Source organism: Microcystis viridis FACHB-1342, assembly GCF_014698335.1.
GTDB classification, from domain to species: Bacteria; Cyanobacteriota; Cyanobacteriia; order Cyanobacteriales; family Microcystaceae; genus Microcystis; species Microcystis ichthyoblabe_A.
The window spans coordinates 1-40,946 of record NZ_JACJSV010000044.1; the positions used below are offsets into that span (position 1 = coordinate 1).

General features: G+C 42.2%; 32 protein-coding genes and 4 pseudogenes. 11 read left to right on the forward strand and 25 right to left on the reverse strand.

The genetic code is table 11. The features are described 5' to 3' along the window. The first annotated feature begins 101 nt into the window (after positions 1–101). The gene (locus H6G40_RS23340; RefSeq protein WP_242028764.1) at positions 102–485 is read left to right on the forward strand and encodes a hypothetical protein; all 384 of its coding nucleotides are present in this window, start codon (positions 102–104) and stop codon (positions 483–485) included. A gap of 6 nt (positions 486–491) precedes the next feature. Here the strand turns inward: H6G40_RS23340 and H6G40_RS14695 are convergent. After that, positions 492–833, reverse strand: a pseudogene (locus H6G40_RS14695) (hypothetical protein); the annotation flags it as partial. A gap of 454 nt (positions 834–1,287) precedes the next feature. Between H6G40_RS14695 and H6G40_RS14700 the strand changes: the two are divergent. Then, positions 1,288–2,211: an AAA family ATPase gene (locus H6G40_RS14700; protein ID WP_190537874.1), complete on the forward strand. Its 924-nt coding sequence runs from the start codon at positions 1,288–1,290 to the stop codon at positions 2,209–2,211. 517 nt (positions 2,212–2,728) lie between these two features. Here H6G40_RS14700 and H6G40_RS14705 read toward each other — a convergent pair. The 6 genes from H6G40_RS14705 to H6G40_RS14725 form a co-directional block, all read right to left on the reverse strand. After that, positions 2,729–2,944, reverse strand: a complete 216-nt coding sequence (locus H6G40_RS14705) for a hypothetical protein (protein WP_190537876.1) — start codon at positions 2,942–2,944, stop codon at positions 2,729–2,731. Between the two features lie 113 nt (positions 2,945–3,057). Further along, entirely contained in the window at positions 3,058–4,398 is a 1,341-nt protein-coding gene (locus H6G40_RS22865) for a peptidoglycan-binding protein (RefSeq protein ID WP_199309430.1), read from the reverse strand. Between the two features lie 93 nt (positions 4,399–4,491). Beyond that, complete coding sequence (locus tag H6G40_RS23730) at positions 4,492–4,626, reverse strand: hypothetical protein (protein WP_277927695.1); 135 nt, start codon at positions 4,624–4,626, stop codon at positions 4,492–4,494. Positions 4,627–4,890: 264 nt separating this feature from the next. Next, entirely contained in the window at positions 4,891–6,282 is a 1,392-nt protein-coding gene (locus tag H6G40_RS14715; RefSeq protein ID WP_190537877.1) for an IctB family putative bicarbonate transporter, read from the reverse strand. A 144-nt stretch (positions 6,283–6,426) separates the two neighbouring features. Beyond that, positions 6,427–8,070 carry an alpha-keto acid decarboxylase family protein gene (locus H6G40_RS14720; RefSeq protein WP_069474856.1) on the reverse strand — a complete coding sequence of 548 codons (1,644 nt, stop codon included), beginning with the start codon at positions 8,068–8,070 and terminating at the stop codon, positions 6,427–6,429. Between the two features lie 102 nt (positions 8,071–8,172). Further along, a complete protein-coding gene (locus tag H6G40_RS14725; RefSeq protein ID WP_002739551.1) occupies positions 8,173–9,324 on the reverse strand; it encodes an acyl-CoA dehydrogenase family protein in 1,152 nt (383 codons plus the stop codon). Positions 9,325–10,082: 758 nt separating this feature from the next. Between H6G40_RS14725 and H6G40_RS14730 the strand changes: the two are divergent. Beyond that, positions 10,083–10,540: pseudogene (locus tag H6G40_RS14730) on the forward strand (ISL3 family transposase); the annotation flags it as partial. Between the two features lie 102 nt (positions 10,541–10,642). Here the strand turns inward: H6G40_RS14730 and H6G40_RS14735 are convergent. Beyond that, entirely contained in the window at positions 10,643–11,518 is an 876-nt protein-coding gene (locus H6G40_RS14735) for a hypothetical protein (protein ID WP_069474857.1), read from the reverse strand. 130 nt (positions 11,519–11,648) lie between these two features. Beyond that, positions 11,649–11,924: a MoaD/ThiS family protein gene (locus tag H6G40_RS14740; protein WP_002740056.1), complete on the reverse strand. Its 276-nt coding sequence runs from the start codon at positions 11,922–11,924 to the stop codon at positions 11,649–11,651. An 815-nt stretch (positions 11,925–12,739) separates the two neighbouring features. Between H6G40_RS14740 and H6G40_RS14745 the strand changes: the two genes are divergently transcribed. The 4 genes from H6G40_RS14745 to H6G40_RS14760 all read left to right on the forward strand — a co-directional run bounded on the left by H6G40_RS14745 (position 12,740) and on the right by H6G40_RS14760 (position 17,934). Next, positions 12,740–13,411, forward strand: coding sequence for a hypothetical protein (locus H6G40_RS14745; RefSeq protein ID WP_123231340.1), 672 nt, complete (start codon positions 12,740–12,742; stop codon positions 13,409–13,411). Positions 13,412–13,500: 89 nt separating this feature from the next. Beyond that, positions 13,501–15,144 carry a vanadium-dependent haloperoxidase gene (locus H6G40_RS14750; RefSeq protein ID WP_190537879.1) on the forward strand — a complete coding sequence of 548 codons (1,644 nt, stop codon included), beginning with the start codon at positions 13,501–13,503 and terminating at the stop codon, positions 15,142–15,144. 157 nt (positions 15,145–15,301) lie between these two features. Then, positions 15,302–17,287 carry a DNA sulfur modification protein DndD gene (gene dndD, locus H6G40_RS14755; RefSeq protein WP_002740195.1) on the forward strand — a complete coding sequence of 662 codons (1,986 nt, stop codon included), beginning with the start codon at positions 15,302–15,304 and terminating at the stop codon, positions 17,285–17,287. Between the two features lie 236 nt (positions 17,288–17,523). Then, the gene (locus tag H6G40_RS14760) at positions 17,524–17,934 is read left to right on the forward strand and encodes a salt stress protein, Slr1339 family (protein ID WP_002739611.1); all 411 of its coding nucleotides are present in this window, start codon (positions 17,524–17,526) and stop codon (positions 17,932–17,934) included. A gap of 6 nt (positions 17,935–17,940) precedes the next feature. Here the strand turns inward: H6G40_RS14760 and H6G40_RS14765 are convergent, their stop codons facing one another. The 3 genes from H6G40_RS14765 to H6G40_RS14775 all read right to left on the reverse strand — a co-directional run bounded on the left by H6G40_RS14765 (position 17,941) and on the right by H6G40_RS14775 (position 22,756). Further along, on the reverse strand, positions 17,941–19,170 hold the full coding sequence (locus tag H6G40_RS14765) for a hypothetical protein (protein WP_190537881.1): 1,230 nt from the start codon (positions 19,168–19,170) through the stop codon (positions 17,941–17,943). A gap of 170 nt (positions 19,171–19,340) precedes the next feature. Further along, complete coding sequence (menD, locus tag H6G40_RS14770; protein WP_190537883.1) at positions 19,341–21,050, reverse strand: 2-succinyl-5-enolpyruvyl-6-hydroxy-3-cyclohexene-1-carboxylic-acid synthase; 1,710 nt, start codon at positions 21,048–21,050, stop codon at positions 19,341–19,343. 365 nt (positions 21,051–21,415) lie between these two features. Continuing rightward, positions 21,416–22,756: an ArnT family glycosyltransferase gene (locus H6G40_RS14775; protein WP_002739507.1), complete on the reverse strand. Its 1,341-nt coding sequence runs from the start codon at positions 22,754–22,756 to the stop codon at positions 21,416–21,418. A gap of 87 nt (positions 22,757–22,843) precedes the next feature. Between H6G40_RS14775 and H6G40_RS14780 the strand changes: the two genes are divergently transcribed. The 3 genes from H6G40_RS14780 (at position 22,844) to H6G40_RS14790 (ending at position 25,689) form a co-directional block, all read left to right on the forward strand. Beyond that, a complete protein-coding gene (locus H6G40_RS14780) occupies positions 22,844–23,839 on the forward strand; it encodes a formylglycine-generating enzyme family protein (protein WP_002739566.1) in 996 nt (331 codons plus the stop codon). Between the two features lie 77 nt (positions 23,840–23,916). After that, on the forward strand, positions 23,917–25,179 hold the full coding sequence (locus H6G40_RS14785; protein WP_002739713.1) for a glycosyltransferase: 1,263 nt from the start codon (positions 23,917–23,919) through the stop codon (positions 25,177–25,179). 87 nt (positions 25,180–25,266) lie between these two features. Next, a complete protein-coding gene (locus H6G40_RS14790) occupies positions 25,267–25,689 on the forward strand; it encodes a M67 family metallopeptidase (protein WP_002740058.1) in 423 nt (140 codons plus the stop codon). On the opposite strand, the gene H6G40_RS14795 is transcribed toward H6G40_RS14790, so the two are convergent. The 3 genes from H6G40_RS14795 to H6G40_RS14805 form a co-directional block, all read right to left on the reverse strand. Further along, positions 25,668–26,231, reverse strand: coding sequence for a DUF4334 domain-containing protein (locus H6G40_RS14795; protein WP_002775745.1), 564 nt, complete (start codon positions 26,229–26,231; stop codon positions 25,668–25,670). The genes H6G40_RS14790 and H6G40_RS14795 overlap by 22 nt on opposite strands. A gap of 120 nt (positions 26,232–26,351) precedes the next feature. Beyond that, complete coding sequence (locus H6G40_RS14800) at positions 26,352–26,753, reverse strand: phage integrase SAM-like domain-containing protein (RefSeq protein WP_002740193.1); 402 nt, start codon at positions 26,751–26,753, stop codon at positions 26,352–26,354. Positions 26,754–26,893: 140 nt separating this feature from the next. Beyond that, a complete protein-coding gene (locus tag H6G40_RS14805) occupies positions 26,894–27,712 on the reverse strand; it encodes a hypothetical protein (protein ID WP_042791117.1) in 819 nt (272 codons plus the stop codon). Positions 27,713–28,076: 364 nt separating this feature from the next. On the opposite strand from H6G40_RS14805, the gene H6G40_RS14810 reads away from it, so the two are divergent. After that, on the forward strand, positions 28,077–29,240 hold the full coding sequence (locus tag H6G40_RS14810; protein ID WP_069474863.1) for a cysteine desulfurase family protein: 1,164 nt from the start codon (positions 28,077–28,079) through the stop codon (positions 29,238–29,240). A 62-nt stretch (positions 29,241–29,302) separates the two neighbouring features. Here the strand turns inward: H6G40_RS14810 and H6G40_RS14815 are convergent, their stop codons facing one another. The 10 genes and pseudogenes from H6G40_RS14815 to H6G40_RS14860 all read right to left on the reverse strand — a co-directional run. Next, positions 29,303–30,775 (reverse strand): NADH-quinone oxidoreductase subunit M, encoded by a 1,473-nt coding sequence (locus H6G40_RS14815; protein ID WP_069474864.1) that lies wholly within the window; start codon positions 30,773–30,775, stop codon positions 29,303–29,305. Positions 30,776–31,019: 244 nt separating this feature from the next. Further along, a complete protein-coding gene (locus H6G40_RS14820; RefSeq protein ID WP_190537885.1) occupies positions 31,020–32,363 on the reverse strand; it encodes an AMP-binding protein in 1,344 nt (447 codons plus the stop codon). Beyond that, positions 32,339–33,304 (reverse strand): o-succinylbenzoate synthase, encoded by a 966-nt coding sequence (locus H6G40_RS14825; RefSeq protein ID WP_069474866.1) that lies wholly within the window; start codon positions 33,302–33,304, stop codon positions 32,339–32,341. The genes H6G40_RS14820 and H6G40_RS14825 overlap by 25 nt, the downstream gene beginning before the upstream one ends. 190 nt (positions 33,305–33,494) lie before the next feature. Continuing rightward, the gene (locus tag H6G40_RS14830) at positions 33,495–36,533 is read right to left on the reverse strand and encodes a Calx-beta domain-containing protein (protein ID WP_190537887.1); all 3,039 of its coding nucleotides are present in this window, start codon (positions 36,531–36,533) and stop codon (positions 33,495–33,497) included. A gap of 154 nt (positions 36,534–36,687) precedes the next feature. After that, positions 36,688–37,185, reverse strand: coding sequence for a PIN domain-containing protein (locus tag H6G40_RS14835; protein ID WP_002739620.1), 498 nt, complete (start codon positions 37,183–37,185; stop codon positions 36,688–36,690). After that, positions 37,182–37,427: a UPF0175 family protein gene (locus H6G40_RS14840; RefSeq protein WP_002739258.1), complete on the reverse strand. Its 246-nt coding sequence runs from the start codon at positions 37,425–37,427 to the stop codon at positions 37,182–37,184. The genes H6G40_RS14835 and H6G40_RS14840 overlap by 4 nt, the downstream gene beginning before the upstream one ends. Before the next feature lie 168 nt (positions 37,428–37,595). After that, positions 37,596–37,880, reverse strand: a pseudogene (locus tag H6G40_RS14845) (DUF4351 domain-containing protein); the annotation flags it as partial. A gap of 13 nt (positions 37,881–37,893) precedes the next feature. Next, entirely contained in the window at positions 37,894–38,856 is a 963-nt protein-coding gene (locus tag H6G40_RS14850; protein WP_069474869.1) for a DUF4351 domain-containing protein, read from the reverse strand. A 603-nt stretch (positions 38,857–39,459) separates the two neighbouring features. Then, positions 39,460–39,717, reverse strand: coding sequence for a hypothetical protein (locus tag H6G40_RS14855; protein ID WP_069474870.1), 258 nt, complete (start codon positions 39,715–39,717; stop codon positions 39,460–39,462). A gap of 149 nt (positions 39,718–39,866) precedes the next feature. Then, positions 39,867–40,862 (reverse strand): annotated as a pseudogene (locus tag H6G40_RS14860) (HAD family hydrolase); the annotation flags it as partial. Positions 40,863–40,946: the final 84 nt, after the last annotated feature.

The window sequence follows — 40,946 nt, forward strand, 5'->3', positions numbered from 1 at the left end:
CAGTTTAAATTAGCTGGTAAGTGGAAAAAAACTATGGGGTTTTTCAAACAAAAGAACCTTGATATATTCTGACAAATTTTGGGGATTTAGAGACGGCAATAATGGTCTATCAAAAAAGATTTGATATTGAGGAGATGTTCCGAGATTTTAAGTCGGGAGGCTATAGCTTAGAAGGTTCTCAATTAGCACCGCAATACCTATCAAAGCTGATAATTGTTATAGCTATCGCCTCTACAAGTGCCACACTACAAGGTAAAAAAATTAAGGATATGGGAATCCAAAAATATGTTACAAGACCAGAAAAAAGATATAAAGGTCAACGCAGACACAGCAGTTTTTATGTGGGTCAACATCTCTATTATTGGCTACAGCTACATCAAATGTTCCCAAAAAATATAGAAGAGCTAATGCAAATTAGCCGCTATCGGTTGAAGGATTACATCAAAGGACAAAGAGCGATATCGCTTGCCCTATCTACCTTCTAGCTCGCTTGTCCCCATCTCAGGAGGATTCCACTTTTGATCGAGGGCTAAATTTCTGATCACCTCCACATTGGTGGTATATTGATCCGTGGTCAGAAAACGACCTTTTTTGTAATTTTCGTCACTATAATAACGGAAAAAAGTCTGGGGTTTTTCTAGGGTAACTGCCTGACATTCACTATTGCGAAAAGTGACGGCAATATCTGGAGGGAGGGGACAGGAAGGTGCCTGATCTTGAGCCAATATTTTCCGAGAATTGAAAGTCAAATTTTCGGGCAAACTATTGGTTAATGTACTGGCTGCGATGCCTAAAACAAGACTAAAAACGAGCGCACTGGCTTTTATCTTCATCGATTAGGAGAAATTCTTCTCGATTTTATCAGACTGAACCGACTTAAAATCTTGATTTCGCCCACTGGCAACAATTCTTAACTAGGGTTTGCGGCAAAAAGTTTTTCGTGGGGTGTGGGGTGTGGGGTGTGGGGTTTTACCGATTTTGAGGGGGTCAATTACCTAATTTTCAGGGAAAAAGTCCAGGGATTTTCCCCCGATCACTCCCATATCCGGTACTTTTTGATTGACAAAAGGTCTAAAAGTGTTACCCAACAAGGTTTTCAGATTTATTCAGCCAACCTTAACTAATTTTCTCCCTGCTCACAACCCTAACCCCGATTAGCTCCCTAGCAGAAAATTTCCCGCCATTGTCTGTCAACTTTTCTCCCTAGTATGGGCAAATTGGGAAAAGAATCGTTAAGATCAAAAAAACTTAACATTAATCTTCTTGACAAAATACCCCATTTGTGCTATGAGAGACGCTATTGATATTTTGATGGAAAATTTGAGCCAGAGCATCGTCGGCAAAACCGAATCGATTCGCATTGTGCTGGTGGCTTTACTCAGTGGTGGCCACGCTCTCCTGGAAGATGTACCCGGAGTCGGCAAAACCCTGTTAGCTAAATCCTTAGCGCGTTCAATTAACGGTCGTTTCCAACGGGTACAATGCACCCCCGACCTCCTTCCTAGTGATATCACGGGAACGACGATTTGGAACCCCAACAGTCGCGAATTTGAATTTATCCCTGGCCCCGCTTTTGCTAACGTCCTGTTGGCCGATGAAATCAACCGGGCCACACCGCGCACCCAATCGGCACTTCTAGAAGTCATGGAAGAAAAACAAGTTACCATCGATGGAGAAGCGCGGCCGGTCCCCCAACCCTTCTTTGTTATCGCAACCCAAAACCCAATCGAATATCAAGGCACTTTTCCGCTTCCAGAAGCACAAATGGACCGTTTTGCCGTTTGCCTGAGTTTGGGTTATCCCAGTGCCACAGAAGAATTAAAAATGTTACAAAGACAGCATTCTCAAGAGACGGTTGAATCCCTAGAAGCTTGTATTTCCTTAGAACAGGTGGGAGAATTGCAAAGATTAGTCAGTCTGGTCAAGGTAGCTCCCACTTTACAGCAATATATCGTCGATTTAGTCCGCGCTACCCGTGATCATGAAGATATTAGTTTAGGAGTCAGTCCCCGGGGTTGTGTGGTTTTGCAAAAAGCAGTTCAAGCTTACGCTTTCTTGGAAGGTCGCGATTATGCTATCCCCGATGATGTTAAGTTTATCACTCCCTATGTCTTCTGCCATCGTCTGATTCCTAGTCACGGTCGTCAAGCTAAAGCTATCGTGGAAAGACTTCTACAATCGGTGGTGATCGAGGATCGCATCTATGCTTAAATTTCAGTTATTGATGAACGGTAAGTTACAGGATATTTCTAAATTCTGCCAAATTGGTAGAGCCGATCTATGAATTGCTAGTATTACCTTAGCTAACTAAAGGCTTGGGTAAAAAATATTTAGTGAGTCCACGGAAAATCTGCTCTCAGGAGAAAACAATGTTTTGTTCACAGTGTGGAATCAAAAGTGGACATCTCTAAAAATTATCACCCGATCACAGCTTGCTTTGATGCCGTGTACTAATTAATTAGTTCGATAGCTGATACTAAATCCTGTTTTGAAAAGGTGACAACAATCAGTCAAGCGTTTGAGAATCTTTGAGCAAATTTGATCTGCTCTTCTTTTAAGTTCGAGGTAAGAGAGGCAACAGGTTTATCCCCGATGTATCCCACAATCACCGTTTCTTCTTTTTCGGCGGTAAATTGTCCTCCTAAAACCTTTTGGGGTTGTACTAAGCAAACCGGCGTTGCTGACTTTGGGTATGAATCATTGCATCTACATTTTTTAAAACTCAGGCTCAAACTGACTTTTTGATATATGCAAAATTAGCATTCATACCTACCTTGATTAAGCAACGCCAGCAAACCTTAGCTCCTGCTTTCAAAGCTCCAAGTGTAGCTGAATAAGCAGCCGTTGAACCGCCAACGCTCAAGATGGGAAAGGATAGCTTTTCACCATCAGCAGGTCTGACAAATAAACTATCATCTAAAATGCCTTTAGTTGAGGGTGCCATTTCGGTCTCCTTTATTGGCTCAAGTGTTATTTATTGAAGTAATTTCAAGATAGATAACTGAAGACTTGGGGTGGATTAACAATCGCGTAACCCACCCAGATCATCGTCAACTATTAAGTACGGAGGAAGTAAGCAAAGGCACTTTTCCCGCCCGGAATTGCATTTGTATGACGGGTATGGCGATATTTTCCCTGATTATCAATTACCCATGCTATATGATTAGCTCGATCAGACCAACCAGCAAACATATAAACGTGATTGGGAATCGGTACACCATCCTTATCGTTACCGAACTGTCCGCCGACTGTAAAAATAATATCTCCAGGGAGAAGATTGTTTGTATCTGTTGATTTTTTCCAACCTTTCCTATCTTGTAGATAGTGAGATAAAGCCGTTGTCAACAACGAGATATTGCCATAATCGTTGTTTTCTCTGGGGATAGGATATCCTGATAATCGCAGTGCGCTAGTAACAAAAGCAACACAAGCATTGGTAGTAGTTCCATACCACCTCATAACATCAGCATAAACCTTATCATAATTGCTAGTTTTGCTGTAGAAATCGTAAAGTTTCTGAGTCACGGTGCGAGGTTCAATTATCGCACCATGTCCCACTACTATGGGAGTAATGTTTGACCAACCGGGTAGTTTTGCGTGATTAAGTCCTGCTTGCCACGTTATTAAGTCAACTTTTCCCGTTTCTTCTAGTCCTAAGTCTTTCTGGAATTTTTTAGTCATGCTGACTGTTTCTTCATCCATTTCTCCACAGATAGTTAACACAGGAAAGTAACCACAACCATTAAGAATGTTTTGCCAAGAAGCGACCGATCCCACCTGACTTGGATCGTCTTCGATCGCCGATGGTGATAAACGGATCAGACCCTTATTTTCCAGTTCTTTCAGTTGTGCCATACAACCGACTTGAGCGCTGACTGCATTAGGATCAAATACGCCGTCACCAACGTATTTTCCTTTAATGTAATGATTAGTCCCTGAGTAAATATAAGCACTTCGACATGGCGGAGTCGTGTCGCGCCCCAGACCTGTCCGATAACCCCAACCGTTGTACCCTTCAAGAAACCAAAAGACAGTGGGTAAATCCCAAGATCGTATCGCAGTCGCACCATCATATTCCAAAGCATCAATGGCAGATTCTTTCCAAGTAAAAGGCGGTTGTCCGCCTTGTGGCCTTCCAGGAGGTGCATTAACAGTGCGCGAGGTTAAGGGATCGCCATTATGTAAATGCCTGGTAAACTTAAAACTTGATTCCATACCGTGAATAACCGCGATAACAAACCAAGGAACATCAGTTTCTTGAGCTACCGATTCGTAAGTATCACGATATCTTTCAATTTGTTTGACATACCAAGCAACACCTTCTGCGTAGGCAGGGTTAATTTGGCAGTTTTGCCAAAGGGTCAAATACTCATTTTTTAGTGCTGTTGTAAGTTCCATTTTTTTCTAATTCATCTCCTAAATATCTATTTGTTTCTGACTTTTAAGAGTCTTGACTGATCGCCAATTAATACTGTGGTTGGTACATCAGGATTATCTAAGTCTGGCGAGACTGCCGAGGGAAATCGGGTTCCACTCGTTTGCCCCACAGCCCTGGAAAAAGACCGGGGAAAGCACGAGGATTAGAGTTATGACAATCGCCACGGCCCACTTAAGAGAACGATCCATTATTTTCCTCCCTCGTCTCTATAACGGCCACAGGGATTTACTCTCGTTATTGCAGTTAGGAAATCGCGCCAAGCGCAGAACAAACTGGGAAACGATCTAATTTAATTATCTCTTGCTTTGCCCACTGAGAGATGGTAGGATGGGGGGTTTGTGATTTTTCTTAATAATCCCCCTCGCCTACACCTACACGAGCTTCAAATACCCTTCAGAGCAGTCCTATCCGTAATTTGAAATAACTCCTCAATGCTCCCCCATTTCGCCCCCCTAGAGGAGAGAATTGCCACGATCAAAACCTCTAGCGGGGGAATAACAACGACTAGCAATTAAACCCAAAACTAACCACCAGAGGGTACTAACTTGGGGACGATACCAAACTGTATCAAAGAAACCGTGGGCAAGAATTCCAGCCATAGCGGCAATTGCCCCGATTAACCAAAAGCCTTGACTGTCCATTTTATCGCGCAAAAGTTTAATTTGATGGATGCCTTGGCCGATAGTTGTGACTAATAACCAGAGGAAACAGGTAAAACCAATAATTCCCGTTTCTACCATGATTTCTAATAGCACAGAATAGGCACTTAAAGCCGTGTATTTTGGCTTCATGAATAGGGGGTAAATTTTCTTAAAAGCATCATTACCCGGTCCGATGCCCAAAAGCGGATAAGTTTGAATCATGCGGATAACTGCATCCCAAACATTAATCCGAAAGTTATTACTACTATCTTCCCGGCCAGCGAAAATACTCATCACCCGAATTCGCAGCGGATCCACCAATAAAATCGCCCCTAAAATCACCACGGCTAAACCCCCTAAAACTAAGGGTAAAAGCCATATTTGCCAAAATAACGGTAGATAATTTTTGAACCAATAAAATAATAGCAATAAGAAGACGATTCCTAAGACCATCAAACCAATCCAACCGCCACGACTCTCGGTAAAAAATAAACAAGCGGCATTGGCTAAAGTTAATAAAGCCGCTAAAATTTTCGGTAGCCATCCCTGCCACACAAATAATGCAGCACCGCTAAAAGCAATACCAGGGAATAAATAACTAGCTAATAAATTAGGATTACCGAGATAACTATAAACCCTAGTATCCCCCGCTAATTCTGAAGTGGGATCGTTCCAAGTTGCTAACTGTTCCGCACCAAAAATTTGCTGACGAATGCCGTAAACGCTGACTGCTAAAGCGGTTAAAACTAAAGTAGTCAGAATCCAATTTGTTAGGCGTGGTGATCGCATGATTCGGGCGGTAAAGGCAAAAAAGATGAGATTGAGAGTTAATTTAATTAATCCTTCCAAAGCTGCGGTTTTAACAGGAGAAAAAGCCGTGGAAACCGTGGCAATTCCCCAGTATAAAAGCACTAAAATGTGAATCGGTGTCACCCCGATTTTGCCTTCATCCACAAGGGTTAAGAGTAGCCAATAACCCGCTATTGCTAACAATAAAAACCCGATTTGACTGGTGGAGAAAAACGGCGCAGTGGCGATAAGAAGAGAGATTAACAGCGCACCCATCAGTTCTGTCCACTCCACAAACCGGCTACCCTGTCGCCATTGACTAAAAAGGCCGACGAAACGATGCAGATAGCTATATTTTGACCAAGAAGCGGGGGAAAAGTTCAGTAGGGTGATTTGTTTCCAAAAAGCATTCATAGGGTTTTTAGTTGCGGTTGTCACCATCACACTTTGATTAAGATACCGATTGTATCTTAATTGTTGACTCTTGGGAGCGAAAAGAGTTTCAGTCTGGTGTCTTAGGGCAGCTTCACACAGTTAAAACCTAATAGTATAACCAGTCTAAACATGGGGTGAACGTACAGCTTGACCTAAACGAGTTAAGCCTGGGGAACAGTCAAAACGATCAAGATGTACTTCAATAAATGATAGGCGATCGATGTTACCCTGGGCAATCGATAAAGCCTTTTCTAATTCCCCTTCTGTCCTGACTTGACAACTCCAACTTTCCCCGTTAAATACTGCCGGTAATTGGTGATATTTCCACGGTTGTAGATCATTATAAATATTATCCTGAATTACCCGCTCGATCGTGTAACCGTCGTTATTAATTAAAAAGATAATTGGATTGAGATGGTGACGGATAATTGTCGAAAGTTCTTGGGCAGTCATTTGAAAAGCACCATCCCCCACAAAGACGATAGGACGAGTATTGGGTGCGGCAAAAGCTACTCCTAAACAGGCGGGTATTGAATAACCAATAGAGAGATAAAATGCTTGACCAATAAAGTCGGTTTTTTGAGGCATCAATAAATCAATCGTGGCAATAATTGCGTCCCCTGTATCGGAAATAACAAAAGATTCTTGAGCGATAAAATGATTCATTCGCTCATAAAAACGAGCATTAGTTAATTTTTGCTCTGGCACGGCAATGAATTCTAAATCCTTCAATTCGGCTGCGGGTTTAATCTCTAGTGTAGCCGCTTCTTTGTGACTTAGTTTATCAATTAAACCATCGATAAAATCCCCTAAGAATACTGGTTGGTAAAAGTGATGTTTAATTTTTACTTTCTCGGAATTGGCATTAATCAAATTATTGGGATTTAAATTAGCCGTAAATCCCCCTAAATTCATATCGGACATAATCGCTCCTAAACAGAGGACACAATCGGCATTTTCCACCCGTTGACTAACGTATTCGCGACTTAATGCTCCCACATAAGTGCCGATAAATTGCGGCTGCATTTCCGAAATTGACGACTTACCTAAAATAGTGGTAGCTAAGGGATAACCCGTTACTTCTAAAAGTTTCAGCAACTTATCTTGGAGTTTAAACCGATGAAATTCTACCCCCGCTAAAATAATTGGTTTTTCCGCTTTTTCTAATAAAAAAACCGCTTCTTCAATGGCTTCTTCTAAAGCGGCGGTATCCGTGAGATTATCGGTTAAATAAATTGGATTTTCTGAGGGGATACAGGGACGATAGACCAGATCCCGGGGAATTTCGATATACACGGGACGTTTGTGATGCAAACAAGCGGCTAAAGTTTGATCGATTTGACTAGCTGCTTGGGCGGAATTAGTGAGAATAACCGAGGCAACCGTGGCTTTTTCCATGATGGAAAATTGCAGATTATAATCGCCCGTGGTGTGGTGTAATAATAAATTATCCCGGCGAATCGAGCGATCGGAAGCTCCACTAATCACCACCAGGGGAACTCTTTCAGCGTAAGCACCGACCACAGCATTAACGAGGCTAAACCCCCCGACTCCGTAGGTGACACAGACAGCACCCATACCTTTAACTCGCGCGTAGGCATCGGCGGCATAACCTGCGTTAAGCTCATTACAGGTGCAAACTAATTCGATCGGACTTTCCACCAAAACATCCATCAAATCGAGGACATAATCCCCCGGCACCCCAAAAATATGATTAACCCCTAAACTATGGAGACACTGGAATAAATATTCGCCGATGGTGATCATAGCAATTTTCTCGCAAAGATGAGCAGGGTGTCGGTGCGGAATTTTCCTTACTCACTTTCAGCCAAAATGCCGACCGCTCTTGCTAGGAAAAGACCGACTAACTTACATATCATATTTACTAATGATAGCAACTCCCAGATCTACATCTAGAGTACCTTGAGCGCCACCTCCGGGGATTAAACCGCAGAAATCTCGCAAATAACGCTCGTAATGGTTAGTTTTCAGTTGTCCTGCCCCTCCTAACAAACGTTGGGCAATCAAAACTAATTCGATAGCACTGTCGGTAGCATAGGATTTAGCTAAGCTAGTAATCGGTTCCCAGAGAGGATCTACCTGACCAGAGGCCTCAGCTTCTAGGGATTGATAGACGATCGAGCGACTGGTTTCTAGCAGTTTATACATTTTACCGATCTCTGCCTGTACCGATTGCATAGCGGTTAAGGGTCGATTGTAACGGATGGAATGACTGAGACTTTTGACACAATCTTCCAAAATTGCCTCCATTCTGCCCAAAACGGGACTAACCAAGATAGAACGACGGGCGTTTAAAAATTCCTGCACATGACTTAACCCATCGGCCGCCACCATCACCGAGTCATGGGGAAGAAAAACATCATGAAAATGTACCGTTGAGATGCCAGCAGCGCGCCATCCTGCCATGGGTAAGGGAACAATTTCCACTCCGGGGAATTCTTTTTCCACCAAAAAAACCTTAAGATCGTCAAAACTATCCGTTTTATGACGGGCATAGGTCATAAACGTATCAGCATTGTAACCGCCAGTGGTGAAAAGTTTTTTGCCAGAAAGGATATATCCGCCTTGGGTTTCTCTGACGCAGGTGTTAAAGGAAAAAGGATCCGCACCGTCGGTATAGGCAAAAGCGGGTGCTCTTTTCCCCGCGATCATCGGTTTCAGGTAACGTTCGATCAAGTCCTGTCGTTTTGACTTGTAGATCATTCTCATCACCGAACCGCGCAGAGAAATCACGAAGGGAAAGGATAGATCTTGACAGAGATAACCGACTCGATCGAGCATCATTCCCCAGGATAGCTGATCAGCCCCTCCACCTCCTAATTCTTGAGTCACAGGATAGGGAGTCATCCCTAAACGACAAGCTTCGGCAAAAATCTCTTCTGGTATACAAGTACCATTGGCATCCCGTTCTAAAACTCCGGGGTTAATGCGTTTGCGAATAAAATTGCCAAAACGACTATCGACTTCTGCTGCTATTTTTTTGGCTAGGGTACGATTCATGATGTTTTTATCAACCTCTTGTCTCAATTTTTTCCGGATAAGGATTTTTTTGTCCCTATATACTTAGCAGGGCAATCGCACTTATTTTGTATAAATTGTACTTGACAAACAGACAGTTTAAGCGGTGGAGACCAGGGGCTAGACATGGCCGCTTGAATCGAGGACAGTATCTAGGGCTGGCTGAATAAATCTAAAAACCTTGTTGGGTAAGACTTTTAGACTTTTTGGAAATCAAAAAGTACGGCTCTTCGGTAATTGTTATGCAAATAATTAACTTAAAATAAAATTTGATCAGAGAGCCTATGCCCAAAAATAACTGAAACCCATACAGGGAAAGATTTTAGGCACAAACAGGTTAATGCCAAAAGATAGACAATTGAGTTAAGATTTGATATAATAGCCAAAAACCAGAGTATTTTACTTAGGGTTTGCTGAATAATGGTAAAACCTTTTTAAAATAAGGCTTTTGACCTGTTAAAATCCAATGTTCATGCTGCGAAAATCGGATTGGTATCCTCAAAAACCTTGCATTATCCTTGCCATAGTACATAACCTAGTACGAAAGAGAGGGCAACAAAGCCTGAAACTCCTGACTCCCGACTCCTGACTCCTGACTCCTAACTCCACCAACAAACTTTTTCAGCAAACCCTACTTATGATACTTGACAAATTTTTGAACCTAGAAGGAACCTCTATTCAAGGCTATCGACACCTAGAAAATATCGTTATAGTTTTCCGAATCGAAAAATAAAAAAGCAACGGCAGAAGCGCAGAAAAATAAAAAACAGAAAGGGGAAAAAGAAGCAAAGCTAGAAGTTTTAAAGCGAAGTAAATATAGCCTGTTAAAAAATGAAAAAGATTTAACGGAACCCCAAAAACTCAAACTAGAAGCTATCAAAGAAAATTTTCCAAATTTGAAAGAGATGCAGGAATTAAAGGAAGAATTCAGAAGGATTTACGAAACCTCAAAGAATCCGACAGAGGGAATGCTATCTATCTCGGAATGGTTGGCAAAATCCTCCATTGTTTTTACCAAGAGTTGTCAAACAATCCGAAACTGTTTTGGAGAAATAATTAGTTATTTCGAGCGAAGGACAACGAATGGGGTGGTCGAGGGAATCAACAATAAACTGAAACTAATAAAACGGAGAGGCTATGGCTTTAGAAACGGAATTTTTGGGTTAGAAGTATGTTATCTAGGCATCTTGTCTGTTGATTTAGCATAAAGAGTAACGAAGAGCCATCTTTTTGCCGCAAACCCTACTCAGCGATCGGTACTCAATTGACCGATCGCTGTTTTTGGCGAGATTTTAGATGATTACTGGTCAAATTGTTCGATCGCCGTGGCGTAACTCTCTTCCACCCCCGTGCCGTAACCTAGTAAGCGATGGATAAAAACTACTCGGTGCTGCCAAAGATAGACTTTCGTGTCCACAACTCCTTCATCAAGGAGAAAATAGGGTTTGTGCAGTTCGATATCTATTTCTTGTAGGGGATTACTGAAACCCACTTTCAGAGCTGGTTGTTTGCTACCTTGGCCAAGAACCAGTTTTTCCCGACTAGCATTAATGTAGGCTGCCGCTTCCATAAAAGCCCATTGATCGGCAAAATCAAGAGCATAGCGGTGCAATTGGAAGGGATAACGACCTTCTGCGATTAATTCACCCTGTTTTTGTTCTTCAATTTGTTTAGTTAATTTTTGGACTGGACGTTCAAATTTTTTCGAGATTTCTTCTTCCGAGAATAAATTTATCAGTTCCTCTGGCAATCGCCCTGGTTTTGCTCCTAAACTCACTTGATCGGTGATTGTTACTGGACGTAAACTGATTTTTACCTGTGCCACTTCTTGATTATCAGCCAAGATACTAGAGGGCATTTCTAATAATACTCCCCCCTTAATGCAACTGGCACGGGTGACGAGTTGAATCGTTTCGCAATCGTGAAAAGTGACATTTTTGATGTAGCGCAGATGGGCCATGGCAACTACCATACTGGTTTGGTAGTTTTCCACTAACTTTTGAATACTCATCAAGTGATCGCGCAACCATCCCGCCCAACCATTTAATCCTAAGCGCAAAAGTTCTCGCTGGTGCATCTGCAAGGGAGTGAATAAAGTCGGACAGGCGGCGAGAGTAAGTTCACTGGTTCTCGGTGGGGATGAAGTGGGAGTAGTTGCGGCAACTGTACTAACCATTTTGTCGTCCTCGGCTAAAGATTTTGTGGCAATAAAATAAGACTAGGGAAGTAAGTAGATAAACCTGCCCGACGAAACAGTTAATCTTCCCTGTTGATAGTTAAAGCTGGGAATTATTTAATATTTTTAATTAACCACCAGCAATTGCCGTTAAAATTTGCAAGCGATCATTTTCTTGAATACTGCGGTCTAATTCATTCGAGAAAAGCTGTTCCCCATTTAAAAAAAGTCGATGAACTTTGCGAACTTCGCCATTCGCATCGTAGAGAGAAGCCGTTAAAGAGGGATATTTTTCCGTGAGAGTCCGTAAAGCTTTGGAGATGGTTTCCGCTTCTAGGGAAACTTCTTTTTGGTAGTCCACAAATCGTAGGAGAGTTCCAGAAAATGCAATGTTTAAGGTGGTCATTGTGGTGTTCCTCTTGTCTTACTGATCAGGAATACAAGCTTTTTGAGATTTATTCCGTGAAAATTGATTTGCCAATTTAGACCTGAATTGGCAATTATCTTCATCTTGTGTCATGATACTGCCCTCTCCCTTATTACCTCCATTATGTATACATTTCTTAACAAAAAGATAGAAAACTTAAAAGAGTCCGAAACGATTGATAGGTATAGTTTTGAAAAAAGTAATGGCTCTACCGAACCTGTCATGTAAAACTATCAATAACTCATGCTTGTAAAGTTTGTACACTAAGGCTTTGAGTTTTTGTTAGATTGATATTTATCAACTTTAGAGCCTTGCTGTGCAGAGAGGGAGCTTGAGGAATTTTCTACAGTGTAAGTTCGGAAGAACCAAAGTAATCTACTGAGGAGTCATCAAAAAAAGGGAAAATGGGCAGCCCAAGGATTATTTCTGTCGAAAACTTATCCAGCCAGTTTTGTCCATCGGAGCTTACTTGAGCCAGCAATTCTCATTTTAAGGTTTCATGACATTAAAACCCTTGCACCTAGAGGGGTTAATAATTCTTAACGAATCTCTAGATCGCTGAAACAACGCAAAATCCTTTCAAAATGAGAATCGCTGTACTTGAGCTTTTTTTAAGCTTTGCCTCCCCCTACAGTACGATGCAATCTTTTAAAAAAACTTAACTTGACGCTGGGCATAAATGCGCTTAGACTGAGCAGAAAAGTTAGTCATCTGTCTTTGGGAGTAGCCCCGCTAATGCTTCCGCAAAAGTTCTGCTGCTAATCAACTGATATAGTACAAATTCAAAGCCCAAAATGATCAAAAAATTAACGGTTTCTACCATCGCTTTACTAGGGGCATTTGTCGCTACCTCCCCAGCGCAAGCGGCTTTAGTTCAAAACGTATCTCTTTTAGACTTGGTTAATAGCGGCACCGTTGCTGGTTCCACGGGAACCCTAACTAGAACGGCGACGGGAATTGCCAGTACCGTGTCCACTAGCAATTTATCCCCTGGGGCTGCCTATACAATGTGGTGGGTTATCTTCAATAACCCTGAGTTTTGCGTCGGGGGTTGTGGTGAAGACGACTTCTCCAATCCTACCGTCAATGCTTCGGCATTTTTTGCCGATGGAGAAGTAATTGGTTTAAATGGACTGGGTAATTTCTCTGCTCAAGTCGGTATCGGTCAACTGCCTAATCCTAATCAAGTGTTGTTTGGTAATGGGTTATTCAATCCCTTGACAGCAGAAGTGTGGAACGTAGTTCGCGACCACGGGCCAGCTAGTAGCGACTCCGCACTGTTACAAGCACAGTTAACCACCTTTAATGGTGGCTGTACCCTTACCCCAGGGGATGGTCTTTTCCCCTGTCGTGATGAGCAGTTAGCGGTTTTTTCAACCCCTGTTCCTGAACCTTCCGTTTCTGTGGGGTTAGTTGTCTTGGGAACCCTGGGAATTTTATGGAGAGTCCAAAGACCCAAAAACTAAGCTGGCCTGAATTGAAATTATCTGAGGGATAATCCTTCTCTTGGTCTGTTTTTCCCCGCTTTCCGCCCATTTATTCCCATTTGCCGGTTATGTACAAAAAAATACTCTCTTTAACCCTTTTTCCTTTAGGGATTGCTTCCACTGCCTTGCTGCCAGTGTCATCTGCTCAAGCGGTCACGGTGGCTAGTGGTTGGATTGGTGCCGCCACTCAAGGTGTTAGAAATCAACCCCAGGGACCAACGGTAGCTTCTCGGCTCTATGGCATCCTTGGCACTGCTATGTACGATGCTTGGTCAGCCTACGAAGCTACCCCCATTAGTACCGTTCTAGGAGATACTTTACAACGTCCTACGAGCGAAAATACTCAAGCCAATAAACAGGAAGCGATTAGTTTTGCCGCCTATCGGGTGTTAACGGAACTGCTACCCACACAAACGGCTAATTTGACTGCTCGGATGAATAGTCTTGGTTACAACCCCAACAATACCAGCACCGATACCACTACGGCAGCGGGAATCGGTAACACCATCGCCGCCACACTGATGAATGCCCGTCGTAATGACGGTTCCAATCAGTTAAACAACTACGTTGATACCATCGGTTACAGCACCCCCAACACTCCCACTCAAGTGGTCAATATCGAACTCTGGACTCCGGAGAGTGTTCCCATCGATTCTGGTTCAGCACTACAGAGATATCTCACCCCCCACTGGGGAACGGTGCAATCCTTCTCTTTAACCGATAATGCTCAATACCGTCCCCCTGAAATCATCCGTTTTCTGTTAGATCCCAACGCTTCGGCGGATTTACAGGCGGGAACGATCACCCGGGCTAATGGTACAGTGGTTCCTATTAGTGCTGCTTTAGTGGGAGTAGATATCAATCCCGCTTTCATCCAGCAAGCGGTTGATGTGGTGGCATTCAGTGCCAATCTCACCGACGAACAGAAACTAATTGCTGAATTTTGGGAAGATGGCCCTGGAACCCCCTTCCCTCCGGGTACATGGATGGAGTTCGGGCAAGATATCTCGCAGCGGGATAATAATACTCTTGACGAAGATGTGCAGTTATTCTTCGCCCTCGGTAATGCGGTTATGGACGCGGGGATTGCCACCTGGGAAGCGAAACTATCCTATAATTCTGCCCGTCCCGTGCGCGTGATTCGCGAGTTAGGTCGCTTGGGTTTAATCGGGACTGACAGTAACGGCGATGGAGTCTTTGAAATTAACGCTTGGGGCGGCCCCGGTTTAGGCACAATCACTATTCCCGCTACCCAATTTCTCACCTACCAGAATCCCTTTGGAGCGCCTTCGCCACCCTTTGCCGAATATACCTCTGGCCATAGTGCCTTTAGTGCCGCTGGGGCGGAAATCCTGCGTCTTTTCACTGGTAGCGATGACTTTGGTGGTTCTGTCACCTTTGCCCCCGGTACTTCAGCTTTTGAACCGGACATCACTCCGGGTAGTTCGGTAACTCTCTTTTGGGATACTTTCTCAGAAGCGGCGGATGAAGCCGGTATTTCCCGTCGCTATGGCGGTATTCACTTCCTCGACGGCGATATTCAAGGCAGAATTTTAGGTCGCAGGGTGGGGGGCAGTGTTTGGAACCGCTCTCAATTCTTTATCAACGGTGGCGTTACTACTCCAGAAGCGGATAATGTTCTCGCCCTCTTGACCCTAGGCGGTATTTTCTCCCTAACACGCCTGATAAAAGCAAAATTAAATAAAAATTAGACCTTTTGCTAAATTTCCTAGAGACGTTGCCCCCAACGTCTCTATTTTACTTTCTCCCTAACTGCCCATCCCACAAGCCGAAAATAGGGAGATTAGCTCCGATCGCTTGTTATACTTGTCTAGGATAGAAATTACCGCTCCTCACCCCTGACTGTTAATGATTTTTACTGAATTAGTTTTGCAAAATTTCGGACCCTACGCTGGTCGTCAAGTGATTAATTTACGTCCTGAAAAAGATAACAATCCCTGTCCGATTATCCTTTTGGGAGGCATGAATGGCGGCGGCAAAACTACTTTAATGGATGCGATTCGTTTGGCTTTGTATGGTGCGCGGGCAAAGTGTTCTACTCGCAATAATTTAAGTTATGCCGAGTTTCTCAGTCAAGCAGTTAATAATCAAGCTTCCCTCATCGATCAGGCTAGAATTGAACTGGCTTTTGAACATCTGGTTAATGAACAATGGCGACAATATCGTATCGTTAGATACTGGACAAAACAGCCCAAAGATGGTAAGGATACTCTCGGTATTTTAGATGAAGATTGGCCCGATCCTGCCTTAGCTAATACTTGGGATGAATATATTGAAACTTTATTACCTTTGGGTATTTCTAACCTGTTTTTATTTGATGGGGAACAGGTAAAAGAATTGGCAGAACAGGATGTACCTCCTGACAGCGTTAAGGATTCGATGCAGACTTTATTAGGGTTAGAATTAGCGGAAAGATTAGCCGTTGATCTCGATATTTTAGCTAGTCGTAAGCGCCGGTTATTAGCAGCAGAAAATGAACTGGCAACTATTGAAGCTATTGAGAAAAAATTAGCCCAGTACCAAGAGGATTTAGAATTGGCTAGGCAAGAGATGGAAACTCAACAAAAAAATTTAGATTTGGTTAGAAATGATTTTGATGCAGTCTCGGATAAATTTCGCATTGATGGCGGAAAAATTGCCGCCGAAAGAAGTCAATTAGAGAGCAGAAAAAAGGAGGTAGATAAAAAGTTAGATAAACAGAGAGAATATTTAGGTCAATTGGCGGGGGAATTATTACCATTAAAGTTAATTTTTCCTCTCCTAGAAGCTGCTAAAATTCAGGGAGAAAAAGAGCTAAAATTTCAATCTGCTCAAGTCGCTCAATCGGTTTTAGAATCTAGAGATAAAAAGTTACTTGCTTATTTAAAACAACTAAGTTTAACTTTAGAACAATTAGAGAATATTAGGGAGTTTTTAGAGCAAGAAAATAAGTTTTTAGCTGAGGATAACGATTCTTTGGTTACTTCTTACTTAGATTTAGACGAGGAGGCGATCGAGTTATTAAATCGAGTCTTAACCCATCAATTACCGGCACAAATTAACCTCGCTCATCAAGCAATAGAACAATTAAAAAATCTGGAAACTGACTTAGATAATTTAGAGCGAGAATTAGCAGTAGCAGCCTCTCCCGAAGAATACGAAACCCTGAGTAATAACTTAAAAACTGCTCAAAAAAAGTATCTAAATGCTCAAGGGGAATACGAGCAAAGCCACAAAAATTATGAGGAAATCAAAAAGAAAATTGAGAAAACTAAAAAAGAATTATTTGCCTATAGTGAGAAAGCTTTAGAATCGCAAAGTAACGAACATATCGTTAATGCTATTGTCAAAGCACAGCAAACTTTAAAAGTATTTAAAGAACGCTTAACTTTAAAAAAATTAAATAGATTAGAGGGAGAAGTGGCGGAATGTTTTCGTTATTTATTGCATAAGTCCGATCTAGTTCAGAAAATAGCGATCGATGCTGATACTTTTGGTCTATCTCTCTTTGGTCCCGATGGACAAAATGTTCCTAAACACCGTCTTTCTGCCGGAGAAAAACAACTATTAGCGATCGCTTTTTTGTGGGGATTAGCGCGAGTTTCCGGACGAGATTTACCCATCGCTATCGATACACCCCTGGGACGTTTAGATTCTTCCCATCGCCATAATTTAGTTGAACGTTACTTTCCCGCTGCTTCCTCTCAAGTCATCCTCCTTTCTACCGATACAGAAATTGGACAAAATGAGCTACTCTTATTAGAAGAACAGGAAGTAATCGCCAGAAAATACCTGCTAGAATACAATTCCCAACAACGTCAAACCACTATTCACCCCGACCGCTACTTTTGGTAAAATTATGACTGAGATAAATTCCCCAAAAATCCTCCCCCGATTAACTTGAGACATCGGGTATTACTTTCGATTTTATCAGTCAATCCAAGCTTTTGGGGGGATCAGCACCCCCCTTATCAAGGGGAGATTAAGGGGGGTGCCATATTCAATTTAATTATAACTAGCTACTTAGTTATTAAGGCAGAGGCAATCAGAGCAATTATCTTTTTAACTTTTTACTTTCTAACTTGACCATTATGGGAGAAATAGAAGATTTACTGGCACAAATGAAGGCAGAATACCAGAAACGGGATCGGGAAAAACCGATGCCGTCCTCTTCTTCTCGCCAAGAAAAAGAGCGTTTCCCAGCCGAATTTAAGGTTAATTATGCCGGCGATTCTTCTACCGATGCGCTTTTAAAAGCTTTAGCCTTAGAAAACCAAGAAAGGGAACAACAGGAGGCAGCGGAAAAAGAAAAAGCGTCGGCATTAAAACAGCAGCGCAAGCGAGAAGCTTTAACTAGAAAGGCAAAGCAATGGTTAGATAAATTGGATGCCAAATCGGAGGAAGGACGCTGGTTTGAGGAGTTTTCCTATAGCTACGATTCTCCTTTAGAAGCGGCGATTACCTATCTAGAAGCTTTGGGAGAAGTGGATATTTCTAAATGATCAGGTCTAATTTAAAGTTGTGGGTAAATTGGCCGCATCAAAAACTCGATTATGCCACCAAATATTATCACCAGCTATAATATTTGTGCCGTAACGAGGGACGATACCATAAACAGTGCCGGGGTCATAATCCAAAGCTTCACTGATGAGATTGTAGAGACGTTGTAGATCAAAACCCCGGGGGTCACAATGGGGATATTTTCCTTGATTAATCAGAAAACTATCCACGGCAAAATGGCTGACAATTTGCGGTAGTTGTCCCGTTTGTAAGGCTGCGAGGAGATAATATTTCGCCGTTTGCTGGTATTGAAAATCGCTGTAACCGGGGAGGGTTTGCAAGCGTCCTTTGGTCAAACAGTGGGATCCTGGCGCTTGTACCAGTTCAATGTTAACGCTGGAGATAACCCGACGATTTCTTTCGGCAAAAACCAGCTGCAAGCGATCGCAACTAGGGTGAGATAGCTGCTGACAAATCGCTTCTGTTGCCCATAATGCGGTAGTTTTTGCCCCATCAAAGTAATTTGTGGGATATTCTTTGACTAAACGCCTAAAGACGGCTTCTGAAGGCGTATTTAACCAAATTCTCGCTCTTTTTTCTAACTCAGAGGCCGATCGCGTACTCAAGGGAACACCCTCTAAAGCAATTGCAAAACCCTTGACGCGGATAGTTTCTGGGGTAAGTTGCCACAGTTGACGCACTAATTGATCTCTGGTGTCTGCGGGCAGCATTTCGGCTGCTTGTTCATAAAAAGTGGCAGTGGGACGGTGACGTTCAAAAAAAGGCCGGGCGATCGAGTCTAAAATATCTCTATCCTTGGAATTCTGTTTGCGGGGGATGTAAACATTGGGACCCAATTTCATCGGACCGCGAGCATATTTTTTCTGTTCTTCGATGTTACCCGCAGTCATACTCCAAGCTGTGTCGTGGAGAATAAACAAAGGAGTGCGATCGATGGTTAAGAGGGTTTCTGGCGGGGTAATTTGCAAAAATTCGGCGATTTTCTGCTTTTCTAACTCATCTAGGCTCTTACCGGCCAAATTCTCCCCCACCGTGGAGGGATTTAAAGTATCTATGGTGGCAGTGGAGAGACTAGAGGTATTCAGTTTTAAAATCAGTAGGGACAAGACTAAACTAATCACCAAAGAAGTCACTCCCCATCGCCATTGCTCCGGGGGAAAGATAGAATATCTGGGGGGAGAAAATTGTCTTGATTTTTGCCGTCTTTGTCGATTCATCGGACCTTTTTAACGCGCTTTCCACCCATTGTATTCACTTTCTCGAAAAAGGGAATTAATACTAAATCCGTTGAGTATATGCTACCTATCAGGATAGGCAATAGGCACTCTTGCAATAGGCAGCTTTATTCTCCCCACTTCCCCACACCCCACACCCCACACCCTACACCCTACACATAATTACTGAGGAACCATTGGGTATTAAAAGCTCGATCGCAGGATATTTCTAGTAATCTTATGCCTGATTCCGGTAAAACTGCGATTTTTTGCTGAAAATCAGTCCAATCACTGATTAAATGGTAATCAATACCGTAGGTGTGACAGAGTTGGCAAAAGTCAATATTTTGGGGAGTGGCAAAAAATTCTTCAAAGGGAGGGTCAAATTTGGCGATCGGCAACATCTGGAAAATGCCTCCCCCCTTGTTATTGATTAAAATTATGGTCAAGGAGCCAACAAAATATTTTTTGATTAAAAAACCATTTGTGTCGTGTAATAGGGCTAAATCTCCCGTTAATAGCAGACTAGGGACATTTTTATAAGCTATTCCCATCGCAGTGGATAGGTTGCCGTCGATGCCATTGGCCCCGCGATTAAAATAGGGACGAATTTGGCGATCGCTAGGCGGGTTAAAAAATTCGGCATAGCGAACAGGCATACTATTGGAGATAAAGATCGGGGTGCGGGGGGGGAGGTATTGGGAGAGCAGCCAGGAGATTTTTCCTTCAATCAGTTTAGTTTCTGCTGCCAAAAGGCGATCAATTTTAAATCTAGCTTGCTGGTCGAATTTTTGCCATAATTCTCGATATTCTCGGTTATTATCGGGTTTTTCTGGGAATAGATGCCCTAATTGCTCGATATTTCCCCTGAGATGTCCGGTTTTTCCCTGTAGAGGATCGTAATTATCGGGATGGGGATCGATAATCCAGCGCGGACAGTCGATTTCTTCTAACCATGTCCGTAATTCTTTGCTGGTGGGTAATTCCCCAATTTGCAGGACAACATCGGGGGTTAATTGGGTTTTAATGGCAGCATTCCGCAATAATAAATCATAGGTAGTGATCAGATGGGGATTTAACCCTGCATAGTTTCGCAGAGGAGATAAAGCTTCTGCTAAGACGGGATATTGTTGCGATCGGGCTAAATTAGCGATCGCCTGACAGTAACTTTCGGGGTTTTGCGGGGAAGCTAATCCCGCGATGATAATTCCTTTGGAGGGTAAAGAAGGAATTTCGAGAATTGAGTGGTTAATGGGGATATTTTGCCGAGATATATGGCTAAAAAAAGCCTCTTGGTCAAAATTAGCCTCTAAATTGTTAATTTCTAGATCGGGAGTTGGTGCGAGGGGATCCCGAAATGGTAAGTTCAGATGCACCACTCCGGGGACAGGATCGAGACAGCGCAACCACCCATGGATGATAGTTTGACGGAGATAGCGTAAACGCTCGATATTGGCACTAGGACAGCTAATTTCCGCTTGCCAGTTGGGATAATTACCGTAGAGTTTGACTTGATCGATAGTCTGACCGGCATGAGCATGACGCAATTCTGGGGGGCGATCGGCGGTTAGAATTAATAAAGGGACATGACTTTCTTTTGCTTCAATGACTGCGGGATAAAAATTAGCCGTGGCAGTGCCGGAAGTGCAGACTAAAACCACCGGTTGATATAATTGTTTGGCTAATCCCAGGGCAAAAAAAGCGGCCGAGCGCTCGTCTAAAATGGGAATAGCTTCAATCTGAGGATGTCTTGCCAAGGCTACCGTTAAAGGAGTCGATCGCGATCCGGGAGAAACCACCCCTATCTTCAATCCCAAACGGGCCAATGTTTCGACTAAAATAGAACCCCAAAGTGTATTAAGATTGCGAAAATCGATCGACATTTATCAGTTCAGTGCAAAGGTTAGGGGACAATCGGTTAAAGAGTCTATACTGTTAACTATCTAAATTACTCGTTAAGACTGTCTATGAGCGGGGAAAAGGAGTTTGAGCATTTGTACTAAAATTCTCAATACGCAGTTTAAATGCAGTACAGTCTATTAATAAATTTAACATTGGCTGGAACTGGCCAAGAATAAGTTATTCCTGAGTCAGTCCCGATGAAAAAATTTTCACCCCCACAGATGAAAGAGGTTTCCTTTCCTACACCCCACACCCCACACCCTCTTTCAAGTCAGCGATCCGGGTTAAGTTTACTCTCGATTCCCGGGCCAATTTATCCCTTTTCGGGTTCCTTTCTTGCTAAGTTTTAACCAGAAAACTTATAGGTTAACACCACATTGATATTAGCTGCCAGCAGGGCCAAGAAGAGCAGAAAAGTAAAGCGATCAATCCAGAATTTTTTAAAGAGACCAAAGATATCCTTGAGATAGAATACTCCCAGAATTGCTGCCGTACCGATCATAAAATAATAGCGACCGTAGGGAGAAGCTAAGATCCAGGCTGTCAAATTGAGATGAATCGACCAAACTCCCAGAAAGATAAAAATAATTGAGGCAGTTAATCCGTCCGTTTCTTGGCGAAAATCATCGAGAAAGATGCCTAGAATAATAAACATAAACGGATAAAAAGGAATCATATACCAAGTAAAAAAGTGACTTTGCGCTCCCGTGGCAACTAAAATTAAGGTGTAGAGGATTACTGGTAAAGCGAGTAATCTAACTTGAGGACTAGCGGGATTCTTTCGGAGAAAGGGTAAGAGGGTTAACCAGCTAAAAATTAGCCAACCATCCTCGAAAAATACCGTGGGAGTGGTTAGATATTTGACAAAGTTAAAGTCCTCGAAGCGCAGGGATTGTTCTTGAAATATCTTCCGAAAGAAATCGTAGTCATAGATAGCACCGTAGAGAAAATAGAGAGAGAAAAAGAAAGCACCGATCGCAGTCACATAAATGGCCTCTCGTCCTTGCTTTTCGTAAATCAAGAGGACAATTAATAATACTACTAAATAAATAGCAGTTACTTTGACTAAACAGGCTAAACCAGCTAAACAAGCGGCGATGTAGAGATATTTTTTCCGATGATTTTGATAGTATTGCCAATAAAGTAAGACAACCAATAAGCACAAAAAAATCATTAAATTTTCACTAATAGCTAACCGAGAGAGGAAAACTGTATTGGGATTGGTAGCATAAATTAAACTAGCGATTATAGCGATCGATAGATTACTCAACTTGAGAGCCAGTAAATAGACCAAAACTATCGCAGCAATACCTAAGAATAAAGAAGGAACTCTAATAATAGTTAAACTGCAATCAAAAAAAGTCTTTGCTCCTCCTAAAAGAGCAAATAAACCCACCAATAAACCAAATAAAGGAGGATGATCAAACCAGGGAGTCACCAAACGATAACGGATATTTTTCGCTTCCCAAACCACCGTAGGAAAATTATCCGTGGGACTCAACCATGACCAACTGGTGGGGATACCCGTTTGTAATAAACTCATGCCACTCCAAGCAAAAGCATATTCGTCAGCAGTCCAATTATCTGGAGGCAAAGAATCATAATTATAGATTCGCAAAAAAGCACCTAAGCAGGTGATAATTGCTGCAATCAACCAATGTTTATGGACAGTCAAAAAGCTGGGCATCGATTATTAAGGATAGGTGGCAGTGACTAAATAAGAGTCAGAATTTCATGGTATAATGGATGGGGTGATAATGACAGAAAAATCGGGATGATTAAAGTAAACAGACGTAAATTTGGCCAGTGGATCAGTCTGATCGGTGCAGGAGTCGGACTGGCAGCGATTCTAGATAGAAAAAATATTTTTTCCCCCTCCACCGCTACAGCAATCATACCCCCGCAACCCCCCCAAAATTCCTCTTTTCCCCCCCGACAAAGCTTTTCCTTTGAAACCGTCACTCTCGATCCTAGCGGTTTCGTGATCGAGCGCAATTCCCGCAGTGCCGAATACTACAGCGAAACCCTTGCGGGATTAGAGATGATTGCTATCCCTGCTGGCACTTTTATCATGGGGACACCGGACGGAGAAAAAGGAGACTTTACTGGTAGTGATAAACCCCAGCGCTTAGTCAAGGTGAACAGTTTCTACCTGAGTAAATACCCGATAACCCAAAAACAATGGCAAATTGTCGCTAATCTGCCCAAAATTAACCGCGATTTAAACCCCAATCCCTCCCACTTCCAAGGAGATAATTTACCCGTCGATAGCATCTCTTGGTATGATGCGATCGAGTTTTGCGATCGACTTTCCAGGGCCACCGGCAGAAACTATCGGCTCCCAAGCGAGGCACAATGGGAATATGCTTGTCGTGCCGGCACTACCACACCCTTCTACTTTGGTGCCACCCTTACCAGTGAATTCGCTAACTACTATGCCATTAAATTTCCCTATGCAGTGGAAAGAGAGAGCGAATTTCGAGCTAAAACCACCCCTGTAGGCAGTTTTCCCCCAAATGCCTTCGGATTATACGATTTACATGGCAGTTTATACGAATGGTGTGCCGATCCTTGGCATCGCAACTATAAAAATGCTCCCAGCGATGACCAAGTATGGCCGGCCGATCCTAATAGCACCGGCAATCGTTATCGCATCCTGCGTGGAGGTGGTTGGGGGACAGAATTGAGGGAATGTCGCTCCGCTAGTCGAGGCCAATTTGGTCCGGATAATCGCTATAGTGTATTAGGATTCCGCATCGCCAGTAGTTAGCTCAAAATTCTGGTTTCAACAACTTTGCCGGTAAATTGTGCGTCTCTAAACCTGTTTTAGTCTGTGAGTGTAAGCGAGTGACCAACTCTCCACCCTATCCCTTTTTAACCACCCCCGTCGGCTCTTTGCAAATTCCTTTTTTAGAGCAAATTGAAGAAATTACCAGCAATAATAGTTATATTCTCAGAGATTCGCCGCAATTACTCAAATTATCTCTAGTTATTCCCACTTATAACGAGCGAGATAACGTTATTCCCCTAGTCGAGAATCTCAGTCAATTACTCGATCGAAAAATTCCCGATCAGTATGAACTAATTATCGTCGATGATGACAGTCCCGATCGCACTTGGGAATTAGCCAGCAAATTAACCCAGGATTACCCGCAACTGCGGGTGATGCGTCGTCAGGGAGAAAAAGGATTAGCGTCGGCAGTGGTGCGGGGTTGGCAAGGGTCAAGGGGTGAGATACTAGGAGTAATCGATGGAGATCTGCAACATCCCCCCGAAATTCTCTATAATCTCCTCGAAACTATCGAAAAAGGAGCCGATTTAGCTCTTGCTAGTCGTCACGTCGAAGGAGGAGGAGTGAGCGAGTGGAGTCTGCTGCGACGATTTCTCTCTCGCGGCGCTCAAATCCTTGGTTTAATTCTACTGCCAGAGGTGGTCGGTCGCGTCTCCGATCCCATGAGCGGTTACTTTATGGTCCGCCGTCAAGCGATCGCCGGTCCGATTCTCAATCCCACCGGTTACAAAATTTTACTAGAAGTCATCGGCAAAGGTCGCATCAAAACCATCGGAGAAGTGGGTTATGTCTTCCAAGAGCGGCTAGAGGGGGAAAGTAAGGTAACTTGGAAACAATGGCTAGAATATATCTTCCATCTGCTGCGTTTGCGCTCTCAAAAGCCATTAAGGTTTTTAGATGCAATTGTCAATCTACCTTTAGATAGATTTATTCGCTTCGGTTTAGTGGGATTAACCGGGGTTTTTGTCGATATGGCCTTTCTCTATCTTCTCAGTGATCCCGCCGCTTTGGGTTGGGGATTAACCCGCAGTAAAATCATCGCCGCTGAATTAGCAATTATTAATAATTTTATCTGGAATGATCGCTGGACTTTTGGCGATTTATCTGCTCGTCAACGGGGTTGGAATAAACGCTGGAAAAGATTTTTCAAGTTCAATTTGATCTGTTTAGCCGGTTTAATTTTAAACGTCTTGCTGCTCAACCTTCTCTTTAATGGTTTAGGAATTAATCGCTATCTAGCTAACTTCATCGCCATCGCTATCGTCACGGTTTGGAACTTTTGGGTTAATCTTAAACTCAGTTGGCGGGTGACAAAATAGCCAGCTAGAAGCAAAAAAATGGTGGGCCAAAATTGAGATGCGCTTACCCTGTTGTCCATAGTATTTGAGACCCGCTTACTTCATCCTATGATCCTGATTACAGAAAAAATTTACCAGTCTATTTTCACCCACGCAGAATCCACCTATCCCGAAGAATGTTGTGGGTTACTCCTAGGAAAAATTACCGAGACAGCAGCCGAAGTTATCAGCATACAAGCAACAGAAAATAACTGGTCAGGCAATAGAAAAAACCGCTTTAGTATTGCCCCAGAAGTGCTTTTACAAGCTCAAAAATCGGCCCGGGAAAACCAGCTAGAAATTATTGGTATCTATCATTCCCATCCCGATCATGCCGCCATTCCCTCGGAAATTGATCGCCAATTAGCCTGGTCAGGATATACTTATTTAATTGTCTCTGTAGTTTCAGGGCGAGCGATCGATTTACAAGCTTGGCAACTGGACGAGCGCGAACAATTTCAAATCCAACCTCAAGAATTAAAATGTTTTTGACATCGCTTGAGAACAAAAAAGAAAGGCTGGGGAAAGTTTTTAAAATCCATAATTCCCAGCACCGTATTATCATCTACTTTCCGAAAAGAGTCATTAATCGGCAAATAATCATAAATCATCGTGGCGCTAACTTTGTCCCGATATTCCATCATTCGCAGTCTAGCCTGACTTGTCTCTGTTTTTAGCAAGGAGTTGGTCAGCATCAGCAAAGGTTTCAGAGAATTATTTTTCAGTATCGGCAGCTTCAAAATCCAGTTCATGGCCGTGGGATTAGGTGCCACCTTAAAAATTTTTCCCTGACCATCTAAAAATAACAGGGGGTGGACATTCTCAGTATCGACAAATTCTTTACCATACCAATTAGATGCTTCTAATAAACCATCCATGGGGTGATTTGTCTCAAGTCCAGAACCTTGCCAAAGACCGAGCATAAAGTCTAAACTCACGGGTTCGAGAGCGTCAAACAATTCTAACGCTCTTTCGGTGGTCGTTTGACCAGCTTTAAGAATCGACTGGCAGCTTTCTAATTTTAATGTTTCCATTGTCTCGCTCTTATTGTGTCCTGACAATGATATTATAGCTGCCCAGCCAGAGGGTGGGGGATTGCCCCTCGGCTAAAATCACCAAACATCCCACATATCTTCACTCAATGGGTCATCGTATCACTCTAGGGTTTCCAGCCATTCACTCATTTCTTCCTTGATGGTTTCTTTAAGTTCTCGCAAATCATCTTTATCTATTAGGCCTTTTTCCAGTAAGAAAGTGTAGAACTTTTTCAGACTACCTGCGTTAGCCTTGAGGCTTGATTGACTGGCCCACAGGGCCTTTTTGATAAACCAATAACCCAAAAAGTCACCGACCATATCTACCCCGTCTTTAGCTTCTACTGCATCCTCATAGAGTAAATATTCGTTGATATAAAAATCTATATTTGAAATATGATTATTAATGGTTTTTTCCGACAAACCTGATGATTCTAGCCAACTCTCGAAATCCTTTAGTAATTCATGATTGACTTTTCTTATCTTTTGACAGTCAGCCTCATATTTCTGGGAATCATCCATCTCAAATTTCTCTCCTCTAAATCGCTGCTCGATGGTCAATAGGGTAATTAATCAAGTCTTTTTTTCCAAGCGTCTAAAGCCGCCATTTTCTCCTCAGGGTCAAGGTCGGCCAACCGCCGGAATCGCCTTTCTCTTTTCTGCTAAATAGCTTCAACGATGTTAGACTGAATTTGCTCAATGATGGCAGCCACATCTTCTTCTGTATCTCGAGGTTGGGTTAATTCCACATCCGTTGAGGAGAGGTACATTTGGGCCCAGTCTCGGTTTTCCAGTTCACACTGGTCAATCACCGAACTGGGGATGTTTTTCAGGGTGATGCTATCCCATTCAATGCCGATGAGATTGCTCTGCCGCTCAATTATCACAATTCTTCCTTGCCAACCACCGATGTCAGTCCCCAAATCTGGGTCAAGTACACCCTGTTTGACGATGACCGAGTCGCCGACTTTGAAGGCAAACTCTGACTCGGAAAATTCGGGCGACAAGCTGGAGGCAACCGAGAGATGATACTCGCTTCCTAGCTCTTTTAACTCAAAATCCACAATCATCCGCTTGTTTTCCGAGAAATAACGGTTTTTCCTAGCGATTAGCTCCTCGATTAGCCCTTGAATATCCGCCTTGAGCCTTTTATCTCCTTTAAGAAGGTCTTTATTAAAAACTCGGTCTATCATCTCTTGCCGCTTTGATTCGGGGGACAACGCCAGATTCCAAGCGATTATCCCTATGGTCAGCAGTGTTCGCATAGATCCCTTCGTTTCATTGGATTTGCGGTAAGGCTCGATAAAATCCTCCAGAACTTCCGACATTGTGACTTCCCCAGAAGGAGAGACGACAATTTCCTTGAAAGGCAAGGACTTTTCTCTTAATTTCTTCTCAAAGCTTTTCAAGGGTTTTTCGGATCCTTGGGACATTTTCTGCAGCCTGAGCAGTTCACTAAATGCCTTCGATTTTTTAGCCATGATTGAGCCAGAAAATATGTGTTATTAATCCTGTTGGGTTGCTGAACAACATTGGAATAGGGAAATTGTAACTGCTCTCAGGGAGCGATTGCGCTCTCATTATTAAATCTTAAAGTTCTGGTCTGAGTCGTCAGCTGTTGACTACTAAGCTAAGACGCATTTAAAGCACTTATTCTTAAGATTAGCCGAATCTCCCCCAATCCCTTTACTGTTGCCTCTTGCCTCTTGCCTCGTCTCAACAAGCAATTTAAATGCTTAACAACTTATCCGATACCTTTTTGTTAACATAGATTAGCAATGCACTTTCAGAGATTCTCTTAAAACAGAGGATATCTCCTTCCCAAATCCCCCGCAAGGGAAAAATATGTCTCAAAAGCCGATTTATCTAGATTGCCACGCCACGACACCGATGGAGCCGCAGGTTCTGGCGGCGATGTTACCCTATTTTACCGAACACTTTGGTAATGCCAGTAGTATTAATCATGTCTATGGTTGGACAGCCGAGGCTGCGGTTAAACAGGCACGAGAAACAATCGCCGCTGCTATTAATAGTAGTCCCGAAGAAATTATTTTTACCAGTGGAGCAACAGAGGCCAATAACCTAGCTATCAAAGGGGTTGCCGAAGCTTATTTCGCCAAGGGAAGGCATATAGTTACGGTGGTGACAGAACATCGGGCCGTTTTAGATCCCTGTCATTATCTGGAAAAATTGGGTTTTGAGGTGACAATTTTACCCGTCGGTGCTGATGGCTTAATTGACTTGGAATTACTAGAAAAATCTTTACGTCCTGACACGATTTTGCTGTCAATTATGGCGGCTAATAACGAGATTGGGGTGATTCAACCTTTAGCGGCAATTGGGGCGATTTGTCGCCAGTATCAGGTACTTTTTCATACGGATGCGGCCCAAGCAATCGGCAAAATTCCCCTAGATGTGGAGGAAATGAATATAGATCTAATGTCCTTAACTGCCCACAAAGTCCACGGACCAAAGGGAATCGGTGCGCTGTACGTCCGGCGCCGAAACCCCAGAGTTCGTCTCGCCGCTCAAATTCAAGGGGGAGGCCAGGAAAAAGGACTGCGATCGGGTACAATATTTACACCGCAAATTGTCGGTTTTGCCAAGGCGGTAGAATTGGGCATCAAAGCGATAGAAGAAGATAACAGCTACTTAAATCATTTAAAAGCCCGTTTATGGGAGATTATCAGTCAATTAGACAGAATTTATCTCAATGGTCATCCTAGCCAAAGATTAGCCGGAAATTTAAATATTAGTATTGAAGGGGTGGACGGTGCGGCGTTATTGTTAGGATTACAGCCAATAGTGGCGCTTTCCTCCGGTTCTGCCTGTTCTTCTAGCCATACCGCCCCCTCTCACGTTTTAACTGCCTTGGGTCGCCCCGAATCTCTCGCTTATGCTTCCCTGCGCTTCGGGTTGAGTCGTTTTAATACTTTAGAAGAAATTGAACTGGTGGGGGAACAGGTGGTTTTAACGGTTAATTCCCTCCGCAAAGCCAAAAATTTTTGACGTTTCGGCTCCTATCCACAAGTTAGTTTCGGTCTAGGTTTTAACAATTCCGAAAAAGGTTTCTACGATTGCCTTTGACTGATTGCCGTGCCGGTTAATAACACTGATGCTTGGTTTTCAGTCCAGTGAATCATCCAACTCGGTTGTAATCCCAAAACAATAATAAATAAAGCCAAAGCAATTTCGGGAAATCTTTCGGGCCAGGTACTGCGAGGAATGCGCGATAATTCAGGGGTTAAACGACCAAAGAAAACCCGATTAATCATCAGGAGAAAATACACTGCGGTTAAACCACTAGCAACCAAACATAAGAGCGTTTGTATCGGAAAAATCGGGAAACTGCCACGAAAGACCAAAAATTCGGCGATAAATCCCACCATTCCGGGGATGCCAGCGCTGGCCATAGCCGCTAAAATCATTAACATTCCCGTGATTGGTAAACCTCTTTCTGGATTTAATAAACCGCGTAGATAATCCACATCCCGGCTGCCGGTTTTTTTATACACTACTCCCACCAACAAAAATAACAAAGCGGAAATTAAACCGTGACTAATCATCTGCAAAATCGCCGCAGTGATGCTTAATCTGGTGGTGGCCGCCGCCGCTAGTAAAATATAGGCCATGTGGGAAATGGAAGAATAGGCGACTACTTTTTTCATATCCTTTTGGGCAATAGCGCAACTGGCCCCGTAGAGAGCGCTGATAGCTGCTATCGTTGCTAACCAAGGAGCGAGAGTTACCCAAGCATCGAGAAATAAACCGACTCCAAAGCGCAGCAGTCCATAGGTTCCTAATTTGAGTAATATTCCCGCTAAAAGCACAGAAACGGGGGTAGATGCTTCGACGTGGGCATCCGGTAGCCAAGTATGAAAGGGAAAAATCGGGATTTTGATGGCTAATCCAATCAGAAGGGGGATGAGGAGCAGTAATTGGGTTTTAACGTCTAAATTGTTCGATAAAAGGGGGTTATAGGCGAAATTATTAGCACCAGTTAGCCAAACTAAGCCAAGGAAAGAGATTAGCACTAAAAAGCCTGAAATTGCCGTGTATAATAAAAATTTCATGCCCGCGTAACCGCGTCTTTGACCCCCCCAAATGGCAATGAGAAAGTAAAGCGGGACGATTTCTAATTCGTAAAATAGGAAAAATAGCAGTAAATCCTGCGCTAGAAAGGCCCCCGCTACTCCAGCATTGAGTAACAAGAGCAGAGAATAGTAAAATTTCGGTCGGTTAACCTCTGTACCACTAGCATAAAGAGCAATTATTGTCAAGATGCTGTTAAGAAAAAGTAATGAAAATGATAAGCCATCGACACCGAGGGCATAGTTGAAACCGAGGAAATTAATCCAAGGCAGGTTAACCGTGAACTGCATTTGCGGGTTACTAGGGTCAAATTGCCAGCCAAGGAGAATATTAAGCAGTAAGAGAACGACAGCAAGAGTTAGAGCTAATCCTCGCACTTTTTTCGCCTCTAGAGGCGTGTAGGCAATCAGTATCGCCCCTATAATCGGTAGCCAAATAAAAGCGTTCAGCATTCTTTACTTTAATGGGGATGATAAACTTAATATTATTGCCTAAGCGGTCAATCTTTAGCAAGATAGCTATCAACTTTTAACATTTATTAATAAAATGAGCCAGAGATTACCATTACCAGAAATTCGTCGAGAAAAAAACAGCGATTTTGCTGCCATATACCTAGTAAATCCCTTGGCTTTTGGCTGGGAAAATGACGCTAATTTAGGAAACCCTCATAACTCACCATTAAGATAACTGCTATAATTATCGTCTGGGGTTTGACTCGGTGTCAAAACAAGTTTCAGCTAATTTAATTAAATTGGTTCGATTAATCTTGCCTTGGGGACTTTTTGGTATCTCTGGTAATTTTATCCAATGTTTCGGCAGTTTATAATTGACTAATTTATCCTTAATCTGGGATTGAATAATTGTCTGGCATATCTGAGAATTAACGGGAACATAAAAAGCGACAATTATCTGTCCCCATCGAGAATCTGGCAATCCCAAAACCACCACATCTTTAACTAAATCAGTTTGTCTAATGGCAGTTTCTACCTCAAAAGGATAAACATTTTCTCCTCCGGTAATTATTTTTTGACTATCGCGACCAATGATATATAAATAACCACTTTCATCCAAATAACCTAAGTCATCGGTCTCGAAGTAGCTTCCTTGATTAAGATGGGGATAATAGCCTAAAAATAAAGATTTCGCTTCAATAATAATTTTCTGGTTATCGGGATTAATTTTTATCTGAGCATGGGGTAATAGCTGTCCACTACTATTATTTCCTCGTCGAAAATCTTCCGGTTTAAGAGTGACAATTTGTGAGGCAGTTTCCGTCATTCCATAGGTGGGAGACAGAGAAATATTATATTCTCTAGCTTTTTCTAGTAAAGATGGCCATGCAGGGGAACCTCCTAGTAAAACTGTTTTAAAATTGGCTAACCAACGAGGATCATTTTCTAGAAAGAATTGTAATTGAGTGGGTACTAAAGAGATAAAATAATCTTGAAGATTGAGATTATTTATGCGCTTTTGTTTGATTTTATGGTAAGGAATAACAGCAAAATCTCCCCCTGTTAAAAAACTTCTCAGAAACTGCATTAAACCACTAACATGATATAAAGGCAGTAGGCAAAAAGAGTTAACCTGCTTGACTTGAAAATATTCAGAAAAACCTTTGACAGAAGCAGTTAAAGTTAACCAGTTATGGATAGCAAAGCGAATTTTTCCCGAGGTTCCCCCTGTGGGTATCATCAGAGAATTAGTCAAAGGATTGACAGAAGGAGAATTATAGTTAAAAACCTTGATATTTTCGCCAAAAATATAATCGGGTTGCACCAGAGAGAAAACCTGTTCCCATTCGTTAGTTTTCCAGTCGGGATTAGCTAGAAATAGGCAACTTTTGACCCTGACAGCAGCCAAGAATATAGCTAAGAATTTAAGGGGATTGCCTTCAGCAAGCAGTATAGTTAATCGAGGATTATCTGCAGCGATAAATTTCTGACAATAGGACTGATATAATTGATAAAATTTCTGGCTATTGTATCCATATAACCAATCTTTTTGACTGAGATATGCTAATTGTTTGCTGATGTCGTCCACAGTTTTTCTAACCAATCGGGGTCACTATTATTAAACCATTGTTGCACACCAAAACCTAAAGCTCGCTCCTTTTTGGGGTATTCTTGTGCTAGACGTAGAGCGGATTTTCTGCCGATATTAGTTTCTAAAACGGAGGAAAATACTAAATCTAAGGGATATTTTTCCCAGAGATGTCTTAACCCTTGTATTGAACCATTAATAGCAGGTTTAATCACAAAAATTCCTCGCCATCCCCGTTGATAACATTCCTCTATTTGTCGAAGATTGGCCACCGATTCATCTAAAGCAATCCCTGTGGTAAAATCTTGACTTAATTGCCACATTTCCGCTAATTGAGACGGGGGTAAAGGTTGTTCAATAAATTCAATTATTTGACATTCATCGGCAATTTTTAACCAGATTTTACTCTCAGCAATACTTAATCCCCCATTGGCATCTAAACGCAATTTAATTCCCCTGGGTAATCGGTCAATTAATTTTTCAAATAAGTTTAACTCTTGCTTGAGAGAATTAACTGCAATTTTCCATTTATAAGTATTAGTTTGATTAGCGGCTAAAATATCATCCAGACAGGGAAATACTGCCGCACCGGTGGGTAATAAATAACTATAATTTTTCGGTTCTAATTCTCTTGATTTATTCTCGATACTTAAATCTTCTAAAGCTGATTCAAAGGCAAATTGACAAGCGGGAAATTGTTCAGAAATAGAAAAAATTGAAGTTATTGATAGGGGATTTTCGAGACTTTGACAGAATAATATTGCTGCCGATAATGTTTCCGAACCAAATTCAGGTAAAGGAGCAATTTCTCCCCATCCAATACGTCCATCTTCCGCTTCTAAGCGAATAATAATTCCTTCCCTAATTTGCCAGAGTCCGTGATGGGTTTGTAGGGGATGCAGCAAAGGACGCTGATAAACACGAAATTGCCAGAAATACATGATTAACTATAAGTAGTAGTGAAAAGCTTAACATGAGCAGGCGTTGGGTTTCATGCTTCAAACCAACCTACGTTCTTTATAGAGTTTGTCAGCGAAACGTTTTTTTGTTTTAAAGTCCAGAAAACGGGTTTCTAAATAGTTTCTTGAAGAAACCCGTTTTCTAGGTGACTTAGAAGGAGAGCTTAGAAACTTAGATAAAGAAATTACCCACTGGAATGCTACCTAAAGCTGGTAAAGTCCCAGTAAATCCAGTGATATTTATTAATAAATCATTGCTGGATTGGAAGCCAGCCGTGCTATCATTAATAACGAGGTAAGTTCCAGCTATTGCACCGGTTGTTACCTGCACTAAGGCGGCACTATTAACCCCTAATCCTTGATTACCTGTAATCGCTCCATTAGCATCAGTAAATACTTGATTGATTAAATTCTGTAAAGTGGTGACGGTGCTATTAGCAGCACGACTGAAACTACTAGGCGCACTCATGGCGTTTCCAGTTTGAGTTAATAAGTCTATTTTATCACTATTGATGGCAAAATCTGTGATATGATCGCTTGTTGATATGGTAGATTGACCAAATTGAAAGATGAAGATATCTGCACCTAAACCACCGGTTAAAGTATCAATTCCCGCACGTCCATTGATTTGATTATTGCCACTATTTCCGGTGATTTTATTGTTACCAGCGTTACCTGTACCATTAATATTATTAGTGCCAATTAGTCTGAGGTTTTCGACATTGTTGGGTAGGGTGCGAGTGAGAGTGCTTTGCCAAGTATCAGTAATGATAACTTCTCCTATTCCTCCTTCGGGATTGATGGTAGCATTAACGGGATTTGACAGGGTTACTGTAAAGGCTTCATCAGGTTCATTGAGGTTATCATTGAGGATGGGAATGCTAATAGTAGCGGTGGCAGTATTAGGTGCAATGGTGATAGTTCCAGTTTTGCTAGTGTAATCTACATTAGCGGTAGCGTTAATGGGTGCGGTGGTATAGTTGAAGGTAATTGGTTGTGGATTGGGGTTATCAACTGTGACGGTGAGGATGGCATTATTATCTTTACCTTCCACTACGGTGATGTCATTAATGGAGAGTTGCGAAAAGTCATCATTATTAATTGTTCCCGTGGCTGCGTTAGGAGTACCTACGGTATAACCTGTCCCCGCAGCAAGGGTTAAAATAACAGTTTCGTTACTTTCTACTGTAGTATCAGCAGTGGGGTTAACTGTTACCGTCGCAGTGGATGAACCAGCAGCAAAGGTGACTGTATTGTTAGTCCCTGTACGAGTGTAATCGGTATTGAGAGTAGCTGTTCCCCCGATGGTGTAATTGACGGTTAAAGGATTAGTTGTTACTCCGCTACGAGTGAAGGTATAAACCAGATTAGCTGTCCCGTCTTCTGTCACACTTGCGGGAGAAACTGCAAGAGTAATACTGGGAAGAGTAGGACTAGAAACATAGCTAAAATAACTAGCAGTTAGACTTAATGCTGTTTGATTGTTGATAACCGCAATAAGTTCATCTGGTTCGCTGCCTGGTTTGTTGATGTAGAGATTAGTATTAGAACCAGAAACCGATAACAGATAGTCACCACTTGAACCCCGTAGTTGAATTATATCATCAGTGGTGTTAAAGTCGGCAATTGTCGCGTAGTCGTAATCACCCGGAAGGGTGCTATTACCGTCATCATAAAAGGTCTTTGTAGTATCTGCAAGAATAAAGCGATCGTTTCCTGTTCCTCCTTCTAGATAATCTTGTTCTCCTATACCGTTATTGGTTCCTTGTAGGGTGTCATTGTTATTCTGACCATAAAGCTGATCATTATCAGCACCCCCATTGAGGACATCATTCCCATCCTCTCCATAAATTCTGTCATTACCAGCATTACCTGAAATGGTATCGTTACCACTTCCACCTGAGAGATTAGACCAATCTTCACTTGCTGTACCGCCAAAAATGACATCATTATATTCAGTTCCCTTAAACCCATCAAAACTCTCAATCGAAGTAAAGGTATCAGTTTCCGTACCGACAGTAATCGTCCCACTCCCGGTAGCGGTGTCGTAGGTCATGGTTAAACCACTACTAGCATTACTGTAGTTAGCCTCATAGCGATCAAAACCACTACCACCATTTATCGTGTCATTACCTGCATCGTTGGTAAAGTAATCATCTCCTGTATCACCATTGACAGCATCATTCCCATTACCACCATAAAGCTGATCATTATCAGCACCCCCATTGAGGACATCATTCCCATCCTCTCCATAAATTCTGTCATTACCAGCATTACCTGAAATGGTATCGTTACCACTTCCACCTGAGAGATTAGACCAATCTTCACTTGCTGTACCGCCAAAAATGACATCATTATATTCAGTTCCCTTAAACCCATCAAAACTCTCAATCGAAGTAAAGGTATCAGTTTCCGTACCGACAGTAATCGTCCCACTCCCGGTAGCGGTGTCGTAGGTCATGGTTAAACCACTACTAGCATTACTGTAGTTAGCATTATAGCGATCATTACCACTACCACCATTTATCGTGTCATTACCCGCATCAGTGGTAAAGTAATCATCTCCTGTGTCACCGTTGAGAGAGTCATTACCATTACCTCCATAAATATTATCGTTTCCCCCCAGACCACTTAAAGTATCATTGCCATCTAACCCAGAAATATTATCACTGTCAGACGTTCCCGTAATATTATCATTCCCATTAGTTCCCGTAAAATTCGCCTGTTCTACTTGAATAATTTCCCCATTTACTATAATAGTTGTCTGGTCATTCTCTCCTCGTAAAGCGTCTAAGGTTGCCACATCCAGACTATTTCCCTGCACCAACTCCGCAAAAATTGCCCCCTCATCTCCGGCGCTATCCACCTGATTAACTTGAGCATCCACATAATGCCCAATTTCTTCTAAAATTACGTTAATTATCGCTGCTGACGATGCCGTATTTAAAAAAGATGCTGATAGATAAATCTTATTGGTACTACTGGAATATGCACCATTCGCAGTTCCCAAAACCTCATCACTGAGTACCTCAATCGGGGGAATTTGACCAAAATTTCGACTTTGCCACTGCTGTCGTAATTGCGTCGCCTTAACCACATCATAACTTGTGCCAAAAGCGGTTTCTAAATTCGCCCAAAAACCGTCAGATTGAGCGAAATTAAACAAAACATCGTCAACAGCAGGAAGAATCGGCAAAAGAGAGAGAGTCATGACAGTAACAGCAAAAGTTTATTGCTAATAGTTTTAGCCTAACAATCCCCAATCTTTCAAGACCCCTGTAACAGAAATTAACATTGATCGGGAAAACTGTATTTCTAAATCATCAGTTTTTCTGAATATTGTCTCTCAATTCCCCCCTCACAACTTAATCTAATTCATTTGCAGTTTGCAAAACCTCCTCATAAAGTTGATGACTGATGCGAAAATTTGCTTGGCTAATTAGAGACTCCATTATCGGTTGAACCTTAGCAATCAATCCTCTATTTTTAGCGATTAAAAGAACTCCTAGAACCCCCGTAATTGACAGCCCCAAACGCACAGCCTCCCTCCGTCCAAGACGCTCATCAATTAACAATTCATCTACTTTTAATTCTAAGGCAAGAGCGATTGCTTCTGCTTCGCCAAGATCTAAATTATATTCATTCCTCAAACAAGCCACAAGTTCCAAATTAGCGGCTTGTTTAACCTGTATCCAGTTCAGAGAAATTATCGCTTTAATGCGGATATCTTCCTCAGTTAAATTGGCTAATTCATTGGCAACTGCTTGGGGAATAACAACATTAGTATAAATATCTTTTAAGATTGACAGATAACCAACAAGAGCAAGACTGCTGAGAGGAGAAGTATCGCTAATAATAATCATAGCCAACCTTTCTCTTTTAAATGCTTAATATCTTGCTGAAACTCAGCAACATCATAGTGAATACAAATTCCTCGTTCAGAAAGCATCCGTTGAAACTTGATTTGATTAATACCTAATAACTCACTTGCTTTTCCTAAGCTAATCTTATCTTGTTGGAATAACATAACAACAATTTCCTTCAACAGTTCATCCTCTGATAAACCACTTGCTTTAATCACTTCTTGGGAAATAACTAGAGTCATATTTTCTCCGTATTTTGATAAGAATTATACAAATGCTATCCTATGTTTTGCGGTCTGTCAATTCCCTTTGGCAGACCTCACTTCTAACTGTTAACTGTTAACTGAAATTCCCTCTCCGAAGCAATCTTACCCCTTGTCATAGCGAAGATGCGAACGCTAACGTCAAAACTAGGCAGTTAAAGTATTTAACCAATTGATTAAATCTTCAACCGTAGAGAAATCGAATAAAGCTTCTGCTAATGCTTCGACATCATCAATACTTAACTCCATGATTTTAGTTTCTAATGAAGGATTAATCTCCCCTAACTTGCGTTTAAGTTGACGAAGAATCAATGTCTTTTCCCGTTCAATACCTTGTTCAATACCTTGTTCAATACCTTGTTCGATACCTTGTTCGATACCTTGTTCGATACCTTGACGCATCCAACTGGTGGTAATTTGCATAACTCCCTCGAAATTACAAGCATTATAAAGTATTTAACCAATTGATTAAATCTTCAACCGTAGAGAAATCGAATAAAGCTTCTCCTAATACTTCAACATCATCAATACTTAACTGCATGATTTTAGTTTCCAATGAAGGATTAATCTCCCCTAACTTGCGTTTAAGTTGACGAAGAATCAATGTCTTTTCCCGTTCAATACCTTGTTCGATACCTTGTTCGATACCGCGTTCAATACCTTGTTCGATACCTTGTTCAATACCTTGACGCATCCAACTGGTGGTAATTTGCATAACTCCCTCCTGTACGGGTTGACTAAATGTGCTAATCTCTTCTTGAAATTGTATCTCTTCCACCGGATTTAGATTGAGATATGTATCAATAAATCCGGAAATTAATTGCATTCTCGCTGAATCTAACCTTAAAGTAATTAACAAGCGCAGACATTCCGCTTTTACCTTGGCTCGCTCTTTCTCGGCAATGTTCATCTTCGCCATCAAAGCTGAAGCAACCGGATTCGGTTGATTAAGAAAATCTCGCCAATTTAATCGATTTAATTGCACTACCTGATAGTTAAATTCTAATACCTTAAAATCGGTAAAATCGACTACATATTGACTAATCGCTTCTCTTTTTGGCTTTGAATAAGAAAAAATTACAATCGGATAAATCGGGAGGACAAATTTCTCATGAAAGCGAGCAAAATAAGTAAACATTCGCCGATTAAACCACTTGCGGGAACTTTCCTGCGCCTCGACATGAATCAGAAAAAAAGATTCTTTTCCTCGAAACTTAACCTGTGCGACTAAATCGCTTTCATGTCTTTCTCCTTCCGTGACATCGGTAAATACTTCTTTGTCTAAAAAAGTAATCGAGTTTCTATCTAAATAATCCATCAATTGAGGAAAAAATAACTCAATAAATTCGACAAAAAAGGTGGAGATTAACTCCTTAAATAAGCGGTCATGGTCAATATTATTAGTCATGTAATGTCATCTTAACTAATCTGAGCGATGAATGACTACTCTTATCTATTGTATTCTGAAAAGTCGGTTTTGGCAACGGATTGTTATGACCTCACCCCCTTAACCTACAACGATTGTCAAATTCGCCCAAAAACCATCAGATTGAGCAAAATCGAACAAACTATCGTAAACAGCAGGAAAAATCGGCAACAGGGGAGAAGTCATGACATTAACTGCAAAGGTTTATTGCTAACAGTTTTAGCCCAACAATCCCCAATTTTTCAAGGGTGCTATCACAAAAATTAACATTTATTACAAGAAAACGGGTTTCTCAAAGAAACCCGTTTTCTAGATATTGATTTTAGCCAAAGAATGTAAAAACGCTTCAAAATACTCGCCTAATGCTTCTTTCCAGGGTTCATCATAATTGGCGGTTTCTGATGTCATGTTTATTAAGATGATTTATTTAATATAATAGCCTTTTTCGTTTATGAGTAATTTCTGGAAGTCCCTAGCCAAAATAAATAAGACCCTAAACTATCTCCCTGTAACGCATTAAAAAAACGTTCATCTGCTGTGACCATTTGACAGCTTTTCTGCACTGCTAAAGCCAGATAAACACAATCATAAACCACCTGTTGTATTCTCACAGCAATCTGTACTATCACTAAAAATTCGCCCCGAATAGTGTTTATCTATCTCTTCAAAAATTCGCCTTGATTCAGCGTGAGTGCGTGTCTGAGTTGTAGTTTTATCTAAGCTTGGTGCTGGTTTAAACGTTACTGTCACCTCTAAATCAGTTTCTTTAACTTCCACGGGAATATCTAAATGCAATATTCGGTCTTCACCCACATGAGAACGTAATTTAACTTGCTGTATCATAGTTATTTCCTTTCCTTTTTTAGCGAGTAATCGACAGTAAACCTCTTGCTACTATAATAGCTATTTATGTCATTTGAGCGCGAACCACTTGACACTGCGACTCTTTTGTGCAAACAATCGCCAATTTTTCAAGACCCCTGTAACAAAAATTAACATTTATTGCAAGAAAACGGGTTTCTTTGAGAAATAAACCCGTTTTCTAAGAGGTTAGGCTTCGGGGAGCGCAGGCTGTTCAATTCTGCGAGGATGGCTGAACTGCCGTTGATTGCGGCGGCTGCCACCGGGTTGAGTCCCCAAAATGCCCCGACTGCCACCACTAACAGGTTGGGCAGAGTAGCGATCGCCAAACTCTCATAGGCAGTGGCAAGGGTATGCCGGGCCAGGGCAAAGGTGTAGCCAAGGGGCTGGAGATCCTGGCTGTGCAAGATGACATCGGCGGCTGCTGCAAAATCCCCTCTCCCTAGAGAAATGACCACCTGATCCTCCTGGGCAGCAAAGCAATCACTACCACTGTCGGTTATCCAAGCCACCCGCTTACCTTGGCGGAGCAACTGTTCTTGGAGTCCCTCAACAGCAGCCGCATCGGTGGCGAAGTAGATGCACTGAGAAGGGATGCCCCAACTCACCAGCAGCTCCGGGGTAATCAAGTCCTGGAAACTTTCGCGAGTAAAGACCAGAGTATCCACCTGAGCCAGCTTTTCCAGTACCCTGGCATTGCGGATGTAAACGCCTTGTCGCGCTGCCGCCGTCAGGGACGAAACCACTGCCAAGGGAGTAACGCCCCGCAGAGAAACCCCGATGTCAAGGGGTAACAGCGCACTCGCACGCCCCAAGTCTCCCGTCAGGATTGCCCAAGTGCCACTCAGGAACAAAGTGGGTAGGATCGCTCCTTGGGCGACGGGTTTGAGGTTCTGGAGTAGTTCGGTTTTTTCGACGGAATCTAGCCACCCTTCTCGATCTGCCTCGGGAACGGGAGCGAACCGCTGCCGGTCAGAGAGCCAGTGGATTTCTGCGTCTTCTTGCTCGAACAGCAGGTATAGCTCGTCTTCTAGCTGTTGGAGCTTGCTCCGGCGCAGGCTCTCTCCCACTGCTGCCAGATTGAGGGCGAGTGCGCCAGCGATGTTGTTAGGGACTTCCAAAAAATAAACTATTCATTCTCAAGAATAATAATCATTCTCGGAGTGTGGGAGGTAGGGATCGATGGTTGCCCCCTCCTTCCAATTTTGTAG

Bases quoted from the DNA above. Each gene is read 5' to 3' on its own strand.
- H6G40_RS14775 (WP_002739507.1), bottom strand. From the start codon at position 22,756: ATGCCCAGCTTTTTGACTGTCCATAAACATTGGTTGATTGCAGCAATT.
- H6G40_RS23730 (WP_277927695.1), bottom strand. From the start codon at position 4,626: ATGGATCGTTCTCTTAAGTGGGCCGTGGCGATTGTCATAACTCTAATC.
- H6G40_RS14780 (WP_002739566.1), top strand. From the start codon at position 22,844: ATGATTAAAGTAAACAGACGTAAATTTGGCCAGTGGATCAGTCTGATC.
- H6G40_RS14765 (WP_190537881.1), bottom strand. From the start codon at position 19,170: ATGAATCGACAAAGACGGCAAAAATCAAGACAATTTTCTCCCCCCAGA.
- H6G40_RS14815 (WP_069474864.1), bottom strand. From the start codon at position 30,775: ATGCTGAACGCTTTTATTTGGCTACCGATTATAGGGGCGATACTGATT.
- H6G40_RS14720 (WP_069474856.1), bottom strand. From the start codon at position 8,070: ATGATCACCATCGGCGAATATTTATTCCAGTGTCTCCATAGTTTAGGG.
- H6G40_RS14705 (WP_190537876.1), bottom strand. From the start codon at position 2,944: ATGGCACCCTCAACTAAAGGCATTTTAGATGATAGTTTATTTGTCAGA.
- H6G40_RS14715 (WP_190537877.1), bottom strand. From the start codon at position 6,282: ATGAATGCTTTTTGGAAACAAATCACCCTACTGAACTTTTCCCCCGCT.
- H6G40_RS14850 (WP_069474869.1), bottom strand. From the start codon at position 38,856: ATGACTAATAATATTGACCATGACCGCTTATTTAAGGAGTTAATCTCC.
- H6G40_RS14740 (WP_002740056.1), bottom strand. From the start codon at position 11,924: ATGACCACCTTAAACATTGCATTTTCTGGAACTCTCCTACGATTTGTG.
- H6G40_RS14750 (WP_190537879.1), top strand. From the start codon at position 13,501: ATGTACAAAAAAATACTCTCTTTAACCCTTTTTCCTTTAGGGATTGCT.
- H6G40_RS14805 (WP_042791117.1), bottom strand. From the start codon at position 27,712: ATGGCTAAAAAATCGAAGGCATTTAGTGAACTGCTCAGGCTGCAGAAA.
- H6G40_RS14700 (WP_190537874.1), top strand. From the start codon at position 1,288: ATGAGAGACGCTATTGATATTTTGATGGAAAATTTGAGCCAGAGCATC.
- H6G40_RS14735 (WP_069474857.1), bottom strand. From the start codon at position 11,518: ATGGTTAGTACAGTTGCCGCAACTACTCCCACTTCATCCCCACCGAGA.
- H6G40_RS14855 (WP_069474870.1), bottom strand. From the start codon at position 39,717: ATGATACAGCAAGTTAAATTACGTTCTCATGTGGGTGAAGACCGAATA.
- H6G40_RS14795 (WP_002775745.1), bottom strand. From the start codon at position 26,231: ATGGAAACATTAAAATTAGAAAGCTGCCAGTCGATTCTTAAAGCTGGT.
- H6G40_RS14790 (WP_002740058.1), top strand. From the start codon at position 25,267: ATGATCCTGATTACAGAAAAAATTTACCAGTCTATTTTCACCCACGCA.
- dndD (WP_002740195.1), top strand. From the start codon at position 15,302: ATGATTTTTACTGAATTAGTTTTGCAAAATTTCGGACCCTACGCTGGT.
- H6G40_RS14830 (WP_190537887.1), bottom strand. From the start codon at position 36,533: ATGACTCTCTCTCTTTTGCCGATTCTTCCTGCTGTTGACGATGTTTTG.
- H6G40_RS23340 (WP_242028764.1), top strand. From the start codon at position 102: ATGGTCTATCAAAAAAGATTTGATATTGAGGAGATGTTCCGAGATTTT.
- H6G40_RS14835 (WP_002739620.1), bottom strand. From the start codon at position 37,185: ATGATTATTATTAGCGATACTTCTCCTCTCAGCAGTCTTGCTCTTGTT.
- H6G40_RS14760 (WP_002739611.1), top strand. From the start codon at position 17,524: ATGGGAGAAATAGAAGATTTACTGGCACAAATGAAGGCAGAATACCAG.
- H6G40_RS22865 (WP_199309430.1), bottom strand. From the start codon at position 4,398: ATGGAACTTACAACAGCACTAAAAAATGAGTATTTGACCCTTTGGCAA.
- menD (WP_190537883.1), bottom strand. From the start codon at position 21,050: ATGTCGATCGATTTTCGCAATCTTAATACACTTTGGGGTTCTATTTTA.
- H6G40_RS14825 (WP_069474866.1), bottom strand. From the start codon at position 33,304: ATGTATTTCTGGCAATTTCGTGTTTATCAGCGTCCTTTGCTGCATCCC.
- H6G40_RS14840 (WP_002739258.1), bottom strand. From the start codon at position 37,427: ATGACTCTAGTTATTTCCCAAGAAGTGATTAAAGCAAGTGGTTTATCA.
- H6G40_RS14725 (WP_002739551.1), bottom strand. From the start codon at position 9,324: ATGAATCGTACCCTAGCCAAAAAAATAGCAGCAGAAGTCGATAGTCGT.
- H6G40_RS14745 (WP_123231340.1), top strand. From the start codon at position 12,740: ATGATCAAAAAATTAACGGTTTCTACCATCGCTTTACTAGGGGCATTT.
- H6G40_RS14810 (WP_069474863.1), top strand. From the start codon at position 28,077: ATGTCTCAAAAGCCGATTTATCTAGATTGCCACGCCACGACACCGATG.
- H6G40_RS14800 (WP_002740193.1), bottom strand. From the start codon at position 26,753: ATGGATGATTCCCAGAAATATGAGGCTGACTGTCAAAAGATAAGAAAA.